This is a genomic window from Deinococcus cellulosilyticus NBRC 106333 = KACC 11606, assembly GCF_007990775.1.
Taxonomy (GTDB): Bacteria; Deinococcota; Deinococci; order Deinococcales; family Deinococcaceae; genus Deinococcus_C; species Deinococcus_C cellulosilyticus.
Genome location: NZ_BJXB01000034.1, coordinates 1 through 53,486 on the forward strand (window position 1 = coordinate 1; position 53,486 = coordinate 53,486).

A 53,486-nucleotide genomic window follows, 5' to 3' on the forward strand; every position below is an offset into this window, starting at 1 on the left:
GCTCGGGCAATCGCCACCCGTTGCTGCTGGCCCCCGGAGAGTTGTGCAGGGTACTTCAACGCTTGCTCTCTGATCCCCACCCGGTCCAGCAACTCATACGCTTTGCTCTCTGCCTTTGCTTTGTCCCACTTGCGTACCCTCATCGGGGCCAGCGTGATGTTCTGCAAGACGGTGAGGTGCGGGAACAGGTTGAACTGCTGGAACACCATTCCCACTTCCCTTCTGATCTGGTCGATGTTCTTCACGTCGTTGTTCAGCTCAATCCCGTCCACCACGATCTTGCCGCTCTGGTGCTGCTCCAGGTGGTTGATGGTGCGAATGAACGTGCTCTTGCCACTTCCACTGGGGCCGATGATGACGACAACCTCGCCCTGTTTGACCTGAATGCTGACGTCTCTGAGGGCGTGGTAACTGCCGTAGTGTTTGTTGACCTTGTCGGCAATGATGATGTCTTTCGCGTTTTGCAGCCGTGCAGGATACTGGTAACCCATGCTGGTTATTGTATACAGATTCTGCCCTGCAGGCCGCAGCCTGAAATTTGGACCCGATTCATGGATGCGCAATTTTGCCTAGTGAAAGACCCGGCGTGTTATACCTCATACCATGAAAATTGAATCCGCCACCCTGCAGCTCATTGAGCTTCCCCTCAAGTTTCGCTTTGAGACCTCTTTCGGTGTGCAGACCAAACGCACCATTCTGGTCCTGACCCTGAGAGGAGAGGGCAAAGAAGGGTACGGCGAGAGCGTCATGGAGATGCTGCCCCTCTACCGTGAGGAAACCACCCCGGGCGCAGAGTACCTGCTGAAAGACGTGCTGCTTCCCAGGGTGCTGGGCAAGACCTTCAACAACCCCCAGGAACTCGGACAGGTGATTGCTCCATTCAGAGGAAACCGCATGGCCAAAGCTGTACTGGAAATGGCCTTCTGGGACCTGTGGGCCAGAAGCCTGAACGTTTCCCTGTCCCACCTGATCGGAGGGGTGCGCAAGGAAGTGACGGTCGGGGTGTCTCTGGGCATTCAGCCCACCGTCGATGACACCGTGCGTGCTGTTGAAAAACACGTGATGCAGGGGTACAGGCGCATCAAACTCAAAATCAAACCCGGCTGGGACCTGAACATCGTCAAAGACACCCGTGCAGAGTTCCCGGACATCACCCTCACTGTGGATGCCAACAGTGCCTACAGCATGGCCGATGTGCGCACCTTCCAGAAGCTTGATGAATACCAGCTGGATTACATCGAGCAACCCCTCCCCTACGAAGACTTGCACGATCACGCCAAACTGCAGAAACTGATCCAGACCCCTTTGTGCCTGGACGAAAGCATTCTCAGTGCTGAGGACACCCGCAAGGCGCTGGAAAACCATGCGGGTCGGGTGATCAACCTGAAACCTGCCCGTGTGGGTGGGGTCAGCGAAAGCCTGAAGATTCATACGGTGTCCCAGTCTTTTGGCATTCCCCTGTGGATGGGTGGGATGCTGGAGGCCGGAGTGGGGCGTGCGTTCAACATCCACATTTCCAGCCTTCCCGGTTTCACCAAGCCCGGAGACACCTCCAGTGCAAGCCGCTACTGGGAAACCGACATCATCAATGAGCCTCTGGAGGCCGTGGATGGCCTGATGCCTGTTCCCACCGGTCCTGGCATTGGGGTCACCCTGAATCAGGACTTCCTGAACACCATCACCCTGCGCAAACATGAGGTCAGGGCATGATCGAAATCCGTGAACTCCGGGACCACACCGGAGTGACCCGCATCCAGGAGTTGCAGGCCCTGGTGTGGGGCCGCAGTGAACTGGATATTGTTCCGCAAGGGCTCACTGTGGCTTTCATGTACCAGGGGGGTCTGGTGGCCGGGGCCTTTGATGGCGACCTGATGATCGGATTTGTGATGGGCATTCCTACAGCCGACCCCGAGAAGCAGCATTCCCACATGCTCGGGGTGATCCCCGAGTACCGTGGGACGGATGTGGCGGTGCGGCTCAAACGGTTTCAGCGGGACTGGTGCCTGTCCAGAGGCATTGAACGTGTGGTGTGGAGTTTTGATCCCATGCGCTCGGTGAATGCCAACTTCAACCTGCGCAAGCTCGGGGCGGTGGTCCGGGAGTACCATCCCAACCTCTATGGCCAGATGAGCGGGGTGAATGCGGGGGTGGACAGCGACCGGGTGATTGCCGAATGGAACCTGCTTGCCCCCCAGGTGTACGAACGGATTTATGCACCTCCAGTCACACCAGGCATTCAGCACCTGAATTGCATCAATTCTGGTCTGGAGAACCATCTGGATCTGCAGGAAGACACCCTGGTGTACCGGCTCCCAGAAGATTTCGGTGCCCTGGTCAGGGAGGATCTGGAAGGTGCCCGGGCCTGGCGGGCAGCAGGCAGAGAAGCCCTGATGCATTACCTGAAACAGGGGTACTTCCTTTCGGATTTTGTGCGGCAGGGTGGAAACTTCTACGTGCTGAAGCGGGAGGGATGAATTCCTTAAGATCTGTGGCGAAAAGATGCTGAAAAGGTAAAGCCTTCACTGTCTACATGGGTCTTCTCAGGTATTACAGTAAGGACAGATGGAAAGACCCATAGAGCAACTCCTCCTTGAATACCAGGACTACGTGCTGGCCTACCGCCTGAAACGCCTGGTGGGGGGGAAGCTCGGGCCGAAAACGGGCAAGCTCTCTTTGCAGGAATACGCCAGAATTCGCCTCAGGCGCATGGAGCTTGCCCGCAAACTGGTCAGCACAGGCATGGAGCCCGGAGAGCTCTCTGAACTGGATGACCTGACCGACCAGATGAATTACGGCTTCTGGTACAACCCCAGGTACGTCAGTGAGTTCCTGCATGCGGTGCTTTTCGCAGGTCGGGATGCCCTCTTTTTTGAGGAGGAGGGTTTTCTGAAACTCCTCACCCCGGCTGAACTGCAGCGTCTGGGCGGTGGGACCAGAGAGCTATACAACAAATACTCGGCCTGTTTCCGTCTGGCCACGCCCGGTGTCAATCCAGAAGTGCTGGAGCGCATTTACGAGGTCATCGAAAAATCTCACGTTCCTCTGTTTATTGATGAATTACAATAGTCATCGGTCAGTCCAACACTTTTGTGTCAGAAAAAACCATTATAATGGGGTCAACCCATTGTGAATACATGTCAAACCCGGGAATGAGTCCCGTGTCAGGTGGTCGCATGCCGCGTAAGAAAAGCACAACCCAAACTGCAGAGGTGGATGGCCAGACGGTCGAAATCCAGCCTTCTGCCGATGAATCCGCTTTGCATACCCTCGTTTCGCCCGACGTCGCGCTCTCTGCAGACCTGAATCATGTGGCTTCCACAAAAACCAGCAGAAAAAGCACTGCACGCTCCTCTGCGGCCAAAAGCAAAAAAGCTGTTGAAGAGGTGCTGCCCGAAGCCAGCCCAGAAGCCACCCAGCCCTCTGTGCCGGTGGCAGAGGCTGAACCTGCAGCAGACGAAGTGGCGCTCGACATTGACGCTCCACCCGATGCACCCCTGCCCGCCGAATTGAAGAACTATGTCACGCCCATCAAGACCAGCAAAAATGGCAGGCAGCTTGATCCGCTGAAATTGCCCTTGCTGGATTACCGTCCAGCCTACCTCTCTCCAGAAGAGAAAGTGCATGTGCTCCTGACCGGGCTGCACATGTTCTCGGAACAGCAACCTCTGCTGGACAACATCGGCTGCCGCATCATTCGCACGGTGCAATACCACCTGTCGAGCCCCCTCAGCGAGTACATCTTCACAGAAGGCATGCGACCCCAGGCTTCCGGTGAACTGCTGATCACCAGCAGGCGTCTGGTCTTCAACAGTGTCTCCTCGTTTCTGACCGTGAAATGGGAGGAACTCGAGAGCGTGGACTCCTTCGCCAACGCCCTCAGGCTCAACATCCGCCACCTGAGGCATGGTCTGGTCTTCAGCATGCAGGACCGCCTGCAGATCGATCAGGCGAGTTTGACGCTGTCGCATTATTTGAACCAGTAAATCCAGGGAGTCACTGAAGGGCGAGGCACCCCTCGCCCTTACATCTTTCTTGATCTGGGTTTTGTCTTGCATAGGAGTCTTGCACTGAATCGCCCCTGAGCCATTACACTGCCTGATATGCGGGAACTCAACCCTGTTTTGCAGACTTTCAGAGACAGCCCTTTCACCCAGATGACCCTCCGTGCCATGGATCTTGGTGCAGTGAATCTGGGGCAGGGTTTCCCAGACCATGCTCCTCCAGCTTTCGTGCAGGAGGCCCTGAGGGAATCTTTTTCTGGGCCTCAACAATATGCACCTGTTGCAGGATTGATGACCCTGAGGGAAGAACTGGCCCAGGATGCAGAAAAACGTCTGGGTCTGAAACTGAATCCTGCCACCGAGGTCACCATCACTGCAGGCGCAACAGAGGCAGTGCAGGGAGCACTTCAGGGCATTTTGCAGCAGGGCGACGAAGTGATCGTTCTGGAGCCCACCTACGACATGTATGCCCCCCAGGTGAAGCTCGCTGGAGGCATTCCCGTTTTCGTGGCCCTGAGATTTGAAGGTGGCTATCAACTGGATGTGGATGCACTGAAAGCAGCCATCACGGAAAAAACCAGGGTCATCATCCTGAACACCCCTCACAATCCCACAGGGAAGGTGTTCACCAGAGCAGAGTTGCAGGCCATTGCAGACCTGGCCTTGGTGCATGACCTGTATGTGATTTCAGATGAGGTCTATGACCGACTGACTTTTGAAGTGGAGCACCTGTGCATTCACACGCTGGAAGGGATGCAGGAGCGGACCATCACTGTGGGCAGTGCAGGCAAGACTTTTGCGGTGACAGGCTGGAGGGTGGGATGGGCCTTTGCCAGCGAAAGGCTTACAAAAGCCCTCAGGGGTGTGCACCAGTGGGTCTCTTTCTGTGCTCCCAGTCCTTTGCAACATGCCACCATGCTGGCCCTGAAGACTGCACAGACCTTTGACTATTCTGGGAGCGTTCAACAGGGCTACATCCAGAAGCGGGATTTCCTGAGTGCTTCCCTGAAAGACGCTGGTTTTCCGGTCTACCAGCCTGAGGGAGGTTACTTTGTGGTGGCCGATGTCTCCCATCTGGGTCTGAGCGAGCAGGCCGCATGTGACTGGATGCTCACAGAAGTTGGGGTGGCTTCCATTCCGATGGGGGTCTTTTACAATCAGGGGGGCAGTCCATTTGCAGGCCTGAGGTTTGCCTTCTGTAAGGGGCAAGAGACCCTGGAGCAGGCCGCAGAGCGATTGTATGCTGGATGCAAAGTCCTGTGATTTGCACGTTCTTGCAGGCTTGACCTTCAAAATTCCGTTCGATTCTTTTCAGAGTCATGCAAAAAACGTATGTACTCTGAGAGTAACAGTGTCAAATCGAGCATTTCACCTTTTCCCCTCATGCAATGGAGGGGTATGCTATAAGACGTTATGAAGTCAGCCGAGAGCACGATCATGTACGGAGGCAGCGCCAGTTTTCTGGAAGCCCTGTACGAAGATTATCTGGGTGACCCCTCTTCGGTAGCGCCTGAGTGGCGCCGTTTTTTTGAGGGAAATGGTGCACCCACCGACACCCCCCACTCTCCAGTGCAGCAAGCCTTCCTGACCCTCGGTCAGAAGCCCCTCTTGCGGTTCACTGGGCTCAATGGTCACACTGCCGTGGCGACCAAAGAAGGCAAGGCCAACACCGGCATCTCTGCCTACATTGCTGCATACCGCCTGCTGGGCCACCTGCGAGCGAAAATCAATCCCCTCGACCTGCGCAAGGAAGAGGACGTTCCCGAGCTGTCTCTCACCTTCTACGGGCTGACCGATGCAGACCTGTCTTCCCATGTGGAAGATGGTGGTTTCAAGGGCACCCTCGCAGAGGTCCGGGAACAACTGCTGAAAACCTACTGTGGTTCCATCGGGTACGAGTATGTGTACATTCCTTCCGAAGAACGCCAGTGGCTGCAAAAGCGTATTGAGGGCACCCAGGGCCGTTTCAACTTCAGTCCTGAGGCCAGAAAGCGCATCCTGCGCAAACTGACCAGTGCTGAGGGTCTGGAGCGTTACCTGCATGTGCGTTACGTGGGGCAGAAACGCTTCTCCCTGGAAGGCACCGAAACCCTGATCCCCATGCTGGACAGCATCGTGCTGCGTGCAGGCAAACTGGGCGTCAAGGACGTGGTGGTCGGGATGGCCCACCGTGGCCGTCTGAACGTGCTGATCAACATTTTCGGCAAGAAACCCAGCGACCTGTTCGCTGAATTCGATGGCAAGAAGACCTTCTCCAGCGATTTTGCCGGAGACGTGAAATACCACATGGGCTTCTCTTCTGACGTGCAGACCGAGGGTGGCCCTGTGCACCTTGCGCTGGCCTTCAACCCCTCTCACCTGGAAATCGTGAACCCTGTGGTGGCCGGATCGGTCCGTGCCCGTCAGGCCCGCCTCGGTGACGTGGAAGGCCGCTCCACTGTGCTCCCCATTGTGCTGCACGGTGACGCAGCTGTGGCCGGTCAGGGCGTGGTCGCTGAGACCCTTAACCTTGCTGGCATTCGTGGTTTTGCTGTGGGTGGGACCCTGCACATCGTGGTGAACAACCAGGTGGGCTTCACCATCTCTGACCTCAGGGATGCCCGCACCAGCCGTTACTGCACCGATGTGGCCAAGATGATCGACGCTCCGGTGTTCCACGTGAACGCGGATGATCCTGAAGCCTGCGTGTGGGCCGCTGAACTGGCCCTGGACTACCGCCAGACCTTCCACAAGGATGTGTTCATCGACCTGATCGGTTACCGCAAACTCGGGCACAACGAGAGCGACGACCCCAGCATGACCCAGCCCATGATGTACCGCAAGATCCAGGCCCACCCTGGAACCCGCGCACTGTACGGACAGACACTGGCAAAAGAAGGCATCATCGCTGAAAGCGACGCCAACACCTACGTTGAAGAGTACCGGGCTGCGCTGGAAAAAGGCGACACCGTTGCCGATGCTGTTGAAACCGACTTCAATGCCGAGCGCTCAAAAGCCTGGAAATCCGTCCTGGGCACCCACTGGACGGCAGAAGCCAACACAGCTGTGGACCCTGAGACCCTCAAAAAGGTCGGTTACGCCATCACCACCATCCCCGACAGCTTCAAGCTGCACCGTGGGGTCGAGCGTGTCGCCAAAGCCCGCCGGGACATGATCGACGGCAAACAACCCCTGGACTGGGGCATGGCCGAAAACCTCGCTTACGGCACCCTGCTGAACGAGGGCTACAATGTGCGCCTGTGCGGTGAGGACGCTGGACGCGGAACCTTCACCCACCGCCATGCCGTGTGGCACAACCAGCTCACCGAGGACATCCCCGAAGGCGAAGAGTACCTGACCCTCGCCCACGTGTCCGAAAACCAGGGCCGTGTGGAAGTCATCGACTCCACCCTCTCTGAAGAAGCGGTCCTGGCCTACGAGTACGGTTATGCTGCCACCGATCCTTCCACCCTGGTCCTCTGGGAAGCCCAGTTCGGAGACTTTGCCAACTGCGCCCAGCCCGTGATTGACCAGTTCATCTCCTCCAGCGAAGCCAAATGGGGCCGTCTGGCAGGACTGGTGATGCTGCTCCCCCACGGTTACGAAGGACAGGGTCCCGAGCACTCCAGCGCCCGTCTGGAACGCTTCATGCAGCTCACCGCCCAGGACAACATTCAGGTGGTGGTGCCCTCCACCCCTGCGCAGGTCTTCCACATGCTGCGCCGCCAGATCATCCGCAATTACCGCAAACCGCTGATTGTGATGACCGGAAAGAGCCTTCTGAGAAACCCCCTGTGTGTGTCCCCTCTGGAAGACCTCACAAACGGCAAGTTCCAGGAGATCATTCCTGACACTGCTGCTGTCAGAGAAGACGTCAACCGTGTGGTGCTGTGCTCCGGCAAACTGTACTGGGAACTCTTCAAAGCCCGTGAAGAAGCAGGCCTGAAGAATGTCGCCATCGTGCGCATCGAGCAGCTCTACCCCTTTGCACATGACCAGCTGAAGGCCATTCTTGAGCAGTACCCGAATGCCGAAGTGGTGTGGGCCCAGGAAGAACCCCGCAACATGGGGGCATGGATGTTCGTGCGTGAAGACATCGAACAGAGCATGCAAGGTGGTCAGACCCTGAAGGACGCCACCCGTCCCCGCAGTGCAAGCCCTGCAGTGGGTTACACCAGCAAGCACAACCAGGAGCAGCAGGACGTGATCCAGCGCGCCCTGGGATTAAAATAAGCATCAGGCCCCGGAGCAGTGGGAAACCACTGCTCTCTTTATGCCGCACCCTGCAGGTGCAGACCAGACCCCACACAGGGTATGATCCTGAAGGAGACCCAGACACATGATTGTTGACGTAAAAGTTCCCGTATTCTCAGAGTCCGTGAGCGAAGGCACCCTGCTGGGGTGGAAGAAACAAAAAGGTCAGGCCGTGGCCAAGGGCGACGTGCTGATCGAAATCGAGACCGACAAGGTGGTTCTGGAAGTGTACGCCCAGGAGTCTGGCGTGCTCACCGAAACCTTTAAGAATGAAGGGGACACCGTCACCAGTGAAGAAGTGATCGCAAAAGTCGACACGGCTGCCACTGCCGGTGCGGGATCTGCTCCTGCTGCAACCCCTGCAGCCCCCGAAGAACCCAAAAAAGACAGCGCCAAGGCCGAGCTGCCCCAGGGTCCCACCCAGGTCCACTCCACCAGTGGCGACCTCTCCCCTGCCGTGCGCAAGCTCGTGGCCGAGAGCGGCGTGAACCCCGCAGAAGTACAGGCCACCGGACCCAAAGGCAACATCACCAAGGGTGACGTGCTGACCCACATCCAGACCGGCGGAAGCAAACCCGCCGCTGTGGCTCCTCAGGTCGAGATTCCCGCAGGTGCACGTCCTGAGCAGCGCGTGCCCATGACCCGCATCCGCCAGACCATCTCCAAACGTCTGAAGGAAGTGCAGAACACCGCCGCCATCCTGACCACCTTCAACGAAGTGGACATGAAACCCATCATGGACCTGCGCAAGAAGTACCAGGATGAGTTCGTCAAGAAGCACGGCATCAAACTTGGCTTCATGAGCTTCTTCGTGCGTGCCGCCACCGAGGCCCTCAAGCAGTACCCCATCATCAATGCCAGTGTGGACGGAAATGACATCATCTACCACGGGTACTACGACATCGGCATTGCCGTGGCCAGTGAGCGCGGTCTGGTGGTGCCCATCCTGCGCAACACCGACCAGTCCACCCTCGCCGACATCGAGAAGCAGATCGGTGAATACGCCCAGAAAGCCAAGAACGGCAAACTGGGTCTCGAAGACATGACCGGAGGCACCTTCTCCATCACCAACGGGGGAACCTTCGGCAGCATGATGAGCACCCCCATCCTGAACGCCCCCCAGAGCGCCATTCTGGGCATGCACAACATCATCGAGCGCCCCGTGGCCGAAAACGGTCAGGTGGTCATTCGCCCCATGATGTACATCGCCATGAGTTACGACCACCGCATCATCGACGGACGCGAAGCCGTGCTGTTCCTGGTCACCATCAAGAAACTGCTGGAAGACCCTGCCCGTCTGCTGCTGGATCTGTAATCACAATACGTAGGGGCGCAGCGTGCTGCGCCCTTGCAGACCCTGAGGGCGCAGCACGCTGCGCCCCTACGCCTGAAAGGAAGAACCATGTCCGAATACGATGTTTTGGTGATCGGTGGTGGCCCCGGTGGTTACGTGGCGGCCATTCGCGCTGCCCAATTGGGCTTCAAGGTGGCCTGTGTGGACGCTTTCAGCAACAAGGAAGGCAAGCAGTCCCTGGGCGGAACCTGCCTGAACGTGGGATGCATTCCCTCCAAGGCCCTGCTGGACTCCACCCACAAACTGGAAGCCGTGCAGCATGAATATGCAGACCACGGCATCGAGGTTTCAGGGGTCAAACTGGACCTCGCGAAACTGATGGCCCGCAAAGACGGCATCGTCAAGCAACTGACCGGCGGCATCCAGATGCTGTTCAAGAAGAACAAGGTCACCGCCTACCACGGGTACGGCACCCTGGACCGCAAGGAAGGCGAACAGTGGGTTGTGAAGGTGGGCGAAGAGGAACTGAAGGCCAAGCATGTGATTCTGGCCACCGGTTCCAAACCCCGCGAACTGCCTTTCTTCAAGTTTGGTGGCAACATCCTGGACAATGTCGGGGCACTCAGCCTCGATCAGGTGCCTGCAAAACTCGGTGTGATTGGTGCAGGGGTGATCGGTCTGGAACTCGGCAGCGTGTGGCGCCGCATGGGTTCAGAAGTGACTGCGCTCGAAGCGGGCGGCTTCCTGGAAATTGCCGATGAAGGCATTGCCAAAGAAGCCCTCCGTCACTTCCAAAAGCAGGGCATGAAGATCATCCTGAACGTCAAGATCTCCAAAGTGGAAGACCTGGGCGACAGAGTCGTGGTGACCTACACCGATCCCAGTGGAGAGCAGACCTACGAATGCGACAAACTGATCGCCTCTGTGGGCCGCATCCCCAACACCGACAACCTCGGGGCTGAAAAAGTAGGGCTGGAACTTACCGAACGGGGCTTCATCAAGATCGACGAGCACTACCACACCAACCTGAAGGGCGTGTACGCCATCGGGGACGTGGTCGGTGGCCTGATGCTGGCCCACAAGGCCGAAGATGAAGGTGTCGCCTGCGCCGAACTGATCGCCGGTCAGGCCGGACACGTGAATTACGACTGCGTTCCCAGCGTGATTTACACCAGCCCTGAAATTGCCTGGGTGGGACCCACCGAGAAGCAACTGAAAGACAAAGGTGTGGAGTACAAAGCAGGCACCTTCAAATTCATTGCCAACGGTCGCGCTCTGGCCCATGACGACACCCGTGGCTTCGTGAAGATCATTGCCGACGCCAAAACCGATCGCCTGATCGCCGCCCACATGATTGGCCCCAGCGTGTCTGAGCTGATCGCTGAAGTGGTCACCGTGATGGAATTCGGTGGAAGCGCCGAAGATCTGGCCCGCACCGTGCACGCCCACCCCACCCTCTCCGAAGTGGTGAAGGAAGCAGCGATGGGTGTGGACAAACGCATGATCCACAGCTGAGATTGTTCTACAGGAACTTGTAGGGGCGCAGCGTGAAAGGGAACCAGCATGTGGTTCCCTGCTCTGAACCAGAGAGCGTGCTGCGCCCTTTTCATTGACTCTGAGATGGGCTTAAAGGTCGAGGTATGCCTCACCCCTGCAATGAGCCACATTCACATCCACTGGTCCACCTGCTCCCCATCGATCCAGACCACAAACCCGACCAGATGCTCATTCTGGTGCCTTGATCCTGCAATGTAATACCGAATGCCTCCAGTTTCCTGTACCGCATGGAATTGGGAGGTTCCCGGGATCTGGGGCAGGTCATAGGTGATTTCGATGCGCATTTCCCGACCTGTCTGCAGGTCGTATTTTCGGTCCAGAGGCTCAAGTGCAATATATATCGTCCTGTCTGCATGGTTCTGGATGAAAATTTCTTCCCGGTACAGGTCTTTCATGGCCTCAGGGTACAGGAAAAGAGGGAAAGACAGGGTGTGACTGCCCCTTGCTCTGGCCGAGAGTTTCAGGCCATAAAATAGAGCAAAAACCAATCCGTTTCCCAGGAGGACCCCATGCCCAGCGACAACCCCATTCTGGCCCCCCATGTTCCTGACACCCGCATTCACATGACTTTTGCTCCGGGCAAGAAAGGAAAGGGAACATGGTCTGGTACAGTGCACAATCGGGATTTGCAGACCGACCTGATGCGCCTGCGAGACACTTACGGCACCACCCACCTGATCACCCTGGTGGAGGATTTTGAGCTGGCAGACCTGCAGATTCCCCACCTGCGCAAAGAAACCCTGAGCCTGGGGATGGAGCATCTGCATTTTCCGATCACAGATTTGAGTGTTCCAGATGATCTGGATGCATTTGAGGGCTTTGTGGAGGAGTTAAAAACCACCTATCAGTCTGGAGCCACCTTCACCATTCATTGCGTGGGCGGACTGGGGCGTACAGGGCTTCTGGCAGCCATCTTGCTTCAGGAACTCCATGGGTACAGTCCTGAGGATTCAGTGGTTGCTGTCAGAGCAGCACGCAATGGCACCATCCAGACCAAAGAACAGGAACAATTTGTGCTGGGGTGGAGGAAGTAAATCATAACCAAACAGGGCGCAGCACGCTGCGCCCCTACAAATGACCAGAGGTCAGATCTTCTGGCGTTCGTTTTCGCCTGCGTGATCGTGGTTGCCAGTGACAGCAGTCTTGATGAAACTGTAGGCCTGCACAATCTTGCTGCTGGGGCTGTCCCAGTATTCAGCGCTGTCGGCTTCGACTTTGATGACCACAATGTCGGGATCATCTTTGCCATCAGGGAAGAAAGCGGCATTGATGGGGTTCCAGAGTTCTTCAATCTTTTCTCTGTCGTTCAGCAGCTGTGCCCGGCCTGATATGCTCACAAAGCTGTTCTTGCCAGGATGGCTGTAGGCCAGATTGACTTTCGGGAAGTTCAGCAGATCACTGATCTTGCCGGATTTTTTGCTGGTCAGGAAGTACAGGGTCCCGTCAAATTCGGCTTCCTGGGTGGCCATGGGGCGGCTGTACAGCTCTCCCCCTTCGTGCTGGGTGGTGAGCATGGCGATGCGGATGTCTTTTAAGAGGGAATGGATTTTGGCAAGAAATTCCTGATGGGCAGTGTTTTTGGGATCAGACATGAAAGCCTCCTTTGCATGGGATGGTGCATGCTTTTGCCTGTCCATCTTAAGTCGCCTTTCTGTGTGGGTATGTATGTTTTTTTGCAGGTGAAATGTGATCTGCGAGGGGTTGGTGCCCTGAGGTGCAGGCTGCATGCCCTCGGGTTGCCACCTGCTGGAATGTTAAATCATGATGCCACACAAATCCCGTAAGCTCTACCGGGATTTTGATGATTTGGTTTCCTGAACGCTGTTTTTGGATTGAGCAGTGCTTCCATTCAATCTTCAAAATTATTAATCGCTGTTAATAAACCACCTTAAGGTTCCTGCGACGACCCTCTTTGTACACTGACCTCACTTCAAGTTCTCATGGAGGAACGATGAAAACACTCACAGCTCTGTGGGCAGTCCCCGTTTTGCTCGTTGCGGCCACAACCAGCCCTCTGGTGGTCAAGAGCAGCACCTACCTGGTGACGACCCAGACCAAAGACGGCAAAGTGATCGAGAACCGCAAGCTCAACCCCACTTCAGTGAAACCAAAAGACCTGCTGGTCCTTTCCACTGCAGTGCAGAACGTGACCCAGAAAGCCCTGAGCAATGTTTCCATTGTTCAACCCATTCCAGAGCAAACCCAGTTCATCGCCAATTCTGCAACAGATCTTCAGGCCGCAGAACTTCAGTACAGTGCCGACGGTGGCAAGAGCTTCGCAAAAGAGCCCCTCAAGAAAACCATCACGGTTGAAGAGAACGGCAAGAAATTCGCAAAAGAAGTCACCATCCCCCCCCAGCAATACACCCACGTCAAGTGGGTTCTCAAAAGCCTCCCCTCCGAAGCCTCCCAGACGCTCGAAGTTCGCGTCAACGTCCGATAAGGTGACCCATGAATAAGAAACTGCTGCTCTCCACTGCTCTCCTCCTCGCCGCCGCAGCGCAGGCCAAAGGCACACTCGCTGGAACCGAGATTCGCAACGTTGCCTCTGCCAGCTACATTGATGATCAGGGCCGTGCCCAGTCCACCGTTTCCAATCAGGTGATCACCGTCGTTCAGGAACTGCCTTCTTTCAGCATCACCCCGGATGAGGCTTCTGCCGGAACTGCTCCTGCCCAGCAGAAGAGCGCCCTGGCTGGACAGGAAGTGTACTTCCCCTACACCGTCACCAACACCGGTAACGCCAACATCTCCGTGTCCTTCAGCCTGAACGACCTGACTGGAGACAGCGGCAACTTCTCTGCCAAAAAACTCTACATCGACGCCAACCAGAACGGTCTGGTGGACAGTGGTGAAACCGAAATCACCTCTTCCTCCATCAGCCTTGCACCTGATGAAGTGGTGAAACTGGTCGCCGCTGTGACCACCCCCGGCACCCTGACCAACAACAACACCGTTGATCTGAACCTGGTCGGCACCGGAAGCACCGCCACCTCTGGCTCTTTCGCTGAAGCTGGAACGGGAACCACCCTCAACAACACTGCCCGTGTGAATGTCACCACCAAGGCTGTGCTGACCCTCAACAAGACCGCCAGTGGTCCTGCCTCCATCAAAGAAGGCGACACCATCGTCTACACCCTGAAAGGCACCAACAACGGCGGCAGCGCTGCAAGCTCTGTTTCCAATGTGGTTCTGACCAAAAACGGCATCTTCGTGTCTGACACCCTGCCTGCCAACACCGTGCTGGACACCACCTACACCCCCAACGCCAGCGCAGGTGCCGGGACCGTCAGCGTGTACTACTACGTGGGCAGTGCCTGGACCACCACGGCCTCTGCCAGTGCCACCCGCATTGGTCTCCTGATCGAGAACCCCAACCACGCGACCTCCAGGGCCTTCTTCCCCCAGACCGCCCAGTACTCCCTGGATTTCCGTGTGACCGTGACCGACGGCAACGCCAACACCGCCATCCCTGCCAACACCAGCATCAACAACACCGCCACCCTGACCGTGGACACCGATGGGGACGGCACCGCTGAAAACTCCACCTCCAACCAGACCACCAACACCATCTCCACCATCTATGCCATCGCAGCAGGTAAGGACAATGGAAGCGGCAAGGCCACCGACGGTCTGACGGGCGACAGCATCACCGCCTCTGGCACCGTGTACCAGGGCAGTGTGCTGACCTTCAATGTGAAAGTCACCAACAACAGTAACGTCTCTGACAGCTTCACCCTCGCCACCTCCAGCCTGTCTGATCTGCAGAACTGCCTGCTGTTCTACCCTGACGGCATCACCCCCATGCCTTCCACCTTCGGTCCTCTGGCCAGCGGTGCAACCCAGGACATCGTGGTGAAGTGCCAGGTGCCCACCACCGCAACTGTTGGCAACACTCCCAGCGTGAAACTGACCGCCACCAGTGTGGGCAACCCCACCGGAAACGACGCCACCCTGAATGACGGTGTGGACTCGGTGACCCTTCAAGGCACCGCCATCCAGTCCGGTTACGGTCTTGATGCAGATGCCACCCCTGCCACTGCTGATGCTGATCCTGCCAACGACACTGCGCCTGGCCAGAACACCAACCCCGGCACCAGCGTGACCTACGGTTTCACCGTCACCAACAACGGCCAGCAGAACGACGCCTACAACCTCACCCCCAACCTCTCCGGTTTCCCCGGTTACACCGCCACCGTCTACCAGTGGAACGACGCCGACAACGACGGTGTGGTTGATGCAGGTGAAGTGGGCGTGGCTGTGAACTCCACCCCCCTGATGGGCCCTGGAACCACCACCAAGTACGTGGTTGTGCTGACTCCTCCTTACGGCGACGTGCCCGGTGTGGACAACATCCCTGTGACCGTCACCAGCACCAACACCCCCACCCTGTCCGACACCATGACCTTCCCTGTGAATGTGAACGCCGTGAACAGTGTGCAGATGCTGCCTGACCGCAGCGGAACCGTGGGTGCTCCTGGCACCATCGAGTACACCCACACCGTCACCAACACCGGCAACGCTCCTGCCATCATCGATCTGGCTTCCATGACCAGCACCAAGGGCTTCACCTACCTGATCTCCACCGATGGCGGCGCTTCCTTCGCTGTGAACCCTGATTCCTTCGTGCTTGCCGCTGGAACCAACAGAACCATCGTGGTGCGTGTGATTGTCCCTGCTGGAACCGCCATCGGTACCGCTGAAACCGTCGCTGTGACCGCAGGCGTGGACTACAACAACGCTGTGACCGGCACTTACACCCAGGAAGCCACCATCAGTGCCAACGACTCCACCGCAGTGATCGGGGGCAACCTGAAAGTCAGCAAGGCTGTGGACAAAGCCACCGCCAAGCCCGGCGACATCCTGACCTACACCATCTCCTCCCAGAACATCGGCACCCAGCCCATCAGCAAGGTGATCGTGTCTGACCCCACCCCCAACTACACCGACTTCTTCCAGCTCGACATCGACACCGCTGCCAGCGTCAGCAAGACCCAGGTTCTGGTGTCCAGAGACGGCGGTCAAACCTGGGCCACCTTCAACAGCGTGGCTGGCGGGGACGGCGTGATCGATGCCACCGAGTGGGGCAGCAACCGCACCATCTTCGTGGCCTTCGACACCAACAGTGACGGCAACATCACCGCGGCTGACACCCTGGCCCCCAGCGCCGTCGGCACCGTGATCTTCAAAGTCAAAGTTCAGTGATCCACGCCGGGAGGGTGGGCAATCCACCCTCCCCTTCTTCTGTCAAATGCTGCTGTCAAATGACGACATTTCTCAATGAATCGAGGTTTCAGGTGAACAAACGTCTTCTCTCCGCAGTTTCTCTCCTGACCCTCGGTTCAGCTTTTGCCATCACCCCCGCCGGATCAACCCTGACCAATCAGGCCCTGGTGGAGGGTGGTGGCGAAACCACTTTAAGCAATGCAGTGAACACCATCATCACGGCCCTGTGCCGCCCCGCGCTCACCCCCGATGGCGATCTGGCAAAGCCCGCCCAGGTGTTCGAGGTGTTGCCTGGAAGCAAAGTGGTGGTGCCCCTCACCCTGAAGAACACCGGCAACGAGAACAGCTCGTTTGCCCTTTCCTGGACCCAGTTCAATCCCAGCTGGACCCCTGAAAATGTGAAGTTTTACCTGGATGCGAACGGCAATGGCCAGCTCGACAGCGCTGACTTAGAACAGAACAGCCATGATGTCAAGATGAATGATGCGGTCAGGCTGCTGATGACCTTTACCGTTCCCGTGAAAGCCAGTGGCGACACGTTTCTGGACCCCACCGCCAGCTGTGCGGATGGTGCAAAAGATGACAACAACGTCTTCCAGCTGAAACTCAATGCCCAGTCCAGCATGACCCTCACCAAGACCATGACCCCTGCCCTTGTGAAGGCAGGCGAGAAGGTCACCGTGAACCTGATGGTCAGGAACACTGGAAACACCTACCTGAAAAACCTCCAGATCCTGGACAACCTGAAACAGACCTCCCTGGAAGGTTTCAGCTTTGTCGCCGGATCTCTCAAATCCCTGAACAGCAACCCCGAAGTCAAAGAAATGGATGGTCAGGTCTCTGGCACCCTCTCCGAGCTCGCCCCGATGGAGCAGGTTTCCCTGGAATTCCAGCTGCTGGTGGATGACCTTGCTCTCGCAGGCAGCCATGAAAACCTTGCAACAGCCACTGCAGACAGCCTGAGTGGGGCTCAACTGAAGGTGGAAGCCCGAGCCCACACTGAAATCGAAGCCCAGTATGGTGTGGCCCTCGGTCCAGTGAATGATCCTGAAGTCCCTGAAGGCTCTGAAGGAGACCGCCAGACCCAGGAGATCACCCTCCCCGATGCCGAGATGTGCTTCGAGCACACCCTGCTCAACACCTCCAACAGCGAGGACGATTACACCCTGACGGCAGAAGTGCCCGAAGGCTGGAATGCGGTCTTCCTGAACGTCTACCGCCTGCCTCTGGCCCAGCCTGTGCACCTCAAGGCCCGCGAAGCCGTGAACTACTGGGTATGCTACGAGAAAAGCAGCGCTGTGGCCTCTGGCAACGTGGATTTCCAGCTCACCGCCACCTCTGCCCACGGTCCGGTGAACAAAACCTGGGACACCGTGAAACTGAGCCTGCTCCCTGGTGAGGCTGTGGTCCTGACCAAGAGCATCAAAGACGCCCGTGGGAGTGCCCCTGTGTTTGGTCCTTACCTCGCTGGTGAAGCGTTCACCTACGTGCTGGAGTACAACAACACCACTGGTGTGGATCTGCACAATGTGATCGTGCAAGACACCCTGGTGAGCGGCCTGGAATTTGTCCGTGCCTCTGTGCCCCCCAGCAGCACCACCGCGCTCCCTGAGAACCAGACGGGCCTGAGCTGGGACATTGGAGACCTGAAGCAAGGAAAAAACAGCATCCTGGTGACGGTAAAACTGAACCAGGACCTTGCAGATGGAGCTGTGCTGCGCAACACCTTCTCCCTGACCAGCGATGAAATCAAGAACAGGCTCTCCAATGAGGTCAACGTGGGTGTGTGGTCTTCTGGCATCCTGTTTGCCAAGGCAGCCCTGCAGGATCAGGTGATGATCGGGGACCAGCTTGGCTGGAAACTGACCGCCACCAACAAGAGCGTGAACGGCACCCTGTCCCAGGTGAAGATCGTGGATGACCTGCCCCAGGGCCTGACCTATGTCGCTGGAAGCTCGAAAGTCAATGGCGTGGCCTTCAGGGACCCCACTGTTGAGGGCCAGAAGATCACCTGGACGGGCCTCCCCGACATGAAGGTGGGAGCCGTGCTGACCGTGACTTTCAACACCCGCGTCAATCCCGGTGTGGCCGAGAAGATCCAGAACACCGCTGAATTCACCGCCATGGGCATGAGCAGCACCCAGGCCACCGTGGTCGCCATGCACTCCACTGCCGTTGCCACTGCAAAAGTGGTTGGCGCAATGGCCCACCCCATCGCCACCCTGGTGGGCCGGGTGTACCTGGACAGCAACGACAACGGCACCTTCGAGCCTGAAGTGGATAAACCCATTGAAAAAGCCCGTGTGATTCTGGCTGGAGGCCGCATGGTCCTCACCGACAAACAGGGCCGATACAGCTTCGATGGCCTGGAAGCCGGGGTGTGGGCTGTGAGGCTTGACCCCAACTCGGTGACCTACGCTCCCAGGGCAACCCCTCAGGATGGCGGTCAGCGGGGCACCCAGTCCTCAATGATCTACGGTCTCTCCACCCTGGATTTCCCCCTGATTGCTGCCCAGGCCAGAACCGAAACCCTGCGCTCCACCCGCCTGAACTTTGGTCCTGTGACGGTCCACAAGAGCGTCAGCAGAAACGCTGAAGGCCGCTACACTGTGACCCTGAACGTCAGTGCAAAAGACACCCTGGAAGACTTCCTGCTGGACGATCCCCTTCCCCAGAATGCCCAACTGGTATCTGGAAAGAATACCCTCTCAGATGCAATTCTCGCTGCTGGTGAGCATCAGGTCCAATATGAATTCGTCTTAACAAAAGTGGGCGAGAGTGCCGTAACGGACCCCGAAGTATCGTGGAACGTGAAATGAAACGCCTGCTGACCTCACTGACCTTTTTACTGACTTCCATGTCCTTTGCTGCTCGGGCTGTTCTGCCCGAGTTTTCAGCTGGCGAGGGCAACTGGAGTGCCGATCAGGCCACTGTCGTTCTCGAACAGGACGGTACTGTTCAGCTCCAGGGCCGTGGGAAGGCTGGACTGGCCCGTTTTGAGGGGCAGGCGTTTGATCTGACCCAGCAGTGGGCCACTGTATTTGAAGCACCCCTTAAAGCGGGAAGCCACACCATTGAAGCCATCTCCCAGAGTGCACAATGGCGCGTTTCTCAAGGTCATGTCTCTTACCCTGCACTGAATTTCTCTCTGCACGGCGACCAGTTTCAGCCCCTGATGCTGCTGAGTGACGTGAAAGACGGCACCCACCTGAAAATGGATGCCGATTCAGGCGTGGACACCACAGTGCAAGTCACCGACAGCAAGGGAAGCACCCAGGTGCTGCAACTGCCCGTGGATCTGCCCCTGAGCAGCGAAAATGGTCCTTACCTGATCTCTGGCAGACAGACCGAAACCGACACTGATCCCAGTGTGCTGAAAGCCAGCCTGTCTGGTGAGACGCTGGACCTCTACCCGGTCACCGAGAAAACCCCTGCTTTTGTCAGCATTGCCGCGTTTCTGGCCCTGCCGGACGAGAACCGCCATGTGGGCGTCCAGAGCACCGTGAACGGGCAACAGAAAGCTGTCCCTGCCCACGGTGCCGTCTACGTGATGGATGCAGGCAACCTGGAGGTCAAAGCAGCAGCCCTGTCCGGAACCACCCTGCAGGCACCTGCCCAGGTCAACCTGAAGCCCGGTCAGAGCAGCAACGTGCATCTGGAGTTCGTGCCCCAGACCCAGGTGAAACTGGAAGTGGAGAAAGCCTCAGGTGCCCTCTCTGAAAGCTTCACATTCAAAGCGGTGGCCACCACCGATTTCGAGAGCCTGATTCCTGCCACCCTGTCCATCCGGCTTCCCGAAGGTTTCACCTCTGCGGATGCACTGGAAGTCACCCGTCCCATCAGCAAGACCCGTCCTGCAGAACTCACTGTGGTGGCCCATGCCTCCAGACCTGGCGCTGCTGTCGCCACTGCCCAGCTCAGCCCTTTCAACCAGCAGGCAACCCAGCAGGTGACCGTGTTCGACAGTTCCCTGCTGCAGGTGGAAGTGACCCCCTCCAGCCCACTGGTGGACCCTGGCAGCGAGATGACCGTCAAAGTCACCGTGAAAAACGCCGGAACCGCGCCCAGCGGTGAACTGACCCTCACCGGTCTGACCGACACCGGAATCACCGCAGGCAAGCTTGAAGAAAAGCTTTCTCTGGGTGCTGGCGAAGCAAAAACCTTCGTTGTGCCCATCAAAGTGAACAAAGATGCCCCTGGGCGCACAATGTACCGCACCCTGCTGAAAAGCAGCTCTGGAGACAGCCGCACTGAAACAGTGATCGGCATCAACCAGCCCAATCTGGAAATGGACGTTTCTGGCATCCAGTCCCCTGCCCTGCCCGGTGAGCAGCAAACCGTGAGGGTCACGGTCAAAAACACCGGAACCCGCACCGCCAACTACACCCTGAAAAACGACCTCGGGGATTTCCTGAAACCCATGTCTGATGTGGATTTCACCGGCACCCTGGAGCCCGGTCAGGAAGTCTCCCATGTGTTCCTGGCCGAGACCACCTACGGCGCAGAAGCCACGGGCAGCCTGAAAAGCGTGCTGCAGAGTGAGGCAGGCGAGCAGGTGCAGCATGTTCCTGTGACCCGTGCCCTGGTCCAGTTCAAACTGGCACTGAGCAAAGACAGAATCAAGATGGGTGAGAACGCCACCTACACCCTGACCGTGAAAAATCCCCTGCCCAGACCCATTTCTTTTCGTCTGGAAGGCAAGCACGACGACACCGTGCAGCTCTCTGAAGAAGAGACCCGCATCATCAACCTGGAAGCCTTCGAAGAGGGCACCGTGGAGTTCGATGCGAAGTTCACCAGACCCGGCACCAGAACCCAGCAGTTCACCGCCTTCATGGGTGAAACCGTGGTGGCCACCCCGGTGGAGCTCTCCAGCGAAATTGCCAACGTGTACACCCTCACCCGTGAGAGCGAATTCGAGCTGCCTTTCACCCAGAACAGCACCGCTCAGGAATTGATCATTGCTCATCCCCTGCCTGCCGGGACCGAATACCAGGCGGGCAGCAGCACCCTGAATGGTGAAGCCCTGCCCGATCCCCTGATCGGCAACGACGGGGTGCTGTACTGGAAGGTCAAGGCCGTGCAGAGCGGAACCCTGAAGTACCAGGTGGTTCACCAGAAATCCCTGACCGATGTCGCAGAACCCACCGTGGTGGCCCTGGTCAGCAACCGTGAACCTGAAGTGCTGGCTGGACCGTTTCACCGTTCTGATTACCAGTACGCAAAGCCCATCCATGCCAGAACCGAAAACACTGGTGCCATCAAACTGCCGCTGGCAGGAACGGTTTTCCGCAACCGGGACCGCATCTCGGTGAAGGTGCAGGTGCCTGCAGATCAGGACGGTGCCCTGCTGGTCAACGGTCAACCTGTGGAGGACGCCTCCATCGGCCTGAGAAGCCTTGATCCTGACTCTGGAATTGCCACTTTTGAGTACGTGGGTCTGCAACTCCAGAAAGGCAGGAACACCCTGACCGTTGGCCAGGAGCAGATCGAGGTGCATCTGGCCAGTGCTCCCGTGAAACTGACCGTTGAGCCTGTGCAGAATCTGGCAGACGGCATCACCCCCATCCGCATGAAGATCATTGCCAGAGATGCCAGCGGGCTTCCCAGCGGTGAGGGCTTTGTGGATGTGCTGTCCAGCCTGGAACCCAACCAGCCTGACGTGAACCCCTTTGAAGGGGGTTACCAGATCCGCATGGTGGATGGTGAGGCCCTGCTTGAACTGCGCCCCACCACCAGCACCAGACCCCTGAACCTGACCCTCAAGATGGATCAGCTGACCCAGACCCAGGATGTGTCTCTGCAGTTCAGCACCCGTCAGGTGGGTGTGGGTCTGGCCAGCATCACTGCACATGTGGCTCCCTTCAACGTTCAGGGCAAAGGGGCAGCCTACCTGGAAACCCCTCTGGGTGAAGGTCAGCTTCAAATGGCCATCAACAGTACCGGTCTGGAGAAGAACACCAACCAGAATTTTGCCCTCAGAGGGGACGCCAGCATCGAGGAGCAACCCCTTTATGGGGACACTCCGGTGGCTTTCCAGTACGATCACCCGGACTTCAAAGTGAGCTACCGCGAAGGGGCCGTTCCGGTGGACGCCCTGCCCGTGTCCCAGAATCACGTTTACCTGAGCGCCCAGACCACTGGAGACGGGCAGGTGTCAGGCTTTGTGGGTCTGGTGCCCGGTCATTCCCGCACCTTCACCATCACCCCTGTGGGAGCCAGAACCTACGCCCTGCCTGACGGGAACATCAACACCTCCAGCGAACGGGTTGAACTCATCACCACCATCAAAGGTGAAGAGGTCATCAGGGTGCTGAATTACGGGGTGGATTACACCGTGGATTACCTGCACGGGATCATCGAATTTGGACGCCCTCTGATTGCCCTGGATGAAGCCCTCAACCCTGTGCGGGTCAAGGTGACTTACACCACCGATGCCGAGACCTCCAACTTCACCGCTTGGGGCGTGCAGGTCAGCAAGAAAACCGAGAACACCAGCCTGAAACTTGCCGCTGTGCACCTGCCTGAAGGCTCCACGGCAACCGTGGTCTTCTCTGCGAAAAGTGCAACCACCAAAACCGATTTCCAGGCCAGCACCGATTACAAGGGATACCGCTCTGCAGCGAGTGTTGCCATCAACAGCCTTCCCTGGAACATCTCCATCAAAGGGGGCGTGCAGTCCAGAGGCTACACCGGGCTCGACAGACAGCAGGACGGTGAGCACCTCAACCTGCAGGCCAGTTACCGTTTTGATTCCCACTGGTCCTGGCTGGGTCAGGCCGATTACGACACCTTCAGTGGCATGCAAAGTGCCAGCATCAGAACCGGCATCCAGTACTCAGAAGATCCCTTCAGTGCCTCTGTGCGTGTGGGCAAGTCCTTCGGGGTCAAGAGCAGTTACAGCCTGTTTCTGGGAGCAGCCTACGACCAGGACCCCTGGAAAGTCTCTCTGGATCAGCAGATCAACTTCTCGGGAGAACCCAGCGTCACCACCTTCAAAGCCGCGTACAAACTGGACCAGAACACCAGTGCGGTCTTCAGAGACGAGTACACCTGGGGGGGCAGCAACACCGCCTTCATCGGGCTGGAAAGCGTGATGGGCAACACCAATTACAGCATCGGGTATGAACTGCCCAGCAGCACCGGAGAGGGCAACCGTGCCCGCCTTGCTGGCAACACCGTGCTTCCCCTGGATGACCGCTGGAGTGTGGACCTGAAAGGCAGCATGACCGGAGACCTCTCAAAAGAGCAGGTGACCTTCGGGGCAGGCAGCACCCTGAAATACAACGCCCAGAACTTCAACAGCAGCCTCGGTCTGGACTACGCCAACTCGGGCAGCAGCAGCAAGTTCTCTGTGCATGCAGGCATGACTGGAAGACTCAGCGACCAGTGGACCCTGGGCTTTGATGCCCTCAAAGAGTTTGGCGAAGGTGGCCTGGGGACACGCCTGAACCTGAACTTCGCAGGCCGCATGAACAGCGCTTCACTGCTGGGTTCCCTGAACTACTCGGATGGCACACTGGCCCGAGGAGAAGCACAATTTGGTGCCCACATCGCCGGGAACTTTGTGCAGCGGAATTACCAGATCCGGGGTCAGGTGGATGCCCGTTACCTGCTCAATGACCCCAGTGCTTTCACGATTCAGGGCCTCGCTGGAGCGAACCTGTTCGTGACCGACAGGATTGGACTGGGGGCCGTGCTCAGGTACATGACCCAGCCCGCAACCGGAATTCAGGCCTTCGGATATGGCATTGAGGGCAGCGTGAATGTGTGGAATGGAGTGTGGGCCACTGTGGGATACAATCCCCAGGGCTTTACTGGAATTGCACCCATCGACAGCCAGGCCGGATTTTACTTCAGACTCGATTTCCTGCTGGATGACAACAGCTTCAAACACGAGGACAAATGATGCGTCGAATTCTTCTTCCCCTCCTTCTGCTGCTGGCCCTGGTCTTGCAGGTTGCCAGTGCCCAGGTGATCCGCAACTTCACGCCCAGGTACAACGTCACCGACACCGCCAACATCCAGGTGATCGGCAACACCCTGATGACCTGTTCCACCAACTCCGGGGCCACCGGAGCCAGCAGCTGTCTTGCGGCCCGCAGTGGCACCGCAAGCGTGCTGGCAGACAACAACAACAACAACCACGGGAGTAGCTATGTGGATGTGGACGCCTCAGACTCCCCCACCTACAACAACTCCTCGACGGCCACCCTGACCCTGCCTGCCAACTCGACGGTGTTGTGGGCAGGGCTGTACTGGTCTGCCCGCGACAACACCTCCACCGACAACACCGACCGCCGTCAGGTGCGCTTCAAGACCCCAGGTGGCAGTTACAGCACCCTCACCTCCAACCAGACCGACGTGACGGGAGCAGACTACCAGTCCTTTGTGGATGTCACCACCCAGCTCAGAACCTTTGGAGCCGGAACCTACACCATCGGGGGGGTGCGGGCCACTGTGGGCGACACCGTCACCAACACCTATGCTGTGTGGGGACTCGTGGTGGTCTACCGTGATCCTGGTCAGACCCAGCCCCGAAACATCACCGTGTTCGACGGTTACCTGAACATCTCCACCAACACCGGGGGCCTCACCACCGCCACCATTCCGGTCTCAGGCTTCACCACCCCCCTGCAGGGAGCTGTGAACACCGAAGTGGGTGTGATGTCCTACGAGGGGGACCTGGGACTGACCGGAGACGTGATGCAGATGAGCCGCGACAACAGCACCTACATCACCCTCGCCGATGCCCAGAACCCCAGCACCAACTCCTTCAACAGCACCATCAGTCGAGGGGGCGTCACCTTCAATGCCAAGGACCCCAACTACACCAACAACCTGGGTGTGGACGTGGACTTCTTCACCCTGACCCCAACCACCAGCCCGGCCAACCCCCTGCGAAACGGAGACCGCACAGCCTACCTGAGGGTCACCACCACCCAGGACCAGTATTTTCCAGGGATGATCACCTTCTCGACGGACATCTACCAGCCAGACATGAAAACCACCAAAGGGGTGATTGATGTCAACGGTGGCACCATCACCGCGGGAGACCAGCTGGAGTACGTGATCACCCTGAAAAACGAGGGGCTGGGACAGGCCACCAACGTCACCCTCAGCGATGCCATTCCCCAGAACACCACCTATGTGGCAGGCAGCATGAAAATCGATGGGGCAGCCGTCACCGATGCCAGTGCCGATGACCGTGGAGAGTACGGCGCTTTCTGCAGTTCTGCCAACTGCATCCGGGTCAGGGCTGGAACCGGAGCCAACAGCAGCGCAGGAGGGACCTTCGATCCCAATGCCTCCACCGAGGTGCGCTTTCGGGTGACCATCGGGGCAGGAACCCCAACAGGCACCTTCATCTACAACCGGGCCACCATTGACTACAACACCCTGATCAGCAACCAGAGTTACTCCATTGCCTCAGGAAGTGCATCGGTGGTGGTGCAGGTGGGTGCAGGACTGTCCTACGAGATCTCCGGGAAGGTCTTCACCGACCTGAATTATGGCGGTGGACCCGGACGCCCCACCACGTCAACGGGCATCTCTGGTCGGGGCAATGCCCGCGTTGAGGTGTACGACAGTGCAGGCAACTTCCTGACCTCGACCACCACCAACGGGGTGGGAGACTACTTCCTGAGCCTTCCTGCAGGAAGCTACACTTTCCGTGCTGTCAGCAGCACTGTGAGCAGTGCCCGGAGTGGGTACACCAGTGCCCTGCTGCCTGTTCAGACGTACCGGACCACCGCTTCCGGGTCCACCGTCACCCCGGTCACCAACAAGGTGGGCGGCGAAGACCCCAGCAAGGTGGATGCACCCAGCAACACCACCAGTGCCACCCTCTCCAGCCTGACCACCAGCACCCAGACTGCCCAGTCGGTGAGCAGTGTGACCATCACCAGTTACGCCATCCAGAACATCGACTTCGGGTTCAACTTCAGCACCATCGTGAACACCAATCCCTCTGGTCAGGGGTCTGTGGCCCAGTTCATCCTCAACTCGAACGCCCTGGGAGACGAGAGCACCATGGCCCAGGTGGGCAACCGCCTCAGCAGCACAGGGGTGACCGAGTCCCTGCCTGCTGGAGTGGAAAACAGCATCTTCATGATTCCCGCTGCGCAGCTCACCAGTGGGGTGGCCGTCATCAACCTGACCTCCACCCAGACCATGAGCGGTCCCAGCACCTCACTGGATGCCACCACCCAGACGGTGAACATCGGGAACACCAATGCAGTGTCTCTGGGCACAGGGGGCACGGTGGGCAGCACCAGTGTGGCCTTCAACCAGATCCCTGGCCCTGAAGTGCGGATTTCTGGTCCTCGCAGCCTGAGCTCGGGCATCATCGTGACTGGAAGCAGCAACCAGATCCGGGGCCTGGCCCTGTACGGATTTGGTGCAGGAGACAGCAACACACCCAGCGGTGCCCTGCAGATCAATGCCGCCTCTGCCAGCGTGCAGCTGAACGTGTTTGGCTCCACAGCAGCCAGCCTGACCGATCCCGGAGCCTCTGCACGCACTGTCTCTGCCCTGCTGGGTGCAAACAATGCCACAGGCCTCAGCGTGACCCGCAACATCTTCGCCCACTCTGGAGGTTACGGGATTTACCTTGCCGGGACCAGCGCAGGGACCTTCACTGGAAACGAGATTCGCAACAACGCCCTCGAATTTCCAGCTGTTGCTGCCTTCACCCAGGCAGGCACCGGGGCTGTGACCAGCACCCAGAACCGCATTGCCAGCAACCGTGGCACGGGTTTCAGTGTGAGGTCCGGAACGGCCACTTTCAGCCAGAACACCGTGGACAGCAATGTGCTGGACCAGCAGGGTGCCCTGGCAGGGGTGCGTCTGCTGACCAGCGGCAACACCCTGTCCCAGAACCTGATCGTGGGCAATTTCGGAAGCGGGATTCTGGTGGGTGGAGGGGCCTCCAACAACACCCTGAGCCAGAACCTGATTTACGACAACACTGCGCTGGGCATTGACCTGCGGTACGACAGCACCAACCAGCTTGCAGGAGATGGCGTGACCCCCGACGACAGTGTTTACACCGCTGCTGCAGGCAACCAGGCCATTGACTACCCCACCCTGACTTATGCGGTTCTGACTGGAACCAGCCTGGAGATCAAGGGGCAGGTCGGAAGGGCAGCAGCTCCAGTCGCAGGCACCTTCACCATCGAGGTCTTCACTGCAGACAACGACCCTGCCAACCAGAACGGCGCAGTGGAAATTGGCGATGGCCTTTCCGTGCCTCACGGTGAAGCCTCCAGATACCTGGGAAATTGCACCACAGCTGCCAGCGGCACCTTCAACTGCTTTTTCACGGTCAGTGGACTCACCACCACGGACAGCATCACCCTGACCTCCACCCTGGCCACTTATGGCACCAGTGAATTCAGTGCCAACCAGCAGGTCATTGCAGGACAGACCCTTTCTGGCAGCGTGTATGAGGATGTGGACACCAACCGCGTCAAGACCAACCCCGAGAACTGGGTGGGGGGCAGCGCCGTGTACGTGAACCTGCTGCAGAACAGCCAGGTCTACAAGACCTTCACCGTGAACGCCGGGGCAGGAACTTACAGCTTCACTGCCCTTCCTCCCGGCAACTACAGCGTGATCGTGACGGGCAGTGCCAGCAGCACCACTCCCGCCACCCCTGCTGGTTTCATCACTGTGAGTCCCAATCCCTCCCAGATCTCTGCCACCATTGCCGGATTCGATGTGACCGATGTGAATTTTGGCTTCTTCAAAGGCATCCGCATTTCTGGCGTGGTCTTCAGGGACGATGGGCGCACTGCAGGGACCGCCAACAACGCTCTGCAAGACGGACAGGAAGCTGGAATCAGTGGAGTGAAAGTCACCGCAGCCAGTGGCAGCAACACCAGAGACGTGCTCACAGACGCCACTGGACGCTACACCCTCTACCTGGGAACAGCTTTTGCAGGCACCTCTGTGACCATCAGTCACCCTGAACGTCCTGCCACCGGAACGAACCTTGCTGGAGCGTCCATCGTCAAAGCCACCTCTTTCACCGACAGCGCAGCTTCCCAGCGCAGCCTGACCCTGGCCCTCGGAAACGCCCAGGACAGCCTGAACTTCGGGGTGGTGCGCCCCAGCATCCTCAGAAGCAATCAGAGCCAGCAGGCCTTCAGCCCCAGCACGGTCGAGTACATCCACGAGTACCAGCCCGGAACCCTCGGCACCACCACCTTCAGCATGACCGGAGCCCTGAGGTACCAGTTCTACCCCGACCTGAACTGCGACGGTACTTTCTCCGACAGCGAAAAAGCCACTGCCAGCACTGTGCTCAACGTGACCTCCAGCTGGCCCAGAGACCAGGACGGCAGCCTGACCAGTTGCCAGGTGATGGTGCGGGTGCTGATCCCATCCAACCTGCCCGCTGGAACCACCGACAGTGCGCCTTTCACTGCGAACCTGCTGTGGAGCACTTCATCCGTCACCAACCCGGTCAGTGTGAGAGACACCACCACCATTCAGAGTGCCACTGGAGGCCAGCTGAAACTGGTCAAGGAAGTGCGCAACATCAGCACCGGAGGCACGTTCAGCAGCAACGCCCCTGCCACTGTAGGACAGGTTCTGGAGTACAAGATCAGCTACACCAACCTGGGCCTGGCCAGCATCTCCAAAGTGATCCTGTCTGACCCTGTGCCCAGTGAAACAAAAGTGGTTGCCGATGTCTTCGGAACCGGAGAGGTGCGCCTGTTCTGCCCCTCAGGAACCAGCTTCGACCTTGCCGCCGAAAATGCCACCACCATCACGGCCAACCTGGATTTCATCTGCGGAAATGGCACTGTGGTGAAACCCAGCCAGGGAGGGTACTTCCTGTACCGGGTGCAGGTGCAGTAAATCCCCCCTGTCTTGTAGGATGCTGCGCATCCTCAAGACGGTCCCCCCTTGACGAAGGGGGGTTGATGGTGGCCTTTACTGGAGACCATCCCAGACGCCCAACAAGTCCCCCTTCTTTAAGGGGGACAGCCTCGAACGCCAGTGAGAGGCAGGGGGATCTTGGCCTCAGTAACCTCAAATGCCCACCCCTTCACAGAAAAATCTACCCCTGTACCACCCCCAGCACCCGATTCTTGTCGTGCTGGTCGAGCCTGCCCTTGAAGACCAGCTTTGCACTGGAGAAACCGCTGAGCTGGACTTCGAGTTCTTCGGGTTTGCCAGAGTCCTGGCTGCGGCTGATCCAGTTCAAGAAAGCCTCATACTGGTCGGCACTGAAGTCCTGCTGCAGGCTGCGAAAGCGCATGGTGCCCTTCCAGTGGCTCACCAGTTCACGGATGCTTTTGGAGAAGGTGATGGTGTGGTTTTGCAGGTCGATCAGGAAGGTGGACATGCGGGCGGTTTTCTGGGCTTCCTCAAGGTCGTAATTGAGTTTTTCGAGGTGGTCCCGGTACTGGATGCTTTCGGTCTGGTCCTGTATCTGGGCAACCAGGAACCTTGGGGTGCCATCTCTTCGCCAGATCAGGGAGACATTCAGCTGTGCCCACAGCAGTTTGCCTTCCCGGGTGATGTAGCGTTTGAGGATCTGGTAGGTTTCGATTTTGCGGTCCAGCAAAAGTTGCAGGTAATTCAGGTCTTCGTTGAGGTCTTCGGGGTGGGTGACTTCCTGAAAGGACATGTTGAGGAGTTCGTCGCGGGAGTATTGCAGCAGGTCGCACAGGGCGTCATTGACCTGCATCCAGCGGCCATCAATGCCCACCAGGGCCATCCCGATGGCCGAGTACTTGAAGACCGAGTAGAAAACGTTGTCGGTGGCGTGTTCCAGGGGCTCTTCAGGCATGTCCCTGTACACCAGCACACTGAAACCCTGGTCTCCGAGTTCCCGCATGATGCGCAGGCGATAATCATTCAGGCGCAGGAAGTTGTTTTCATGGTTGTCTGCCAGTTGCAGGTTGTCGCTGGCGTATTGCAGTGCCCCGAACACCTCCTCGCTGGGTTCCATGAACCAGGAGGTCTGCTTCAGGCTTCCATCGTTCTGGAGGCGAAAGATGCAGATCAGGGGCATCTCATCGGACCGGACTGGGGTTGTCATGCACCCAGTCTACTGAATTGTCAGAGGGGGCCGGTCAGGGTTTCCCCTGAAGGCAGGAGGGGCAACAGAAAAATGGGCACAATTTGCTTATAATCGGTCCAACATGCCAGCCTCAAATCGGTCACAGCCGAGAATCCTCATTGTTGAAGACAGCCCGGTGCAATCCTCCATCATCCAGTCCTACCTGAAAGGGCAGGAGTACCAGGTGATGACGGCTTCCACAGGTCAGGCTGCTCTGGAACAGGTGTCACAGGCCGATCTGGTGATTCTGGATGTGATTCTGCCAGACATGAGTGGTTACGAAATTCTGTCCTTTATCCGCGAAAACCAGCTGCGGGCCAGGGTGATCATGCTCAGCACCCTGGCTGACACTTCCTTCAAAGTGCGGGGCCTGAAGAGTGGCGCAGACGACTACCTGGGCAAACCCTTTGACCTGACCGAGCTTGAAGCCCGCATCCAGGCCCTCTTGAGGCAGAACTTCAACCCTCTGGAAGCCACCACCGGAAGGTTGCGCATCAGCAAGGTGGACCAGTGCGTGTACATCCAGCAGAAGAAAGTGGAACTGTCCAAGCAGGAGACTGAACTGCTGTGGTACATGGCCGAACACCCGGAGCAACCCCATTCCCGTCAAGAGTTGCTGGACAACGTGTGGGGTGCTGATTTTCAGGGTGGGGAGCGCATCATCGATGTGATGATGGTCTCTCTGCGCAAGAAACTCGGGAACAAGGTGATCCAGACGGTGCGTGGCGTGGGTTACCAGTTGCACCCTGAGGAAGCAGGGAAGTAAACAGGAGACGTGCCCATGGCCCTCTCTCAGCAAGATTCACGTCTGGACCCGGTGTTCAAAACACATGACAGGGAGTGGATTTATGCTTTTTCTGGATCGCCCTGGCAAAAGATGATCCAGTCCATGCCGCAAGATTTTCGCAGACACTGGTGGTTGCTGGTGTACACCATCCTGAAGGGGTTGTTTCTGTCTTTTCAGGAACAGCTTTCATTTGTTGGACTGTTGCTGGGTGCCTACCTGCTGTTGAAAGCAGAATATTTACTGAGGCTTGTTTGCACACGCATCTGGACTGAATTTACCGTGGGATGGGTGTTTTTCAGCCTGAGGCTGCCTTTTGCCATTGCCTTACTGGTGCTGGGTTATCTCAGACTGCTGGGACCTCATGCTGTTCCTGGCGGCCTGCTGTTCAATGGTCCGGTTTTTCTGCTGATTCTTGCTTTTGTGGGATATTACATTTACCAGACCCTTCAGGGACTGCTGGCACTCAAAAACCTCCACCTGATCACACCGTCCTGAACACCCCGACCACACGGTGCTTTTCTGGATAAGTGGTCAGATGGGCTGGCATCTTTCGTCCACTGGTGAAAGGAACAAAGGTGTTCTCATCCAGGGGGAGGCGGGTGTCAAAGCTGACCTGCACAGGATGGTCTTTCGGGATGATCTGTCCGAGGGTCAGGGAATATTTGAAAGCTGCATTCTGGGCCGTGAAGTTCACCACCAGCGGCTTCTGGGGAGCGGCAGGTTGAAAAAGCACGATCAGGGTGGGTTCCTGGGCCTGTTCAGCAATGGAGACCATGGCACTCCGCAGGCTGATCTGGGCTTTGCGGCTGAGGTCCAGCACCGCCTGGGCACTGATGCCGTGGCGGTCCAGCACGTCTTTCAGGACTTCAGGTTCGATCAGGATGTTGGCGGCACCCCAGTCACAGAGCCTCTCAATGACCTGTTCAAGGTGGTCCCCTTCAAAGTCCTCGTGGATGTCGCTTAAAAGGTCGTCATCATCTAAAAGCAGCGCATGTGCGATCTCATGGGCAAGGGTGAACTTCTGGCGGTTCAGGTCGCGGGTGTTGTTGATGACGATGGCCTTGTGCACCGGATCATACGCCCCGTCCCGTTCCCCGAGGTCCATGAAAACCAGCTTGGCTCCTGCGGCCTCCCCGAGGCTGTACAGGTCACGGGCCTGGTGTTTGCGGGCGAATTCGAGGGCGAGTTCTCGCATGCGGGCTTTGTGTTCGGGTTTCGGGTCCATTCACTCTCCATGAAGCAGGGCGTGCCAGGCAGGTCCGACCGCGTGAGCGACATCGCTGGCCTGCAGCCCGTAATGGTGGCGTTCAAAACACAGGTCTCCTGCCCGTCCGTGCAGGTACACCCCGCTCAGGGCGGCATGTTTGGCACTGAGCCCCTGACCGAGCAAACTGGCGATGATCCCTGCAAGCACATCTCCCATGCCTGCAGAGGCCATGCCTGGGTTTCCAGAGGTGTTGACCCAGGTGGTCTGTTTGGTGGCGATGGTGGTGGGGCCTCCCTTGAGAACCACCACGCCACCATACTGTTTCTGCAGGGTCCGCACGGCACCCAGAGGATCGGAGAGCACCTCAGCAACATCTGTTTCCAGCATGCGGGCGGCCTCTCCAGGGTGGGGGGTGAAGATGGTCCGTTCATGGCCTTTGCCCCGCAGTGAGGTTTGCAGGGCGTCTGCATCCACCACGGTGGGCAGGTGCTTTTCCAGCACCATTGCAGCAATGTCTTCGGCCTGGTCTCCGAGGCCCATCCCCACCGCAACTGCCCCTTTGAAGGGCAGGTCTTTCACTTCACTCCAGTCCTGAAGGGCATGGCTGATGGTTTCTGCTGGCGCGTGCTCCACAGGCACCACACTGGAGTGGCGCACCAGACCACTTCCTGTTCTGAGGGCAGCAAGGGTGCTCAGGGCAACGCATCCGGTCATGCCGCTCCTGCCCCCAAGCACCCACACCTCCCCGGCACTTCCCTTGTGGGCGTTCTGGTTGCGTCTGGGAAGCCACTGCTGCACGTCTGAAGGCTCAACGGTGTGCGTGCTGGTGAACTGGTGGGTGTACTGTCCAGGCACCCCGATGGAGAGCAGTTCGGTCTCCCCTGCCCATTCACTGGCAGGTTCAAACAGGTGGCAGGGCTTCAGTCCGGCCAGGGCAAATGTGCGGGTTGCCCGCACTGCAAGTTCTGGCCTCTCTGGCACATCTGCCCGCACCCCACTGGGCAGGTCGATGCTGACCACAGGTTTGAGGGACATGTTCAGGGCCTCAATCAGGGCAGCGTATTCTGCACTGAGGGGAGGCTGGAAACCTGTGCCCAGCAGACCTTCAAGCACCACATCGTTCTTTGCCATGTGGTGGCGCACCTGGTCGACAGTGAGAGGAAAGGTCTTCGTAAAGACCTGGAGTTTTTTCAGGCTGTCCTGGTGGGCCTCCTGGTGGGCAAGCACGGTGATTTCATGGCCCAGGGCAAGCAGGTGACGGGCGGCCACCACTGCATCTGCTCCATTGAAGCCCTTTCCAGCCACCACCAGCACCCTGGAATCCGGGAAGTGTCGGTGCAGGGCTTCGGCCACACTGCGTCCAGCGTTCTCGACAGTCACCTCCAGAAGGCCTTTTTCAGAGAGGGTCTGGTCCAGTGCTTTGACCTGTTGCGATGTGAGAATCAGGGCCACATTTCACCTCGTCAGCAGGAACCAGATGACCCCGATCAGGATCACTCCATAAAGGGCAAAAACGCCAGCCTTTGCAGCAGGGGCCTGCTGCCTGCCTTCCTCTCTGGCCTGCTGCATCAGGGCTTTCTGTTCCAGACGCTGGCTTTTCTTCAGGGACTGGATGGAGGCCCCGATGCGTTTCTGTTTGCGCAGCAAAACTGCGAGGTTGTTGTGGGCCAGGTGGTGCTCGGGGTTCAGTTCCAGGGCACGACGGTACAGGGCTTCTGCCTCATTGTGGTTGCCTGCCTCCAGCGCAATGTTCCCCAGATTGGTGATGGCCCGGAAATGCATGGGATCGCTCTGGATGGCCTCCTCGAAGGCCACCCTGGCCTGCACCGGATCTCCCAGCTGGGCCTGCAGCACCCCGATGCGGTTCAGGGCCTCTGCGCGGGTGAAAGGGTTGTTCCAGGCAGGTTGCAGCTTTGACCTGAGGGTTTCAGGGTCACGCTCCTCCTGTTTTTCGGTCTGTTGCAGGGTTTCAATGCCCATTCTCAGGTCAGACAGGGAAAAGAACTCCTGCAGGGGGTTCAGGTCCGGGAGATAACGCAAAGCTTTCAGAAACTGTTTGCTCCTGATGGCCTCGGTGGTGCCCATCATGGCCTGCACTGCCAGGAGCATTTCTGGATGGTGCTCTCCGACCAGTTCCAGGGCCTGGATTCTGGCCTCGGCCTGCTTGAAGTTGCCCTGTTGAATGGACTCCCGCCAGCTCAGCGGGGTCTTGCTGTCAGTCATGAGGAGTATTCTATCGCTTTGGGAAGGCTGGCGTCAGTGGGCGTGAACAGGGAGCCGAGGGCGGAGGGCCAAGAGCAGAAGGCAGAAAGCAGAAAGCAGAAGGCTAAAAAAGCTCTGGCACCGGGAGGTATTTGCTGTGAACTGTCAACTGTGAACTGTCTCAGATGCCCTTCCCTGCAAGAGCGCTCCAGCGCACCTTTAATCCCCTGTTTTGAGCTGCAGGGTGTCCAGAACCTTGCGGGTAAGGTCGTTCTGTTCAGGCTGGAGGTTGAGGGGTCCCCGGATGTCTTCTGTGACGGGATCGGTGCAGTATTCCACCTGTTCATGTCCAGCGGGTGCGTCCTGATCCCCCTCCACGTAAGTGTGGGTGGAAGTTCTCCAGGCGTAGGCCCAGCCCTGTTTTTTCAGGTCCTCGAAAGATGGTTTTTCCGGGGTGCGGTAAAGCCTGCTCCCGGCTTCTGGTCTCAGGCGGAGGTTGGCGCTCTGGAAAGCCTCCACACCTGCTCCGATCACCAGTCGGGTGAGGTCGTATCCGCTGACGTTTTTCACCACGATGCCTCCCACCTCCACCGGGCCTGAGGCACTGAGGTAGGTGAGGCCCAGTACTTCGTGTCGGAAAGGGTTGGCATTCAGTTCTCCAAAGCCTCCTCTGGCGAGGTAAGCCCCCAGGGTCAGGTTCACCTTTGCGGCCCGCAACCGCACACCTGCAGGGAGGTGCTGATGAATGTCTTGCAGGGCTTCCCTGGCATCTACCACGAGCAGGAGGTCTTCGAGTTCCAGTTTCATGGGTTCATCATAACACCTGCATGCCGACCTCCATGATTTTGTTTAGGGTTCTGGTGTGTGGGTGCGGGGTTTTGTGACCTTCAACTGGATTTTAGATCTGAAGACACCTGCAAGACCAGCTTTCCGGTGGTGTTGCGGGATTCCAGACGCCTATGGGCCTCTGCTGCCTCAATCAGAGGGAATTCTGCTGCGAGGTGCACCCTCAGGTCTCCCTGTTGCAGCAGCTCAAACACAGCTGCGGCCCGTGCACGCATGTCTTGCGGGTGGCGGTTGTGGTCACTGAGGGTCGACCAGGTGAGGGTCAGTGAACCCTGATTCCCCTGTCCGGTGAAGCCACTGAGTTGTGCAGGATCGATGGGAGGCACAGGTCCTGCGGACTGCCCGTAGCAAACCATGTGCCCTCCTGCCCTGAGGGCCCGCAATCCCACCTGAAAAGCAGATCCACCCACCCCATCGAAAACCACATCCACTCCGTCTGGGCAGTGTTTTCTCACCGCAACGTCCCAGTCCTGTGTGCCCACCAGCACATGATCGCACCCGTAATCACGGGCAAGCAGGGCCTTGCTCTGGGATGAGACGGTGCCAAAGACCATTGCTCCCCGGCGTTTGGCCAGTTGTACAAGGTGCAGGCCCACCCCTCCAGCCGCCGCATGAACAAGGACCGCCTGTCCGGGCATCAGGTGGGTGACCGTCTCTGTGAGCATGTGGGCTGTCATGCCCTGCAGCATCACCGCAGCAGCCAGTGTTGAAGACAGCCTTTGCGGAATGGGGATCAGGCGTTCCGCAGGCGCACACGCTTGCTCAGCGTACCATCCGCACATGGGTCCGGCCACCCCCACCCGGTCCCCGATCTGCCAGCCAGTGACTGCATTCCCCACTTTCTCAATGGTCCCAACAGCTTCAATGCCCGGAACCAGTGGGGCCTGCACCGAATACGGGAAACCTGCGCGGTGCTGCACATCCACATAATTGACCCCCACAGCCTCCACTTTGATCCGCACTTCGGTGGGGGCAGGCTCTGGAATGGGCATGCGTTCAGGGCGCAGCACATCTGCAGGACCCAGTGTTCGGGCAACCATGGCCATCATGTCTCGCATGGGGTGTCCTTTCTCACCAGCGGTACTGGTGGGGGCGCAGGTCCTTGAACCCATCTTCCAGGTAATAAGGCACCACTGTGCGTGCGGGAACAGCCACCTGATTGATGCGCGCCTGAATTTCGGGGGTCAGGCGCAGGTCGAGGGCTCCGAGTTGCTCCTGAAGTTGCTCCATGCTTTTTGCCCCGATCACCGCTCCGGTCATGCCAGGCTGAGAGATGCACCAGGCCAGGGTGAGCTGCGCCAGGGAGCACCCCAGTTCTTCAGCGATGGGTAGCAGGCCTTCCAGCACATCGAAAGCCTGGGGAATGAAGTGTTTGCGGTTCCAGTCTCCATTCAGCTCTGCAAACCGGCTGCCTTCCGGGCGCACCTGCTCACGGCGGTATTTTCCGGTGAGGAACCCTCCGGCCAGTGGAGACCACGCAAGCACACCCAGGCCGTAGGTCTGGGCCATCGGCAGCAGTTCCCGTTCGATGCTGCGATCCAGCAGATGGTAAGGGCTCTGTTCCACCACAAAGCGGTTCAGACCAAGTTCTTTGGAGACCCACAGGGATTCCAGCACCTGCCACGCTGCGTAACTGCTGGTCCCGATGTAACGCACCATTCCGAGGCGAATCAGGTCATCAAGCGCCCTGAGGGTTTCATCGATGGGCACCGTGGTGCTCGGACGGTGGATGTAGTAGATGTCAAGGTGATCCGTTCCGAGACGTTTCAGCGAGGCATGGACCTGTTGCAGGATGTGTTTGCGGCTGTTGCCTCTGGCGTTGGGGTCACTGTCGTCCATTGAGACATGCACTTTGCTCGCCAGCACTATGCGGTCCCGGTCCACCTGCGCTTTCAGGGCTTTCCCGAGGGCTTCCTCACTTTTGCCCTTGCCGTAGATGTTTGCGGTGTCAAAAGAATTGATGCCCACCTCAAGGGCCTTTGCCACCTGACGGTCCACCTCTGCCTGATCGGTGGCTGTTCCGTAGAGCATGCTTCCCAGAGTAAGGGGGCTGACAAAAAGTCCGGTTCTTCCCAGCTGACGGTACTCCATAAGACCTCCTTTTCGCACCAGACAGGTTTTTCCAGCTGGTCTGAAAAAAGTCTAGAACTTCAAGTAAACTTGAAGTCAAGACCCTTCAGAAAGACCAGGTGAGACCATGACCACGTACAGCATTCAGGAACTCAGCCAGATGACCGGACTTCCCGCCTCCACACTGCGTTACTACGAAGACCTGGGTTTGCTGGGTGAGGTCCCCAAGAATGCCAGTGGTCACCGGGAGTATCAGGAAAAGCATCTGCACCGCATGCGGTTCTTGTTGCTGCTCAAAAACACCGGAATGCCCCTGACGGGCATGCAGGCCTTCGCTGAACTCGATGAAGGTGGGTACACCACCGTTCCAGAGCGCATCCTGCTGCTGGAATCCCACAGGCTGAACCTGGAAGACAAAATTGGAGAATTGCTGTCTCAATTGAATTATCTGGGCGAAAAAATCAAATACTACCAGGGGGTTTGCGAGAAGTATGGTCTACCTGATCCTCTGAACACAGCAGAAGCAGACCAGCAAGTGGTGTGATCTGCCTCTTCAGGGAGAGGTGAAAATCTGGACTACATCGAGTACTTCATTGGATATGGAACGCCGGCTGGACTGATCAGCCTGATTCTGTTTTTGATGGTGCAGCTGGCATGGGCACCACAGAAGCACCGCCTGCCCCTGTGGCTGTTGCTGGTTGGTGTTGTGGTGGGAGGCTTCATTTCAACCTGGGTCACGCTTTTCTCTTTAGCGAATCAAATCCCCTGGGGGTATCGTCCCTATCCTGCCCTGATCCTGGGAACCGTGCTGCTGTCCCGAATGCGTTTCTTGTGGAAGGACACCACTGGAAACTTCTGGACCTCTCTGGTGGCCACCCAGCTCATGGGTTTTGGTCTCATGGATTTCATGGTGGCCCAGACGGGGCTGTTCTAAACATCAAAAAACACCCCCAGCAGCCTGAGGGTGTCTGTTTTTGAGCAGAAAATCAGCGCAGGGAGGTAAGCAGGGCTCTGGCCTCTGCCAGATCGCGTTTGGCCCAGAAGTCTTTGGCTTCCAGCTTCACTGCGGCTTCCAGAGCAGCGATGGCTTCCTGTTTGCTCTTGGCTTTGCTGCGGCGGTTGCCGTCTTTGAGCAGGGCTTTGGCAAACTCCAGGCGGTGGATGATCTCGCCGGGTTCAAGCTGGATGGCTTTTTGCATGTTGGGACGCACGTTGTCAAAGTCTGCTCCCAGCGAACCGGCCACAATGGCCCCCTTGGAGGCAATTTCGGCGTTCCATACGGCAAGAGCCACATAAGCTCCGGCCAGTTTGGGATCAAGTTTGATGGCGGTTTCCAGTTCCCTGCGCACTTCGGGGGCAATGGGGAGGCTTTCCAGAATGCCCACAAACTGGGCTTTGCGGCCCAGGGCTCGGGCAAGCTCGAAGTGGGCGAGACCGTTGTTTTTGTCCATCTCAATGGCCTTGCGGGCATAATCTTCGGCTTTTTCGTAGATGGCCCGGCGTTCGTTTTCGGGGGCCAGGGCACCACTGTAACTGGTGGCCCGTGCAGCGTAGGCGAGGGCATCTGAATTGTTGATGGTCAGGGCCATGGTGACGGCCCCTTTGGTGTCGCCTTTTTCGATCAGGTTGCTGACATCGTTGGCTGTTGCGGCGAAAGCAATGGAGCCAAGCGTGAGCGCCAGGGTCACCAGAATTGAGCGCATGTGTACCTCCGTGGTTTTTGGACTTGGTATAGATTGTAGCAAAAAAGGAACCTGCTGTCAGCAGGGAGCAGTCAGCCATCAGCGGTCAGCGGTCAGCAAAAGATTGTCTGGAAAGCTTAAATCTTCGCAGAGCGCCAAGAGAACATTCACATCCTTGTTTTTGATTTGTCTGACCCATCGCCACCCTCTTTCAACAACAGCAACGCAATGGTGTTCCTGCTGACCGCTGATCACTGACCGCTGATGGCTTTTCCCTAGACTGGTTTACCAATTGACATAAACCGTATAATGAGATCAGACTGCAAGAACACCACCAGAGGAGTCATGCAATGCAAACCACCTGGCTGAAGATCCTGGAACACCTGCGTCCCTCCCTGCGCGGTCAGCGCGACGAGCATGGACATGTGGGAAGCCTGCGCTGGCTGGAAAAGCAGATGGAAGCCAAAAACGCCAATCCACATGCTGTGCGCAACATCATCTACCGAGAGATTGGCACCGCCGAGGACAAGAGCACCCTTTTCCAGATCATCGCGAACCTGTACGAGCAAAACAACATGGAATTGCCCGAACCGCCCGAAGGGGCCAGGGATGTGGCTTCCAGCAGGGTCATGAAGCAGGCTTCGCAGCTTCTGGGACGGCAGAAGAAACGGGCCTACCGCCAGTTCATTGCAGGCATCCGGGCCGGACGGGCACCCAGGATGGTGGTGGTGGGCAGAAACGGGGTGGGGAAAACCATCCTGATTGACCACCTGGAACGCTCCCTTCGTGAACTGGGGGTGCAGGAGAGTTACCGCCTGATGCTTGATGGAGAGATTGCCCCCTCCCTGACCAGCATTCTGGAACTGTCCGGAGCCAATGCAGAGAGTCTGGCCAGGCTTCACTCGGGCCTGCCTTTTGCCGTGCAGGCCAGCCTGCAACATGAAGTGGCCCGCCTGATCCGCGAGCGCATGGAAGGCAAGATCCTGCTGGTGCGCATTGGAAACGCCCCGAACACCATTGCTGGAACGCAGCCCAGAAACGCCCTGGGGGAATCGATCAGCCTTTCGAGGTGGGTGTGGGAAAACCTGTTTTTGCCCCTGCAAACCACCTCCACCAGTGTGCTGCTGGCCTTAAGCGATCCCAGAGAGGTGCATCCGCATTACAAGGGCGAGGTCATCACCCTGAAACCGCCCACCCTGGAGGAAGCCCGGCGCTTTCTGACCACCCGCATGCCAGCCACCCCCAGTGAGGCGGACCGCCTGATCCGGCAGAGCGGACGCAATCTGGAACAGCTTGCCCTGATTGCAGGTCTTTCTGCACTGGGGAGTGGTGCACGGGTGCATGATGTGCGAACCGTCCTCAGTGACCCGGAGGTGCGTGCCCTGCTCAATGTGCTGGCTGCAGCCATTCTGCCCGGAGAATCCAGCGCACCCCGATTTGTGGTGGAACATGCCCTGGGGCGGCCTCTGGGCACCCTGCCAGAAGTGTACCGCAACCTGATGGATGACACCTCCAGCAAGACCGTGCGGGTGGTTTCCAGAGACCTGCTTCCAGAGGTCAAAAAACACCTCCGTCCTGACGAACTGGCCCGTGCCCACAGGCTTGCCTCCGAAGCTTACGCCAGAGCCCTGGAAAATGCCCGTGAAGGAGAAAAAGCAGTCTTTGAAGAACGCATGCTGGCCCACCTTGCCCGTTCGGGAGCCTGGGCCGAAGTGATCCAGTGGGTCTCCAAACACGGCGAGCGTTACGGCGTGCTGGCAGATGCCTGGGCCAGGGCCAGACGGCAGGTGCATGGGGCTGTGCTGGAATCACTGGCCCGTGTGGTGGCCGGATATTACGCTGCACTGGGCCAATACGCCCACCCGGACGCCAGAGACGCCATCAGCGTGATGCTGGAAAGCAACGACACCGGAGCCCGTGCCTGGGGCCGGGTCAAACTGGCCGAGAGCGCCATTGACCGTGCCGCATATGAGGCCGCACAGAACCTTTTAAACAACCAGGACATTCAGGATGTGCTTTCGGGCAAGGAAACCAGCGAAATTGCCCGCGTCACCCGTGCAGAAGCAGTGCTGGTGCAGGCTGCTCTGGCACGCTGGCAGGGCGACCTCGAAGCAGCCACCCGCTTTGTGAATCTGGCCGTGGAATACGCCAGTGAGGCCGACTCCACCCTCTCCAACCGCACCAAATTGTGGCGGGGTCTGATCATGAAAGACTCCGGGCACTGGACCGAGGCCCTCAATGACCTCTCGGCCATTCTGGACCGTGACCCCCTGCTTTATGCCCGTGCAAGGTATCAGGAAGGTGACCTGAGGCTCCGTCTGGGACAGCCCTTCCCTGCAGTGACCGCTCTGAAAGAGGCCCATGATGCCCTGGAAAGCGCAGGTGCAGCCCTGGAGGAACGTGCCCGTGTCACCGCCCGCTACGCCACAGGCCTGAGGCGTCTGGGACGCATTTCTGAAGCCAAAGTCGTGATGGATGAAGCAGAACGCCTTTCTCAGGGCACCGATCCGGTGATTCAGGCCCGGGTGATCTCGGAAAAAGCCCCGATCATGCTGGCCATGGAGAACTTCCGGGAAGGCCTGAGGCTCGCACAGGCCGCAACCCAGGCCCTGCGCATCGGCACGGAACGCCGTCAGGAAGCCCAGTACCGGGAATGGCGGGCCAGTTACCGCATCGGTCTGGCTTATCTGGCCCGGGGTCTGGGCAATCCCTATCTCCCCCCTTTCCCCGGACCCACTTTTGACCATCCAGACATTCAGGTGGCCCGGGGCATCCTGCATCGGGTGCTGGAAGAAGCCACCCCTTACACCCACACCGCAGACCGCTACACCATTTTGATCACGGACATCCTGCTGAACCTCGCAGCAGCAGAACCCGATGCCCACAAAGCCCTGGTGCATGCGAAACGGGCCCTGGACCTGACCAACCACAGTTACGCCGAGGCCCAGGTTCGTGCCACCCTCGCAGATGTGTATTTGCGCATGCACGAACCGGACAAAGCCCTGGCAGAAGTCAACCGTGCCCACGCTTTGCTCAGAAGGGCCGCCCTTGGGATGCAGGACCCCAGCAACCAGACCCGACCGGACCCTGGGGTCACCAGTGCCCTGATCAGTCTGGAGGCCCGTGCCCTGATGCAGACCGAACCCGACCTCAAAGCCACCCTGCAATGGGTGAAAACCGCCATGCAGGACCCGGACCTTGCGGGCTTCAAGGCCAGTGTGATGCGGGAAATTGGCAAGGCCCTGGAAGAACATGCAGATGCCACCCAGGCCCAGAAAACCATGCTGGAGGTCTTTCCGCAACTCAAAGGCTGTGAGCTGAGTGCCAGAGATGCCCTGAGCATGCTGGTGTAGGTTGCTGTTCTGTTCGTGAAATTTGTTTTTCTGTGGCGCTGAATCCTGTTGGATTTCAGCGTCTTTTTAACTTGAGGGTTTACAGTGCTGCGATACCGGTCAGATGGCCCTGTGGGCGACCCTCCTGCTCCAATAGGCCAAATGGTTTAAATGGTGAAATATTTACATTACTAAATAGTTTAAAAGTTTAAATATTTATTTATGCAAGAATCTCCCTCCTCCCCTTCCCGAGAAGACTGCACAGAATTCATGCACGCCTGGAGGGCTTTTTTCAGGAGCATGAAACACGGCATGCTGCGGCGCATCAAGGCAGACCTGGACATCGAAACCACAGACATGCCCCTCTTGCAGGCCCTCTTTGAAGGGTGCGTCTACCCCTCCGAAGTCAGCCAGAGTTTTGGCATGCCAGCCCCCATGGTCTCCCAGATGATTGTCCGTTCGGTCAAAAGTGGACTGGTGGAACGTCAACTGGACCCCGAGGACTCCAGACGCATCCGACTCAGCCTGACTGAAGAAGGAAAGCGGGTGCTGGAGAGTGCGCACCGATATTTGCAAGAAGGCATTGAGCGAAGCGGCCTGACCCAGGAAGAACTGCAACAGACCGCCAGAAACCTGATTCGACTCAGCAGGACCCTGCAGGAGGAAGCATGACCCAGGCCCCCACCGCACCCCCGACCTACACACACCAGCAGAAGATGGCCACCCTTGTGGGTGTGCTGCTGGCCCTCTTTCTGGCCGCCCTTGACCAGACAGTGGTCTCCACCGCCACCCCCGAGATCATCAAGGAACTGCAGTTCAAGACCAGCTGGATCACCTGGCTCACCACCGCCTACCTGGTGACCAGCACCGCCACCCTGCCGATCTGGGGAAAACTCTCCGATCTGTATGGCAGACGCCGCATCGTGATGACCGGCGTGGTGCTCTTCACCCTGGCCAGCATGCTGTGCGGGCTGGCCCAGGACCCCACCCAGCTTGTGCTTTACCGTGCCCTGCAGGGACTGGGAAGCGCTGCCATCTTCTCCACCGCTTTTGCCGTGGTCGGTGACATTTTCACTCCGCAGGAACGCCCCAAATACCAGGGATTCTTCGGTGCAGTGTTCGGTCTCTCCAGTGTGGTGGGGCCCTATGCGGGTGGCCTGCTGACCGATTTCATCAGCTGGAGGTGGGTGTTTTACATCAATGTGCCCATCGCCATTGTTGCCCTGTGGTTCATGATCACCAAAATGCCTCCCTTGAAAACCTCACGTGGCGGAAAAATCGATTACGTGGGTGGCGTGCTGCTGATCACCGCCGTGGTTCCCCTGCTGCTCGCCCTGACCCTGGCCCCTGACACCTACGCCTGGGGCAGCCCCCAGATCATCGGGATGTTCGCACTGGCCCTGGTGTCCCTGATCCTGTTCATCATGCAGGAACGCCGCACCGCTGAACCCATTGTGGATCTGGGCCTCTTCAAAGACCGCACCTACAGCATCACCGCAGTGGCCGCCTTCCTGCTGGGGGCCGCTTTCCTGGGCACCATCGTGTTCCTGCCGCTCTTCATGGTGAACGTGCTGGGTGTGAGTGCCACCAGTGCAGGTGCTGCCCTCACTCCCCTGACCCTGGGTGTGGTCGCCGGGAACATCCTCAGCGGTCAACTGGTCGCCCGGATCGGCAAGTACAAACCTGTGCTGCTGGGCAGCCTGGTGCTGCTGCTGGTCGGGTACCTGATTCTGGTCTTCACCCTGCACCCCGATGAAACGCAATTCAGCATCATCTCCAAACTCGTGCTGCTCGGGATTGGTCTGGGACCTTCGATTCCGCTCTACACCCAGCTCATGATCAACACGGCCCCCAGAAACAAAATCGGCATGGCCTCCTCCAGCGCCACGTTCCTCAGGCAGATGGGAAGCACCATCGGCGTGGCCATCCTCGGGACCGTGTTCGCCAGTTCCCTCACCCACCAGTTTGAAAGCAAAGTGGTTCCTCTGGTGCCAAAAGAGATGCAATCCCAGTTTGTGGGTCAGAAGGGCGCACCCCGCGAAGGCAGCAGTGAAGCCGCTGGTTTCGACGAGAAGAAACTGATTCAGGACGCCCACCGGAAATTCGAAGACCAGCGCACCCTTGCAAAAGCTGCCCTGATCGACAACAAACCCGAAGCCATGAAGGCGTTCGCCAGAAATCCCCAGATTCCTGCCCAGTTCAAAGAAACCCTGGCTTCTGGACGGGTGGCTCCTGAGGCCAGACCCTTCCTGAAAGCCGCCTACGACGATACCCTGAGATCCCTGGATGCTGTGGAAAAAGACACCACTGCCAGCATCCATAAAGTTGGCGTGGCCTACAAAACCGCCTGGACCGACGCCATCCGTGGGATCTTCGAAGTGGGCCTGATCGTGGTGATCCTCGGGATGATCGTCACCGCCCTGATCCCCGAAGTGCCTTTCCAGAAACAGCAGGGACCCCAGGCTCCTCCTGTGATGGATTAAATTCAAGAGGGCGAGCCGCTGGCTCGCCCCTACAACCTCCTCTGGGCTTCCAGAGGAGGTTTTTCATTCCAGGCCTGGATCTTCAATCACATCCGTCCAGCGTGGAACCCACACATCAAAACTTGAGATCTCAGACAGATCCATATGAAAAACAAAATGCTGATCCTTCTGCAGAACCTGTGCTGTTTTGAGGATGACCCATTCCACTGTTTCTCTCAGGCGTCCTGCAAGTTCATATGGAGCATGCCCATAAATGCGACCAGCATAAATGGCCTGGAACTCAAACCAGACCAGCGTTTTCTCAATTGTTTGCCACCGAAACTCTACACCAAGGTGCTCAAGGGCGTACAGCAACTCATGATGTAGTCCGTGAAGTTCGCTTTTCCACTCTTGAATCTCTCTGGGCAACATGATTGACCTCAACAAAAATCCCTCCTGAACCGTCAGGAGGGATTTTAGGGGCGAGGCATACCTCGCCCTCCTGCTTTTACTTCTTCGCAGCAGCGTACAGTTCAGCCACCTTGTCCCAGTTGACCACGTTCCAGAAAGCGGAGATGTAGTCAGGACGGCGGTTCTGGTAGTTCAGGTAGTAGGCGTGCTCCCAGACGTCAAGGCCCAGGATGGGGGTGCCGCTGAAGCCAGCGATGTTCTCACCCATCAGGGGGCTGTCCTGGTTGGCGGTGGAGCCCACAGCGAGGGTGCCGTCTTCTTTGACGACCAGCCATGCCCAGCCACTGCCGAAGCGGGTTGCGCCTGCCGCAGCAAATTTTTCTTTGAAGGCGTCCACGGAGCCGAAGGTGGATTCAATGGCGTCTTTCAGTTCGCCTTTCAGTTCGGTGCCGGTGCCCAGGATCTGCCAGAAGAAGCTGTGGTTCACGTGACCACCAGCGTTGTTGCGCAGGGGTCCGCGCTTGGCGTCGGGCACCTTGCTCAGGTCAGCAATCAGCTCTTCGGGGCTGAGGGCCTGCAGGTCATCGAGGCCTTCGAGGGCAGCGTTGGCGTTGTTGATGTAGGCCTGGTGGTGCTTGGTGTGGTGGATCTCCATGGTGCGAGCATCAATGTGGGGCTCCAAAGCATCGTAAGCGTAAGGCAGCTGGGGTAATTCGTACTTAGGCATGTGGTGATCCCTCCAAAAAAAGTTGTGTTGCCCGAATTGGCACGACTCTCATCATACCGGGAGATGAATGCAGCGAAGGGGGTTGGATTACAAATGTCCCGGATGGAGTACTGGAGCAGAAGGCTGAAGGCAGAAGGCTTCTGCTGCATGGCTCTGGCTCAAGCCTATTGTGCCTTCTGCTCTCTGCCTTCAGCCTTCTGCGCTAAACGGCTGTCTTCAAACTGCGCTGCCGCTGAATCAAAATCTGCAGAAACAATTCTTCATCTTCCGGGGTGATGAAGACCTTGCCTCTGGGGTGCTCCAGCAGGATGCCTCTGGAGGTGGTGGTGGCAACCACCCGGATGTTGCCCTGTTGACTGGAATAGAGGCCTGTAAAGTAACCTGGGACCCCCGTTCCGATCATGCGCAGGCTGATGGAAGGCTCAAGAACCTGTGCCCTGAGGTCCTGCAGGGCAAGCTTTTGCTCTCCTGCGAAGCCTCGCAGAATCAGGCTCTGATCGGTGATGATGTAGCGCATGCGCATGGGGCCAAGCACGGCCAGCAGACAGATGCCCAGAATGAACAGGGAAATCACCAGCAGCACGAAACTGGGGACGAAGTTCTGGCTTTCAGCATTGCGGGTCACCCAGAACACGTAGAGGGTGAGCAGCACCATGATGGCACTGAAAATCCACCAGAGGGTCAGGCGGGATTTCTCGGGTGGGTGTGGGGTGAAGACTGTCTGCATGGAATGAACACCTCATGGATGAGAAAGGTCCTGATTGTGGGTCTTTCTCATTCTATGACGGTTGTGTCGCTGTGCGTGACCGTGATGTTGCAAGAAATTTTGAACCCGGTTCAGATTCAGGAGGGTGTGGGGAAGTCTGCTTCAGAACCCCCAAGGGCTTTCCAGGCTTCCTGCATGTCCTGAGGCAGACTGGCCTTCAAATCCAGCAGTTTTCCTGTTTCAGGATGGGGAATCTGCAACCTGAAGGCATGCAAGGCCTGTCTGGAGATCACAGGACTGGCCTTTCCATAGACTTCATCACCCAGGATGGGAGCTTTGAGGTGCTGCAGGTGCACACGGATCTGGTGGGTGCGTCCAGTGCGGGGTTTCGCCTGAACCAGGGCATACCAGCGTCCGGCATCGTCACGCACTTCAGCCAGGGTCTGGAAGTGGGTCTGGGCTTCGCGGGAAGCGGTGCCCCCCACCGTCATCATCTGGCGTTGCACAGGGTGGCGACCCACCGGAGCATCCAGGGTGATCACCTTGCCCTGGTTGACCCGACCCACCGTGATGCACAGGTAGGTTTTCTGGGTGGTGCGTTCCTTGAAGGCCTCGGCGAGTTTTGCGTGGGCCAGAACAGTTTTCGCAACCACGATCACACCAGAGGTGTCCTTGTCGAGGCGATGTACGATGCCCGGACGGTAACCTTCTTCTCCAAAGTCCCTGTCGGCATCTGGAAGCTGGATTCTGCCCATCAGTGCATTGACCAGGGTTCCTGTGACAATGCCCTGGGAGGGGTGCGTCATCATGCCTGGCGGTTTGTTGACGGCAATCAGGTGCTCATCTTCGAAGACCGCATCCAGAGGAACATCTTCTGGCACCACTTCCATGGGTTTCTCGGGAGGAATCTGGAAGGAGACCTCTTCCCCCCCTTTCAATTTGAAGCCGGTGCGGGTGGTCACTTCACCTGCGACACGCACAAGCCCGGCCTCGATCCACTGCTGGACCTGAGACCGGGAGTACACGGTGTGCTGGCTGACCTGTTGATCCAGGCGGCCTTTTTCAGCCGTGAAGGTGTGCGTTTCCACTCACGCTTCCTGGATTTCCTGGGGGGTGATCTGGTAGCGGGTGCCGCACCAGTCGCAGACCACTTCCTGACCGCCTGCCTGAACCATCTCCTCGTGCTCCGCTCTGGAGAAGTACTTGAGGCTGTCAATGGCTTTCTCTCTGGAGCAGCGGCAGTTGAGGTTGATGGGCAGGGGTTCCTCGATCTGCTCGAAGCCCATGCCTTCGGTGGCCTGCTGAATCACTTCAATCAGGCTGCGGCCCCTGAGGGCTTCGGTGACCGGACCCAGTGCCTTGATGTTCTTTTCAAGTTGCTCGATGGTGGCTTCACTGGCTCCAGGCATCACCTGAATGAGCAGACCTCCGGCAGTGTGCACCTTTCCACCCTCCAGATAAACCCCGAGCAGCAGGGCACTTGGGACCTGTTCGCTTTTCACGAGGTAGTAGGTCAGGTCGTCGGCAATCTCGCCACTGACCAGAGCAGTGGAGGAGGTGTAGGGATCGGTGTTTTCCAGCAGGCGCATCACTGCGACATCGCCATCGTTGCCCACCAGACCCCCCACATCCAGTTTTCCGTCGGTGGTTCTGGGAGGGAGGTCGGCATGGGGATTGGCCACATAACCCCGGACGCTGCCATCGGTGCTTCCTTCGGCCAGCAGGTAACCAATGGGGCCCCCCCCCTGGATTCTCAGGGTGACGCGGCTTTTTTCGTGTTTGCTGATGACCTGCGCAAAAAGGGCGGCTCCGGTCAGCAGTCGCCCGAGGGCCGCTGTGGCGGTGTTCGACAGGTTGTGCCTGTCGCTGGATTCCTGAACGGTTTCGGTGGTGTGGGCGGCCAGCACGCGGAGCGTTCCCTCGGCGGCGGTGCCCTTGATCAGATACGAACTCACCCCAGAATTTTACGTGAAATCATGAGAGCGGGGGGTAAACAAGGTTACTTTGCAGGGAATGCCGAGAGCTGAGAGCCGAGGGCTGTTTAATTGCTTCAGCATTTGCTGTTGTTGACCATGTCAGCTCTGGCATTTGCATTTTATGCTCTCAGCCCTCGACCTAAAGAAAACCACCCCCCACATGGAGGGTGATCTTCTGGATTCGGAAAGGGGGAGGATTTGTGAGGGTTATTTTGCGACCAGCACCAGCACACCCCGTCCGCAGACGCTGTAATTGGTCCATTCTCCGCCCAGGTTGGTGGTGGCGTTCAGGTCCACCTGACCTGCTCCTTCTGCCCAGGTGCAGGTGTCGGTGACGCGGTACCAGTTCTTCCCGGTGCCGGGCCAGGGGAGCACAAAGTTCACTGCGCCAGACCAGCCGTTGTACGCGACGTAGATGGCCTGGGTGGTTTCACCGAATTCGGTGGCGTCGATGCGGTAGGCCAGGGCGTGGTTGCTGGCGTTGTTGAAGTAGATGGCGTCTGCAACGTTGCCATCGGGTTTGAACCAGCGCAGTTGCTCCATGACATTGCCGTTGTTGTCCACACTGGAGTAGAAGTTGGCGGGACGCAGGGCAGGGTGGGCTTTACGGAACGCGATCATGTTCTGGGTGAAGGTCTTGAAGTTGCTCTGGTCCACTGAGAGGGTGTAGTTCAGCCAGTTTCCGGAGGAGTCCAGGTTGTAGGCGTTGTTGTTGCATTTCTGGCTGCGCAGGAATTCGTCTCCACCGTTGAACATGGGAACCCCTGCACTGAGCAGCATGAAGGCCATGCCGTTGCGGGCGGCTTTGCGCTGGTCGGTGGCAATGTTCCCCTGATCCCAGCTGTGGTTGTTGTCCTCTCCCCCATCACTCACGCCGTAAGGCCAGGGCTGGGTGTTGTTCTTGCCATTGCAGGAGTACAGGTCTTTCAGGGTGAAGCCGTCGTGGGCCACCATGAAGTTGATGCTGTTCCAGGGTTTGCGTCCATCGTCTTCATAGAGGTCGCTGGAACCTGCGAATTTGCTGGCAAGCTGTCCAGGGGTGATGGCTTCAATGCCCATCTGGTTCTGGTCTTTGCGCAGGGTGTCCCTGAATTGTCCGTTCCATTCGCTCCAGCCAGAGGGGAAATTGCCCACTTGATAGGAATTCCCTCCGATGGCCCAGGGTTCTGCGATCAGGTCCACTCCACTGCCACCTGCTGCAGGTCTGGGGGGCACGTTTGCGACGATCTTGTTGAGGGCGGTGTTTGAGTCCATCTTGTCGTAGTTGAAGCAACCGTGTTCGCAGGTGTTGCCCAGCACCGAGGCCAGATCGAAACGGAAGCCGTCGATGCCGAGTTCATCCCGCCAGTGTTTGAGGGAGTCGATGATCAGTTTCTGGGCGGTGGCATTGCGGGTGTTGTAGTTGTGCCCGATGCCGGTGTTGTCCCAGAAGTTCTGTCTGTCTGCAGTCAGGGAGTAGTAGGTGCTGTTGTCCAGGCCCCGGAAGCTGTAGATGGTGGAGGTGTCGGGTGTGCCCCAGGTCCCCCCTTCTGCGGTGTGGTTGTAGACCACATCAATGAACACCTTGATGCCCCGGTCATGGAAGGCTTTGACCATCGCCTTGAATTCTTTTGTGGGGCCACCTGCGCTCTTGTCGCAGCTGTACCTGCGGTCTGGTGCGAAGTAATTGACGGTCATGTAGCCCCAGTAGTTGTCTCCGTTCGTGCTGGTGGCTGATTTTCCAGAGGCAGCATCCGTCACGTCGTTGCTGTCGTTGTCGGTTTCCTGCACGGGCAGGAATTCCACAGCAGTGATCCCGAGGCTCTGCAGGTAAGCGGCTTTCTGTGCAGCTCCAGCGTAGGTGCCTGCACAGCTGGTGATGCTGGAATCGCCCTTCGTCAGGCCACGCAGGTGCACTTCGTAGACCACGTCGTCTTTGAGGGCACGGGTGGGTTTGGTGCCATAACTGGTGGTGTCGGTCTTCAGCACAATCCCTTTGGGGGCCACATTTCCAGAGTCTTTGGTGCGGTGGGTGGGTCCGCTGGCGTAAACAAATCCGGTGTAGTTGCCCGAGGTTGGGCTGTTGGGATCATGGGAGACTTCCAGGGCGTAGGGGTCCAGCAGCAGTTTGTTGGGGTTGAAACGGTTGCCTGCACTGTCCACGTCACTGACAAACCCAAGGCTGCTCCCTTTGGTCCAGCTGGAGTTGTAGGTCCAGTTGGGTCCCCATGCCCGGTAACCGTAATAGACCGTGCTGATGCCTGCTCCGGTCAGGGTGCTGACAGGGACAGTCACTTTCCAGATGCTGGTGGCAGCATCTTTGGTGAGGGTGTATTTGAGTTTTTCTGCGGCCCCTGCTGCCTGCGCATAAAGGTACACCTCTATGCGTGTGGCCTTGGAGGAGTACACCCGGAAGGTCACATGGGTGGTTCCGGTGACGGTGCCTGTGGAATCGGTGTAGCGTGCACCCAGAGCGGTGGGGCTCAGGGCTTCCTGGCGGATTTCTTCGCCGGTGGCCTGTTGAACCGGGGTCTGGGTTCCGCAGGCGGCGAGGGCAAGCATCAGTGTGAATCCAAGCAGGGGTTTGCGCATGTGTGCTCCTGAAAGCATGAAAGGTCTCTTTGTGCCATGAAATGCACAAAGCAAACACAGTTGGGACAGGGGTCATGGACCTGTCAATTTCACCTGACTGTTGCAGGCGCAACGTTCAGGCCAGTGGATGCAGAACAATCAAGAGGAGTGACCTGTTCTCAAGGTCTCTGCTGTTTTTTGAGGTAAGCAAATGCTAACACGATCTGGAATCAATTCCAATACGATCAATGGCAAAATTGGAACCACTTCCATTTTGTTGTCTAGACATTGATCACAGAACTCTTACAAAACCTTTCCAGATTCTTACACGAAACAGCGTTGGCCCTGTTGTTTTCGTGCAGCACACACTTTGACTTAAATCGCAATCCAAAAAAAGCGCTTACAGTCGATGGTTTTGCACTTTTCTAGTTCCCATTCAAAATCAATCTGTTGTCAAACGCCCCATCTGGTCAATGCTTTTGCTATACTTGGTTTCTTTTCACCTCTCCCGACCAGCTGAAAACCCTGCTGCACCTGAAACTTCAAGCCCCCGGATTTCTCCGGGGGCACCAGTCATCACAGTCGGGTTGGAATGCTCTGTGGAAACTTGAAGAAGTTCTCCGGGTCGTATTTTTTCTTCACATCCACCAGTCTGGGCAGGTTTTCGCCATAGTAGGCCTTCAGGTAATCCTTGATGTAGTGGTCCACGTAATTCACGTAAGCCCCGACGGTATAGGGCAACATCGCCACCCGGAACTCCTCCGCCCAGGCGATGGTTTTGGCACCATCCTGAGGGGCGGTCCAGTAGGCATCGAACTGCACCACAAACCTCGCATCCCGCCAGTACATGGCCGTGGCGTCTTTGGGCACCCGGCTCACGGCCCCTCCCCCACCCAGGAGTTGCACCATCGAAGGCTGACTGGGCAGACTGGAGAGCAGAGGCACAGCATCCAGGTGTTTTTTCATGAGCCCGATGGCTTCCATCGGGAGGATCTGGTTCACAATCCCCGAACTGCTCTTGAAGATCTGCTGGTCGGTGTGGGGATTGACGTTCCACATGGGGGTGAAGGGATTCACCCCCAGCATCACCCTTGCAGCCATGATCGCCGGGAGGGTCTGGATGTTGATGGACAGCGGAGGAATCTGCAGCATGGGCGCCAGCAGTTCCTGAATCTTCGGAAGTTCCAGATCGCTGTCCGGTGTGTACTGGCCATACAGTTTGATGACCTTGGGAGCCTGCTGGGAAACCGTGTGCGGCACAGCCAGCATCAGGATGCTGGAGATGCTGTCATCCGTGGTGGGAGCCCAGTGCTGAAAGGCGTCCACCACTGCCTCAAAGGTTTCCCACAGGTAATTGACCTCAAAGAGCACCACATTGCCAATCGGGTGCACCTTGAAGGTGAATTCAGTGGCAATGCCAAAATTGCCCCCTCCCCCACCCCTGCAGGCCCAGAACAGGTCCGGGTTTTCCTTCTCACTGGCAATGAGGAGGTTTCCCTGGGCATCCACAATTTTCACTTCCAGCAGGTTGTCGCACATCAGGCCCCATTTGCGGGAGGTCACCCCAAAACCACCCCCGAGGGTCAGCCCAGCAAGGCCCACCGAAGCTCCGGTGGCTCCAGGAAGCACCACCCCCACCTCTCCAAGGTCCTCGAACATGTCCACCATGGCAATGCCAGCACCGATGCGGGCGACCCCAGAGTCACGGGAAACCCGCACGAAATTGATCTCGCTGACATCAATGATCACGCCTCCCTTGACCAGAGAGGAGTACGCCTCGTAATTGTGTCGGCCTGCCCGCACCCGGAAGGGCAGTTTGTTTTCACGCACGTAACGAATGGCGTTCTGCACGTCCTCGGTGTCCTGGCAGAACACCACGGTGGTGGGCATCTGGCGGTCATAGGGAGCCCAGGCAGCGAAGCCTTCTCTGGCCTCATTCCATCCAGGGTCCTGTGGGGTGATGATGCGTCCGGTCAGTTGTGCCTTTGCAGTCAGTTGCTGGGTCATGAATGGCCTTTCCGCACAGCTTCACTGTGCATGAGAAATGTGCTTCTGGAGGTCAAATTCAAATGTAGAGAAGACGTGCTGCAAGTCTATAACAGTGTAAAATTGGGCCACATCCCTGATTTGAGAGATGTGG

Annotated in this window: 39 protein-coding genes; 21 read left to right on the plus strand and 18 right to left on the minus strand. The window is 57.8% G+C overall.

What is annotated here, in order from left to right; all coding sequences use genetic code 11:
• A partial coding sequence (locus tag DC3_RS24700; protein ID WP_146889880.1) for an amino acid ABC transporter ATP-binding protein occupies nucleotides 1-491 on the minus strand: 491 nt, incomplete at its 3' end.
• A gap of 112 nt (nucleotides 492-603) precedes the next feature.
• On the opposite strand from DC3_RS24700, the gene menC reads away from it, so the two are divergent.
• From menC to lpdA, 8 genes are all read left to right on the plus strand, one after another.
• Entirely contained in the window at nucleotides 604-1,710 is a 1,107-nt protein-coding gene (gene menC, locus DC3_RS24705) for an o-succinylbenzoate synthase (RefSeq protein ID WP_146889884.1), read from the plus strand.
• Nucleotides 1,707-2,474: a GNAT family N-acetyltransferase gene (locus tag DC3_RS24710; protein ID WP_146889887.1), complete on the plus strand. Its 768-nt coding sequence runs from the start codon at nucleotides 1,707-1,709 to the stop codon at nucleotides 2,472-2,474. The genes menC and DC3_RS24710 overlap by 4 nt, the downstream gene beginning before the upstream one ends.
• Before the next feature lie 88 nt (nucleotides 2,475-2,562).
• Nucleotides 2,563-3,066: a hypothetical protein gene (locus tag DC3_RS24715; RefSeq protein WP_146889890.1), complete on the plus strand. Its 504-nt coding sequence runs from the start codon at nucleotides 2,563-2,565 to the stop codon at nucleotides 3,064-3,066.
• Between the two features lie 107 nt (nucleotides 3,067-3,173).
• Entirely contained in the window at nucleotides 3,174-3,983 is an 810-nt protein-coding gene (locus DC3_RS24720; protein WP_146889893.1) for a hypothetical protein, read from the plus strand.
• A gap of 117 nt (nucleotides 3,984-4,100) precedes the next feature.
• On the plus strand, nucleotides 4,101-5,264 hold the full coding sequence (locus tag DC3_RS24725; RefSeq protein WP_146889896.1) for a pyridoxal phosphate-dependent aminotransferase: 1,164 nt from the start codon (nucleotides 4,101-4,103) through the stop codon (nucleotides 5,262-5,264).
• Nucleotides 5,265-5,414: 150 nt separating this feature from the next.
• On the plus strand, nucleotides 5,415-8,213 hold the full coding sequence (locus DC3_RS24730) for a 2-oxoglutarate dehydrogenase E1 component (RefSeq protein WP_146889899.1): 2,799 nt from the start codon (nucleotides 5,415-5,417) through the stop codon (nucleotides 8,211-8,213).
• A gap of 109 nt (nucleotides 8,214-8,322) precedes the next feature.
• On the plus strand, nucleotides 8,323-9,549 hold the full coding sequence (odhB, locus tag DC3_RS24735; RefSeq protein WP_146889989.1) for a 2-oxoglutarate dehydrogenase complex dihydrolipoyllysine-residue succinyltransferase: 1,227 nt from the start codon (nucleotides 8,323-8,325) through the stop codon (nucleotides 9,547-9,549).
• Between the two features lie 87 nt (nucleotides 9,550-9,636).
• Nucleotides 9,637-11,043 (plus strand): dihydrolipoyl dehydrogenase, encoded by a 1,407-nt coding sequence (lpdA, locus tag DC3_RS24740; RefSeq protein ID WP_146889901.1) that lies wholly within the window; start codon nucleotides 9,637-9,639, stop codon nucleotides 11,041-11,043.
• 152 nt (nucleotides 11,044-11,195) lie between these two features.
• On the opposite strand, the gene DC3_RS24745 is transcribed toward lpdA, so the two are convergent.
• Nucleotides 11,196-11,480, minus strand: a complete 285-nt coding sequence (locus DC3_RS24745; protein ID WP_146889904.1) for a hypothetical protein — start codon at nucleotides 11,478-11,480, stop codon at nucleotides 11,196-11,198.
• Between the two features lie 114 nt (nucleotides 11,481-11,594).
• Between DC3_RS24745 and DC3_RS24750 the strand changes: the two genes are divergently transcribed.
• The gene (locus DC3_RS24750) at nucleotides 11,595-12,119 is read left to right on the plus strand and encodes a cyclin-dependent kinase inhibitor 3 family protein (protein WP_146889907.1); all 525 of its coding nucleotides are present in this window, start codon (nucleotides 11,595-11,597) and stop codon (nucleotides 12,117-12,119) included.
• A 51-nt stretch (nucleotides 12,120-12,170) separates the two neighbouring features.
• Here the strand turns inward: DC3_RS24750 and DC3_RS24755 are convergent, their stop codons facing one another.
• Nucleotides 12,171-12,677, minus strand: a complete 507-nt coding sequence (locus DC3_RS24755; protein ID WP_146889910.1) for a pyridoxamine 5'-phosphate oxidase family protein — start codon at nucleotides 12,675-12,677, stop codon at nucleotides 12,171-12,173.
• A gap of 359 nt (nucleotides 12,678-13,036) precedes the next feature.
• Between DC3_RS24755 and DC3_RS24760 the strand changes: the two genes are divergently transcribed.
• The 5 genes from DC3_RS24760 to DC3_RS24780 all read left to right on the plus strand — a co-directional run bounded on the left by DC3_RS24760 (nucleotide 13,037) and on the right by DC3_RS24780 (nucleotide 29,178).
• Nucleotides 13,037-13,528, plus strand: a complete 492-nt coding sequence (locus tag DC3_RS24760) for a hypothetical protein (protein ID WP_146889913.1) — start codon at nucleotides 13,037-13,039, stop codon at nucleotides 13,526-13,528.
• 8 nt (nucleotides 13,529-13,536) lie between these two features.
• Nucleotides 13,537-16,290, plus strand: coding sequence for a beta strand repeat-containing protein (locus DC3_RS24765; protein ID WP_146889916.1), 2,754 nt, complete (start codon nucleotides 13,537-13,539; stop codon nucleotides 16,288-16,290).
• 92 nt (nucleotides 16,291-16,382) lie between these two features.
• Complete coding sequence (locus tag DC3_RS24770) at nucleotides 16,383-19,130, plus strand: isopeptide-forming domain-containing fimbrial protein (RefSeq protein ID WP_186816245.1); 2,748 nt, start codon at nucleotides 16,383-16,385, stop codon at nucleotides 19,128-19,130.
• Nucleotides 19,131-19,168: 38 nt separating this feature from the next.
• The gene (locus tag DC3_RS24775; protein WP_146889922.1) at nucleotides 19,169-24,220 is read left to right on the plus strand and encodes a COG1361 family protein; all 5,052 of its coding nucleotides are present in this window, start codon (nucleotides 19,169-19,171) and stop codon (nucleotides 24,218-24,220) included.
• Complete coding sequence (locus tag DC3_RS24780) at nucleotides 24,217-29,178, plus strand: beta strand repeat-containing protein (protein WP_146889924.1); 4,962 nt, start codon at nucleotides 24,217-24,219, stop codon at nucleotides 29,176-29,178. Before DC3_RS24775 ends, DC3_RS24780 begins: the two co-directional genes overlap by 4 nt.
• A gap of 202 nt (nucleotides 29,179-29,380) precedes the next feature.
• Here DC3_RS24780 and DC3_RS24785 read toward each other — a convergent pair whose 3' ends face one another.
• A complete protein-coding gene (locus DC3_RS24785; protein WP_146889927.1) occupies nucleotides 29,381-30,367 on the minus strand; it encodes a PAS domain S-box protein in 987 nt (328 codons plus the stop codon).
• Nucleotides 30,368-30,470: 103 nt separating this feature from the next.
• Here DC3_RS24785 and DC3_RS24790 point away from each other — a divergent pair, with 103 nt between their 5' ends.
• Nucleotides 30,471-31,154, plus strand: a complete 684-nt coding sequence (locus tag DC3_RS24790; RefSeq protein WP_146889930.1) for a response regulator transcription factor — start codon at nucleotides 30,471-30,473, stop codon at nucleotides 31,152-31,154.
• A gap of 15 nt (nucleotides 31,155-31,169) precedes the next feature.
• Entirely contained in the window at nucleotides 31,170-31,670 is a 501-nt protein-coding gene (locus tag DC3_RS24795; protein WP_146889933.1) for a hypothetical protein, read from the plus strand.
• Here the strand turns inward: DC3_RS24795 and DC3_RS24800 are convergent.
• From DC3_RS24800 to DC3_RS24825, 6 genes are all read right to left on the minus strand, one after another.
• Nucleotides 31,657-32,400 (minus strand): ImmA/IrrE family metallo-endopeptidase, encoded by a 744-nt coding sequence (locus DC3_RS24800; protein WP_146889935.1) that lies wholly within the window; start codon nucleotides 32,398-32,400, stop codon nucleotides 31,657-31,659. The genes DC3_RS24795 and DC3_RS24800 overlap by 14 nt on opposite strands.
• Nucleotides 32,401-33,834, minus strand: coding sequence for an NAD(P)H-hydrate dehydratase (locus DC3_RS24805; RefSeq protein WP_146889937.1), 1,434 nt, complete (start codon nucleotides 33,832-33,834; stop codon nucleotides 32,401-32,403).
• A gap of 3 nt (nucleotides 33,835-33,837) precedes the next feature.
• Nucleotides 33,838-34,605, minus strand: coding sequence for a tetratricopeptide repeat protein (locus tag DC3_RS24810; RefSeq protein ID WP_146889940.1), 768 nt, complete (start codon nucleotides 34,603-34,605; stop codon nucleotides 33,838-33,840).
• A 198-nt stretch (nucleotides 34,606-34,803) separates the two neighbouring features.
• Nucleotides 34,804-35,391 carry an FAD-binding oxidoreductase gene (locus DC3_RS24815; protein WP_146889943.1) on the minus strand — a complete coding sequence of 196 codons (588 nt, stop codon included), beginning with the start codon at nucleotides 35,389-35,391 and terminating at the stop codon, nucleotides 34,804-34,806.
• 80 nt (nucleotides 35,392-35,471) lie between these two features.
• Entirely contained in the window at nucleotides 35,472-36,488 is a 1,017-nt protein-coding gene (locus DC3_RS24820) for a quinone oxidoreductase family protein (RefSeq protein ID WP_186816246.1), read from the minus strand.
• A 13-nt stretch (nucleotides 36,489-36,501) separates the two neighbouring features.
• On the minus strand, nucleotides 36,502-37,521 hold the full coding sequence (locus DC3_RS24825) for an aldo/keto reductase (RefSeq protein ID WP_146889949.1): 1,020 nt from the start codon (nucleotides 37,519-37,521) through the stop codon (nucleotides 36,502-36,504).
• A gap of 106 nt (nucleotides 37,522-37,627) precedes the next feature.
• Here DC3_RS24825 and DC3_RS24830 point away from each other — a divergent pair, with 106 nt between their 5' ends.
• Together DC3_RS24830 and DC3_RS24835 are read left to right on the plus strand one after the other, a co-directional pair.
• Nucleotides 37,628-38,044 carry a MerR family transcriptional regulator gene (locus tag DC3_RS24830; protein WP_146889952.1) on the plus strand — a complete coding sequence of 139 codons (417 nt, stop codon included), beginning with the start codon at nucleotides 37,628-37,630 and terminating at the stop codon, nucleotides 38,042-38,044.
• A gap of 96 nt (nucleotides 38,045-38,140) precedes the next feature.
• Complete coding sequence (locus tag DC3_RS24835; RefSeq protein ID WP_146889955.1) at nucleotides 38,141-38,434, plus strand: hypothetical protein; 294 nt, start codon at nucleotides 38,141-38,143, stop codon at nucleotides 38,432-38,434.
• A 52-nt stretch (nucleotides 38,435-38,486) separates the two neighbouring features.
• Here the strand turns inward: DC3_RS24835 and DC3_RS24840 are convergent, their stop codons facing one another.
• Nucleotides 38,487-39,203 (minus strand): hypothetical protein, encoded by a 717-nt coding sequence (locus DC3_RS24840; protein WP_146889958.1) that lies wholly within the window; start codon nucleotides 39,201-39,203, stop codon nucleotides 38,487-38,489.
• Between the two features lie 329 nt (nucleotides 39,204-39,532).
• Here DC3_RS24840 and DC3_RS24845 point away from each other — a divergent pair, with 329 nt between their 5' ends.
• From DC3_RS24845 to DC3_RS24855, 3 genes are all read left to right on the plus strand, one after another.
• A complete protein-coding gene (locus DC3_RS24845; protein ID WP_146889961.1) occupies nucleotides 39,533-42,535 on the plus strand; it encodes a tetratricopeptide repeat protein in 3,003 nt (1,000 codons plus the stop codon).
• 279 nt (nucleotides 42,536-42,814) lie between these two features.
• Nucleotides 42,815-43,186, plus strand: coding sequence for a MarR family winged helix-turn-helix transcriptional regulator (locus DC3_RS24850; RefSeq protein ID WP_186816247.1), 372 nt, complete (start codon nucleotides 42,815-42,817; stop codon nucleotides 43,184-43,186).
• Entirely contained in the window at nucleotides 43,183-44,997 is a 1,815-nt protein-coding gene (locus tag DC3_RS24855; RefSeq protein ID WP_146889968.1) for an MDR family MFS transporter, read from the plus strand. Before DC3_RS24850 ends, DC3_RS24855 begins: the two co-directional genes overlap by 4 nt.
• Nucleotides 44,998-45,060: 63 nt before the next feature.
• On the opposite strand, the gene DC3_RS24860 is transcribed toward DC3_RS24855, so the two are convergent.
• The 7 genes from DC3_RS24860 to DC3_RS24890 all read right to left on the minus strand — a co-directional run bounded on the left by DC3_RS24860 (nucleotide 45,061) and on the right by DC3_RS24890 (nucleotide 53,353).
• Nucleotides 45,061-45,408, minus strand: a complete 348-nt coding sequence (locus tag DC3_RS24860) for a hypothetical protein (RefSeq protein WP_146889971.1) — start codon at nucleotides 45,406-45,408, stop codon at nucleotides 45,061-45,063.
• A 76-nt stretch (nucleotides 45,409-45,484) separates the two neighbouring features.
• On the minus strand, nucleotides 45,485-46,114 hold the full coding sequence (locus tag DC3_RS24865) for a superoxide dismutase (protein WP_146889974.1): 630 nt from the start codon (nucleotides 46,112-46,114) through the stop codon (nucleotides 45,485-45,487).
• A 202-nt stretch (nucleotides 46,115-46,316) separates the two neighbouring features.
• Nucleotides 46,317-46,841 (minus strand): PH domain-containing protein, encoded by a 525-nt coding sequence (locus DC3_RS24870; protein WP_146889977.1) that lies wholly within the window; start codon nucleotides 46,839-46,841, stop codon nucleotides 46,317-46,319.
• Between the two features lie 116 nt (nucleotides 46,842-46,957).
• A complete protein-coding gene (locus DC3_RS24875) occupies nucleotides 46,958-47,908 on the minus strand; it encodes an RluA family pseudouridine synthase (RefSeq protein ID WP_146889980.1) in 951 nt (316 codons plus the stop codon).
• Complete coding sequence (gene hslO, locus DC3_RS24880; RefSeq protein WP_246130805.1) at nucleotides 47,909-48,775, minus strand: Hsp33 family molecular chaperone HslO; 867 nt, start codon at nucleotides 48,773-48,775, stop codon at nucleotides 47,909-47,911. It lies immediately after the preceding gene.
• 228 nt (nucleotides 48,776-49,003) lie between these two features.
• On the minus strand, nucleotides 49,004-51,367 hold the full coding sequence (locus DC3_RS24885; RefSeq protein ID WP_146889983.1) for an isoamylase: 2,364 nt from the start codon (nucleotides 51,365-51,367) through the stop codon (nucleotides 49,004-49,006).
• Nucleotides 51,368-51,922: 555 nt separating this feature from the next.
• On the minus strand, nucleotides 51,923-53,353 hold the full coding sequence (locus tag DC3_RS24890) for an FAD-binding oxidoreductase (protein ID WP_146889986.1): 1,431 nt from the start codon (nucleotides 53,351-53,353) through the stop codon (nucleotides 51,923-51,925).
• Nucleotides 53,354-53,486: the final 133 nt, after the last annotated feature.

Excerpts from the sequence above, each read along its gene's own strand:
- menC (WP_146889884.1), top strand. The coding sequence starts at position 604 with ATGAAAATTGAATCCGCCACCCTGCAGCTCATTGAGCTTCCCCTCAAG.
- DC3_RS24710 (WP_146889887.1), top strand. The coding sequence starts at position 1,707 with ATGATCGAAATCCGTGAACTCCGGGACCACACCGGAGTGACCCGCATC.
- DC3_RS24715 (WP_146889890.1), top strand. The coding sequence starts at position 2,563 with ATGGAAAGACCCATAGAGCAACTCCTCCTTGAATACCAGGACTACGTG.
- DC3_RS24720 (WP_146889893.1), top strand. The coding sequence starts at position 3,174 with ATGCCGCGTAAGAAAAGCACAACCCAAACTGCAGAGGTGGATGGCCAG.
- DC3_RS24725 (WP_146889896.1), top strand. The coding sequence starts at position 4,101 with ATGCGGGAACTCAACCCTGTTTTGCAGACTTTCAGAGACAGCCCTTTC.
- DC3_RS24730 (WP_146889899.1), top strand. The coding sequence starts at position 5,415 with ATGAAGTCAGCCGAGAGCACGATCATGTACGGAGGCAGCGCCAGTTTT.
- lpdA (WP_146889901.1), top strand. The coding sequence starts at position 9,637 with ATGTCCGAATACGATGTTTTGGTGATCGGTGGTGGCCCCGGTGGTTAC.
- DC3_RS24745 (WP_146889904.1), bottom strand. The coding sequence starts at position 11,480 with ATGAAAGACCTGTACCGGGAAGAAATTTTCATCCAGAACCATGCAGAC.
- DC3_RS24750 (WP_146889907.1), top strand. The coding sequence starts at position 11,595 with ATGCCCAGCGACAACCCCATTCTGGCCCCCCATGTTCCTGACACCCGC.
- DC3_RS24755 (WP_146889910.1), bottom strand. The coding sequence starts at position 12,677 with ATGTCTGATCCCAAAAACACTGCCCATCAGGAATTTCTTGCCAAAATC.
- DC3_RS24760 (WP_146889913.1), top strand. The coding sequence starts at position 13,037 with ATGAAAACACTCACAGCTCTGTGGGCAGTCCCCGTTTTGCTCGTTGCG.
- DC3_RS24765 (WP_146889916.1), top strand. The coding sequence starts at position 13,537 with ATGAATAAGAAACTGCTGCTCTCCACTGCTCTCCTCCTCGCCGCCGCA.
- DC3_RS24775 (WP_146889922.1), top strand. The coding sequence starts at position 19,169 with ATGTCCTTTGCTGCTCGGGCTGTTCTGCCCGAGTTTTCAGCTGGCGAG.
- DC3_RS24780 (WP_146889924.1), top strand. The coding sequence starts at position 24,217 with ATGATGCGTCGAATTCTTCTTCCCCTCCTTCTGCTGCTGGCCCTGGTC.
- DC3_RS24785 (WP_146889927.1), bottom strand. The coding sequence starts at position 30,367 with ATGACAACCCCAGTCCGGTCCGATGAGATGCCCCTGATCTGCATCTTT.
- DC3_RS24790 (WP_146889930.1), top strand. The coding sequence starts at position 30,471 with ATGCCAGCCTCAAATCGGTCACAGCCGAGAATCCTCATTGTTGAAGAC.
- DC3_RS24795 (WP_146889933.1), top strand. The coding sequence starts at position 31,170 with ATGGCCCTCTCTCAGCAAGATTCACGTCTGGACCCGGTGTTCAAAACA.
- DC3_RS24800 (WP_146889935.1), bottom strand. The coding sequence starts at position 32,400 with ATGGACCCGAAACCCGAACACAAAGCCCGCATGCGAGAACTCGCCCTC.
- DC3_RS24810 (WP_146889940.1), bottom strand. The coding sequence starts at position 34,605 with ATGACTGACAGCAAGACCCCGCTGAGCTGGCGGGAGTCCATTCAACAG.
- DC3_RS24815 (WP_146889943.1), bottom strand. The coding sequence starts at position 35,391 with ATGAAACTGGAACTCGAAGACCTCCTGCTCGTGGTAGATGCCAGGGAA.
- DC3_RS24820 (WP_186816246.1), bottom strand. The coding sequence starts at position 36,488 with ATGCGAGACATGATGGCCATGGTTGCCCGAACACTGGGTCCTGCAGAT.
- DC3_RS24825 (WP_146889949.1), bottom strand. The coding sequence starts at position 37,521 with ATGGAGTACCGTCAGCTGGGAAGAACCGGACTTTTTGTCAGCCCCCTT.
- DC3_RS24830 (WP_146889952.1), top strand. The coding sequence starts at position 37,628 with ATGACCACGTACAGCATTCAGGAACTCAGCCAGATGACCGGACTTCCC.
- DC3_RS24835 (WP_146889955.1), top strand. The coding sequence starts at position 38,141 with ATGGTGCAGCTGGCATGGGCACCACAGAAGCACCGCCTGCCCCTGTGG.
- DC3_RS24840 (WP_146889958.1), bottom strand. The coding sequence starts at position 39,203 with ATGCGCTCAATTCTGGTGACCCTGGCGCTCACGCTTGGCTCCATTGCT.
- DC3_RS24845 (WP_146889961.1), top strand. The coding sequence starts at position 39,533 with ATGCAAACCACCTGGCTGAAGATCCTGGAACACCTGCGTCCCTCCCTG.
- DC3_RS24850 (WP_186816247.1), top strand. The coding sequence starts at position 42,815 with ATGAAACACGGCATGCTGCGGCGCATCAAGGCAGACCTGGACATCGAA.
- DC3_RS24855 (WP_146889968.1), top strand. The coding sequence starts at position 43,183 with ATGACCCAGGCCCCCACCGCACCCCCGACCTACACACACCAGCAGAAG.
- DC3_RS24860 (WP_146889971.1), bottom strand. The coding sequence starts at position 45,408 with ATGTTGCCCAGAGAGATTCAAGAGTGGAAAAGCGAACTTCACGGACTA.
- DC3_RS24865 (WP_146889974.1), bottom strand. The coding sequence starts at position 46,114 with ATGCCTAAGTACGAATTACCCCAGCTGCCTTACGCTTACGATGCTTTG.
- DC3_RS24870 (WP_146889977.1), bottom strand. The coding sequence starts at position 46,841 with ATGCAGACAGTCTTCACCCCACACCCACCCGAGAAATCCCGCCTGACC.
- DC3_RS24885 (WP_146889983.1), bottom strand. The coding sequence starts at position 51,367 with ATGCGCAAACCCCTGCTTGGATTCACACTGATGCTTGCCCTCGCCGCC.
- DC3_RS24890 (WP_146889986.1), bottom strand. The coding sequence starts at position 53,353 with ATGACCCAGCAACTGACTGCAAAGGCACAACTGACCGGACGCATCATC.